The following is a 57,671-nucleotide window of genomic DNA, read 5'->3' as shown; positions in this document are numbered from 1 at the left end:
TTCTCCTGTTAGTCGATAACGTCTGATTTAATTTTAATCGCTACTTTGTCGGTCGATAGCGACCATTTCTGATGCAGTTGTTCAAAAAATTACCGCGATCCGTTCTTTCTGAATGTAAACAATCGGCTAGCCCGTTTTGCTGTGGCGAAAAATACCTGTTTTTCTGACAAGAACACTTACCGAATCGTCAATATCACTGTCGGCCATCGCCGCTTATAGTGAGCCGAAACATAAAGCTAACTTTATGATAATAAGGCAAAAAGATATGGATATTTCATTCATGAATTTCAGCTACTTCGCCATTATGTTTATGGTGGCGCTGATAGCGGGTTTTATTAATGTAGTTTCAGGCGGCGGTGGGTTTTTATCGATTGGAGCGCTATTGCTCTCAGGATTGCCGCCAGCCAATGCGCTGGCGACCAATAAGATTCAGGCGCTGGGCAGTTCATTGACGTCGGGGATCTACTTTCTGCGTCGCGGACATATCAACATCCAGCAGCATAAGTATGTCTTTTTATCCGCGTTTGTGGGATCGGCTCTGGGGACGACGCTTATCCAGTTCATTGAACCGGAACTGCTGAAAAAACTGTTACCGGTACTCATCATCGCGGTAGCGCTCTACTTTATTTTTGCCCCCAATCTCACTGAACCAAAAAAGAAGCAGCAAGTGTCACTGTTTCTCTTTTCCCTGATAGGGGGAGGGTGCGTTGGTTTCTATGATGGATTCCTCGGCGCCGGGGCCGGTTCCTTTTATACCCTGTGCTACATCCTGCTGTGGGGATACAGCATCGATAAAGCGCAAATTCACTCTAATTTCATTAATCTTGCGTCCAACATCGCCTCTATTCTGTTCTTCATTTTCGGTGGCAAAATGATCTGGTCGCTGGGACTGGTGATGTTCGCCGGGCAGGCGCTTGGCGCACGCCTGGGGGCGACGGTAGTCCTCACGCGCGGCAAGAAAGTGATCAGGCCGATGATCGTGATTGTCTCTATCTGCATCAGCGGCAAAATGCTATTGGATATGTATTAAGGGCGTCCTGACAAATATTCCTGGAATCACCTTGAGTTTGCGGCCTGACACCAGTATTATGACGCGTCAATTTTTCAGCCGACCTTTAACACGTTCCTTGCCTCCATGGGCCGCGGCTGACCCAGACAGGAGGCTGAATAATCCGTAAGGAGCAATTCGATGCGTCATTACGAAATCGTTTTTATGGTCCATCCTGACCAGAGCGAACAGGTTCCGGGTATGATCGAGCGTTACTCTGCTGCCATCACTGGTGCAGAAGGCAAGATCCACCGTCTGGAAGACTGGGGCCGCCGTCAACTGGCTTACCCGATCAACAAACTGCACAAAGCTCACTACGTTCTGCTGAACGTTGAAGCACCGCAGGAAGTGATCGATGAGCTGGAAACAACTTTCCGCTTCAACGACGCCGTTATCCGCAGCATGGTAATGCGTACTAAGCACGCTGTTACCGAAGCATCTCCGATGGTTAAAGCGAAAGACGAGCGCCGTGAGCGTCGCGATGATTTCGCAAACGAAACCGCAGATGATGCTGAAGCTGGGGATTCTGAAGAGTAATTTCTGATGACCAACCGTCTGGTGTTGTCCGGCACCGTGTGCAGGACCCCCCTTCGAAAGGTCAGTCCATCAGGAATTCCGCACTGCCAGTTCGTGCTTGAGCATCGTTCTGTGCAGGAGGAAGCCGGATTTCACCGGCAGGCGTGGTGCCAAATGCCCGTGATTGTTAGCGGACACGAAAACCAGGCCATTACTCACAGTATAACGGTCGGTAGCGCAGTGACCGTTCAGGGGTTCATCTCTTGCCACAAGGCAAAGAACGGCCTGAGCAAAATGGTTCTGCATGCCGAGCAGATTGAATTGATAGATTCTGGAGACTAGCCATATGGCACGTTATTTCCGTCGTCGCAAGTTCTGCCGTTTCACCGCGGAAGGCGTTCAAGAGATCGACTATAAAGATATCGCTACGCTGAAAAACTACATCACCGAAAGCGGTAAGATTGTCCCAAGCCGTATCACCGGTACCCGTGCAAAATACCAGCGTCAGCTGGCTCGCGCTATCAAACGCGCTCGCTACCTGTCTCTGCTGCCGTACACTGATCGTCATCAGTAATCGGTCACGGTCCATTAATACGACTTTGAGAGGATAAGGTAATGCAAGTTATTCTGCTTGATAAAGTAGCAAACCTGGGTAGCCTGGGTGATCAGGTTAACGTTAAAGCGGGCTATGCTCGTAACTTCCTGGTACCACAGGGTAAAGCTGTTCCTGCTACCAAGAAAAACGTTGAATACTTCGAAGCACGTCGCGCTGAACTGGAAGCTAAACTGGCTGACGTTCTGGCTGCTGCAAATGCACGCGCAGAGAAAATCAACGCACTGGAAACCGTTACCATCACGTCTAAAGCAGGCGACGAAGGTAAACTGTTCGGTTCCATCGGTACCCGCGACATCGCTGATGCTGTAACTGCAGCTGGCGTCGAAGTGGCTAAGAGCGAAGTTCGTCTGCCGAACGGCGTTCTGCGTACCACTGGTGAGCACGAAGTGGACTTCCAGGTTCACAGCGAAGTATTCGCTAAGCTGACCATTAACGTTGTTGCAGAATAAGTTTTTATTCTGATAACGTCGTAAGAAACGCCGACCTTGTGTCGGCGTTTTGCTTTTCTGCTCCCCTCATTTTTCGCTCTGGCTATTCTTTGTCCTTTTCGGGATAATCACTAAAAATAAAACATAATTTCAATCTGGTGATGAATGGATACTCCGCACCCGCAACCTTTGTTTGCGCGTAAAAATGTTGTCTGGCTGAGCGCGGCGTTTTGTTGTCTGCTCTGGGGCAGCGCCTATCCGGCCATAAAGAGCGGTTATGAGATCTTCCAGATCGCCGCTGACGATATTCCGTCCAAAATTGTTTTCGCTGGTTACCGCTTCCTGTTCGCAGGTCTGCTGTTACTCTTGCTGGCGATAGCGCAGCGTAAGCCGATTGGCCGCCTGAGTTCCCGGCAGTTCGGGCAATTGACGCTGCTGGGGGTGACGCAGACCTCGCTGCAATACATCTTCTTTTACATCGGTCTGGCGTTCACTACCGGCGTGAAGGGATCGATCATGAATGCCACGGGCACCTTCTTCAGCGTGCTGTTGGCGCACTTCATCTATCAGAACGACAAACTGAGTTACAACAAAACGCTGGGATGCATTCTCGGTTTTACCGGCGTGATGGTGGTGAACTTCAACAGCGGGCTGCTGGATTTTAATTTTACCCTGGCGGGCGATGGCTCAATTGTGCTGGCGGCATTTATTCTCTCCGCCGCGACACTTTACGGTAAGCGACTCTCTCAGACGGTCGATCCAACCGTGATGACGGGGTATCAGTTAGGGATTGGCGGGCTGGTGTTGGTGATCGGTGGTTATGTCTTTGGCGGCACACTGGCGGTTCACGGTCTCGCATCGGTGGCGATTCTCGGTTACCTGACGTTGCTCTCTTCAGTGGCGTTCGCGCTGTGGAGTATTTTGCTTAAGTATAACCGTGTGGGGATGATTGCACCGTTTAACTTCCTGATCCCGGTCTCCGGCGCGGTGCTGTCCGCGATTTTTCTCGGTGAGAATATCCTGGAGTGGAAATACGCGATTGCGCTGGTTCTGGTGTGCTCGGGGATCTGGTGGGTTAATAAGGTGAAGCGGTAACGCCGCCAATGCCGTGGTAGGCCGGATAAGGGCAAGCCGCCATCCGGCACGGCGCTGATGTGCCTGATGGCGCTACGCTTATCAGACCTGGCAGACCCCGGCACGATGAATTAACGTACGCGGATAAAGCTGCCGTCAGGTTGACGAGTAAACAGTACCTGCTGATTGTTGCCGGTGTCGATAGTCAGTCCGGTCACCACGCCATTCGCGTTCTGGCGAATTTGCACCATCTGCCCACTCTGGAGAGTGCTTAGCGGTTTCCCCGCACCTTCAACCTGCGCCATCGCATAAACATCTGTAGGTGGCAGTCCGTGGTCGCGGAACAGTTGTGCCATGGTTTTACCGGGCTCTACGCGATAGGAGCGCCATTGCTGCTCAATGCCGCTATCCTGCTGGAAAGGCTGGGGTTGCGGTTGCTGTGACTGAGGTTGCTCTTCCGGTTGCCCTTCCTGAATGGGTTCCGGCGCAACGGGAGCGACTTGGCCTGGATCGTTTTGCGGGGCCACAAGCTGGGCCTGAAGCTGCGCTTCCGTCGGGGGTTGAGACTGCGACTGGAGATCCAGTTGCGCGTTACGGGTTACCGCTGGCGTATCGTTCGTGTCGCTTGAGGGGAGAAGGAAACCGACGACCAGCACAATCGCTGCAATGATAATGCCGCGGCGATGCATAGACGGAAGCGGATCCATAATGCGAAAATTGTCCGGTGCATGCCAGATTTTCGCCAGGGTTGGTTTTAATTCAAAGCGCCCGGGCATGGCTTTCCTCCTGCTCCGCGTCTCGTTCCTCAATCATAGAGTATAGACAGCTAACGCTATGATGTTCGTGATATTCCCCGTTTTTGGCACATATACAGGGGGATATCCCTATTGTTTCTTTTTCGTCGTGATTTGTCATCCACCCCGAGACAACATTTTACCGGGAGAAGCCTGGCTGTTATGCTGCCCGCTACTTTTTTATATCCGATGAAAGGAAATACGATGGCAACCCCGACTTTTGACACTATCGAAGCGCAAGCAAGCTACGGCATTGGTTTGCAGGTAGGACAGCAACTGAGCGAATCCGGACTGGAAGGGCTGTTGCCTGAAGCGCTGGTTGCCGGTATTGCTGACGCGCTGGAAGGCAAGCAGCCAGCCGTGCCGGTTGATGTGGTACACCGCGCGCTGCGCGAGATCCATGAACGTGCGGATGCCGTACGTCGCGAACGCTTCCAGGCGATGGCCGCAGATGGCGTGAAATATCTGGAAGAAAACCGTGAGAAAGACGGTGTGAACAGCACGGAATCTGGTCTGCAATTCCGCGTCCTGACTCAGGGCGAAGGCGCTATCCCGGCTCGTACTGACCGCGTTCGTGTGCACTACACCGGTAAACTGATCGACGGTACCGTCTTTGACAGCTCTGTTGCGCGCGGCGAACCGGCTGAATTCCCGGTAAACGGCGTGATTCCTGGCTGGATTGAAGCGCTGACCCTGATGCCGGTTGGCTCTAAATGGGAACTGACCATTCCTCAGGAACTGGCTTACGGCGAACGTGGCGCCGGTGCGTCGATCCCGCCATTCAGCACCCTGGTGTTTGACGTCGAACTGCTGGAAATTCTGTAACTAGTCACTTCTGTTCCCCCTCCACGCCGGAGGGGGACGAAAAATGCGCAATAACGCTGCTCGATTGCCGGGTATCGGAGTTTTATCTTGCAAATGCATCAGTTGCGTGTATTTTTGTGAGCTAATTCGCGTTACCAGAGTGATATGACACTCACTTTAAACATATAATTAACATAATATCTAAATCTTAGTATTCATCCCGCCGATTCTTACCTAATATCGATAAGTCCTGAAAACAGGATCGTCGTATCATAGATGCACAACAGACGCATTAAAGGCCGCAGAGCCCGCACAACACAGACAGGTACAGGAAGAATAAAATATGGTAGATCAGGTAAAAGTCGCCGCCGACGAACAGGCTCCGACTGAACAGTCGCTACGGCGCAATCTTACAAACCGACATATTCAGCTTATCGCCATCGGCGGTGCCATTGGTACGGGCCTGTTTATGGGGTCGGGTAAAACGATCAGTCTCGCCGGGCCGTCGATCATTTTTGTTTATATGATCATTGGTTTTATGCTTTTTTTCGTGATGCGCGCAATGGGAGAATTGCTGCTCTCGAATCTGGAATACAAATCTTTTAGCGACTTTGCTTCGGATCTGCTGGGACCGTGGGCAGGTTATTTCACCGGCTGGACCTACTGGTTCTGTTGGGTGGTGACCGGGATGGCGGATGTCGTCGCTATTACGGCCTACGCGCAGTTCTGGTTCCCCGGTCTTTCCGACTGGGTCGCCTCGCTGGCGGTGGTGATCCTGCTGCTGAGCCTTAACCTTGCCACCGTGAAAATGTTCGGTGAGATGGAGTTCTGGTTCGCGATGATCAAAATCGTCGCTATCGTGTCGCTGATTATCGTCGGCCTGGTGATGATTGCCATGCACTTCCAGTCGCCAACCGGTGTGGAAGCGTCGTTTGCTCACCTGTGGAATGATGGCGGCTGGTTCCCGAAAGGCATTAGCGGCTTCTTTGCCGGTTTCCAGATTGCCGTGTTCGCCTTTGTCGGGATCGAACTGGTCGGGACGACGGCGGCGGAAACGAAAGATCCGGAGAAATCGCTGCCGCGCGCCATTAACTCGATTCCGATTCGTATCATCATGTTTTACGTCTTTGCGCTGATCGTCATCATGTCCGTAACGCCGTGGAGTTCAGTGGTGCCGGATAAGAGTCCGTTCGTTGAGTTGTTCGTGCTGGTGGGTCTGCCTGCCGCTGCGAGCGTGATTAACTTCGTGGTCCTGACGTCCGCTGCTTCCTCTGCAAACAGTGGCGTGTTCTCTACCAGCCGTATGCTGTTTGGTCTGGCGCAGGAAGGCGTGGCACCGAAAGCATTCGCTAAGCTGTCTAAACGCGCGGTTCCGGCGAAAGGGCTGACCTTCTCCTGTATCTGCCTGCTGGGCGGAGTCGTGATGCTGTATGTTAACCCAAGCGTGATTGGCGCGTTCACCATGATCACGACAGTGTCGGCGATCTTGTTTATGTTCGTCTGGACTATCATCCTGTGCTCATACCTGGTGTATCGCAAACAGCGTCCACATCTGCATGAGAAGTCAATCTACAAAATGCCGCTTGGCAAGCTGATGTGCTGGGTGTGCATGGCGTTCTTCGTCTTCGTGCTGGTACTGCTGACGCTAGAAGATGATACCCGTCAGGCGCTGCTCGTCACGCCGCTGTGGTTCATTGCGCTGGGTCTGGGCTGGTGGCTGATTGGTAAGAAGCGGATGGCAGGCGTTCGTTAAAAAAAGAGCCGCGACGCGGCTCTGCAATTACATGAATCAGGGCGCTCTCGGGCGCCTTTTTTATTCGCCTGCGAGGGCACGCGGGAACAATACATTATTTTCCAGACTAATGTGTTCCATCAGATCATCAATCATCTCATTGATGCCGTTGTACATCGCTTTCCAGGTGGTGCACGCTTCTGGTGGGATCGTTACGTTCTGGGTGGTATGTTTAATCACTTCCAGCAGTTCCCCCGCTTCATCATGCTCACTTTCCATGACGCTGATCGGCCCCATCGCCTGGCTGCCCATGCCCTGTTTGATCATCGGGAACAGGATCTGTTCCTCTTTCATCATGTGGCTTGAAAGCTCCTGATGCAGCATGGTCAGATACTTCGCCAGACCTTTTGGTACGTTGGGCTTATCAGCATGAACGCGTTCAACTTTGGTGGCTTGCAGGATCAGTTCCGGCAGTTGCTCGCGGTGTCTGTCGTGATAACGCACGATGATGTGGTCGATAATTTCGGCCAGCGGCGCGGTACGCCAGTCTTTATCGATCGGTTGTTCTGCCAGTTGTGCCAGTTGCGCTTCGATAGCATCAACGTCCAGCTCTTTACGGGCGGCAGCACGCGCCAGCGTCTGCTTACCGCCGCAGCAGTAATCCATATCGTACTTACGAAACAGGGCCGACGCGCGAGGGATAGAGAGCGCCAGTTCACCTAAAGGTTGATCGCGATAAGCCATAGCCGTTACCTCATTCTCAATAATATAAGGTGCATTTTAAATACATCTTTCATCGGGCGCTATAACCCTTTCGAGGGGGGACGGATTAACGGCCTGGCTCTGAAAGCGGAATGACGCGTGGTTTTTCCGGTTTTGCTCTGACTGCCACCACCACGCCGATAACCAGCAAAGCAATACCGCTGAGCGTCAGCACAGGGGGAAGGGTCTGGCGCAAGATGAAGGTGTACAGCAAACCCGCCAGCGTTTCGAACACGATCAATGGGCCGAGGATCACCGTCGGTAATCGCTGGCTGGCAATGTTCCAGCACAGCGCGCCTACCCATGAGCACAGCACCGCAATCGCCACCATTAGGCCTACAAACACCGCAGGGCGCGGGCCGAACGGCAGGGCGAAGTCGGGCATTTTCCCATGCAGCCAGAAGCAGGCGACGAGGTAGCCCAGCAGCGAAACGGGCAGGGTTACCAGCGCCTGCGCCGTCGCCCACATCATCGGGTGTTTTTCCGGGTTCTCCCGCAGCCAGCGGGCATTACGCAGCGCATACCAGGCCCAGCACACCACTGATACCAGCGCCAACGCGATGCCGGAACCGTAGCGCCAGCCGCTAAAATCAGGCAAGCCCTGGTTGAGTTCCGCAATGTTCACGCACAGCAATCCGATGCCTATCAGCAGCAGTGCTGGGGCCAGCCGTAGCCAGGAGAGCCTGCCATCGCGCTGGCTGTACAGCAGGTTGGCAAATACCGGAATGACGACCGGCAGCGTGCCGATGATCATCGTTGAGACCGGTGCGCCGGTGCGCTGAATGGCGCTGGCAAGGCAGACGTAATAAATCAAGTTGCCCATCATGGTCAGCGCCAGCGCGGTCAGCCAGTCTTTCGCCGAAAGCTGCCGCAGGCGCACACGTCCGAGCCATGCCAGCGGCAGGGCAATCAAGCCTAATGCCAGATAACGCCCCATCGACTGCAGCACCGCCGGATATTCCGGCACGATCAACGGTCCGACAAAAATCAGTCCCCACATCAACCCTGCCAGCAGGGCGTACAACACACCGCTAATCATGCTTTACATCCACATCGTTAAACATGACGAAAAGTGTAGGCAGGGAACCGGGGCGCGTATTGTATGAGCTTGCGCATTAGCGCGAATAAACCTGCTTTTGATAGCGCACGGGAGTGATGCCGTAGCGATGGGTAAAGGCGCGGGTGAGATGGGATTGATCGGTCAGGCCGGTCGCGGCGGCAACGTCCGCAGCGGGCATACCGAGAGTCAGAAAACCTTTTGCCCGCCACAGACGGATCGCCATCAGCATCTGGTGTGGCGTCACGTGGAAATGGGCTTTGAACTGACGTTGAAAGTGCCAGGGGCTTAGCGAGGCAACGCGTGCCAGTTCATCGAGGGTGACCGGCCGCATGTAGTTGTCATGTAAATAGTCGCGCACGCGCTCAAAGCGATGCGCGCCTTCCCGTGGCGCCGGGGCATGACGAGCCAGCGGCTGGAAGGTGTCGATCAGATCCAGCAACAATCCTTTTTGCGCTAAAGGATCGTCAGTGTGCCATAGTCCGTGGATCAGCGAACAAATCTGACGGGAGCGGCGCGGATCGTGACGCGTGACGTCGTGAAACCACCAGTGACGAATGCCGGTCACCTCTTCCAGCAGGTCGGGCTCCAGATAGATCATCCGGTAACGCCAACCGTCGGCGGTTTCGGCCTCGCCGGTATGCAGCTCATCCGGATTCATCGTCACGACCGAGTGGGCTGGGGCAACGTACTGCGTGCCACGATAGCGAAAGCGCTCGGCACCGGCTTCTATCGCGCCAATGCCGAACGCTTCGTGGGTGTGTGGCTCAAAGGCGTAGCGTGAAATATGCGCGTGATACAACTCAACGCCAGGCACCTGCGCCAGATGGCGAAAGCGGGCGCTGTCTTTTTCATCGCTAAACTGCTCGGGTACACCTTGCACGTTGTCTCTCCCCACGCATCGTCCTGTCATTATCAGAGAGGATGCGCGGGGATGCCACCATAATTAACCGATTTTTAACACTTACAGAATACCGTTGACGCTTTCGGCCAGCGACGTGGTCGGACGACCAATCAGCTTGCTCAGCGTGTGGCTGTCATCGAACAGACCGCCTTTGGATGCCCCGATGTCTGAATCGGCCAGCATCTCCGCCAGTCCTGCTGGCAAACCGACCCCTTTCAGCGCGGCGGCGAAATCGGCTTCGCTCATGTTCTGATAAACGACAGGTTTGCCACTCTGTTTACTCAGTTCTGCGGCCAACTGGCTTAGTGTCCAGGATTCATCACCCGCCAGTTCATACACTTTCCCGGCATGGCCTTCGGTGCTGATGACCTGTGCGGCGGCAGCGGCGTAATCCGCACGCGTTGCACTGGCAATTCTGCCCTCGCCCGCCGCACCGATAAATACGCCATGCTCCAGCGCAGCAGGGGCGCTGGCGAGATAGTTTTCGGTATACCAGCTGTTACGCAACAGCGCGTAGGCAATACCGGAGTCAGCCAGCATCTTCTCGGTATCGACGTGTTCAACGTGCAAAGCGAGGGGAGAGCGGTCGGCATGCAACAGGCTGGTGTAGGCGATAAATTTCACTTTCGCCGCCTTTGCCGCATTAATAACGTTACGGTGCTGAGCGGCACGCTGGCCGACTTCGCTGGAGGAGATCAACAGCAGCTTGTCCACACCCTGTAACGCCTGGGTAAATGCCGCTTCGTCACTGTAATCCGCCTGACGTACGGTGATTCCCTGTTGGCTTAACGCGGTGGCCTTCGCCGGGTTGCGAACGATGGCCACAATCTGGCTGGCAGGAACGGTTTTCAGTAGGTTCTCAATAACGTGTTGGCCCAGTTGGCCCGTCGCGCCGGTAATAGCAATCATGAGGTGACTCCTTCTTAATGTGTCGCTTGTGTTTTATAAAGCTAGCACCTAAACTTACTTTTAGTAAGTACGTACAAAAAGGTAAGTATAAGATGAGTGCATCGACTCTTTCTCAACAACTGCGTGACGGCAATTTGTTCGCCGAACAATGCCCGTCGCGTGAGGTGTTAAAGCATGTGACCAGTCGCTGGGGCGTCTTGATCCTGGTGGCGCTACGTGACGGCACACATCGCTTCAGCGATTTGCGGCGTAAAATGGGCGGCGTGAGCGAGAAGATGCTGGCGCAGTCGTTGCAGGCGCTGGAGCAGGATGGGTTTATCAACCGGGTTTCGTATCCGGTCGTGCCGCCGCACGTGGAATACAGTTTGACTCCGTTGGGCGAGCAGGTCAGTGATAAAGTCGCCGCGCTGGCGGACTGGATTGAGCTGAATTTGCCGCAGGTGTTAGCACAACGGGAAGAACGGGCGGCGTAAAACGTTGCCGGATGGCGGGATGTCATCCGGCATTAACGTTACTTGCTTAAATCCATCTGATAAATTGCGAAACCGATCTCATCGGTCGCCACTTTTTGCATCGGGTACTGGCCTTTCTCTTTGATAAACTCAGCGGCTTTATCCCCCGGCGAGGTTTCGAAGCGGATATCCAGTTTTTTCTCACTGTGAATCGGCGCCAGACGCCAGTTGTTATCGGCCGCCGGATGAATTTCCCCGACGCGTTGAGATTCCGCGCCAATCCATGCCGCCAGCACCGAGCGATTCTCATCCGGTGACGCAAAGGCAATATGGTTGTCGCCGGTTCCGGCAAACTTACCGCCATAGGCGCGATAGTTATTGGTAGCGACCAGGAAAGTGGCATTTGGGTCAATCGGCTTGCCGTTGAAGGTCAGATTTTTAATCCTTTCTGCGGACGGATTTACCGTCTGGCATTCACCGTCATAGCGTGCGGGCTGTGAGACATCAATCTGGTATTCCACGCCGTCGATCACATCGAAGTTATAGGTACGAAACCCATCCCAGTTGATGAGCGACTGCGGTTTGCTGCTGGTGATATCAATCTGATTAAACTGTCCGGCTGAGCACTCCAGCCACTCTTTCACCTCTTTACCACTGGCTTTAACGACCACCAGGGTATTCGGGTACAGGTAAAGGTCAGCGGCATTGCGGAAGGTCAACGGGCCTTTTTCGACTTCGACAAAACTGGCCGGATCGTTCTTGCGTCCGCCAACTTTAAACGGAGCGGCGGCGGAAAGCACCGGCAGTTTCGCCAGATCCGGATCGCCCTGAATGAAATGTTCGACATAGGCTTTCTGTGCGTTATTGACCACCTGAACGGTCGGATCGTCCTGCACCAGCGCCAGATAGCTGTACATGTTATCTGCGGATTTGCCGATCGGCTGGCTGACAAATTCGCGCGTCGCGTCGTGGTCGGCTTTCAGAATCTCCGCCAGTTTGCTGTCTTCGGCAGCGAGTGATTTCTTCGCAGCGGTGTCGTAAATGGGGCGCGCTTCGGCTTTGGCCTGCGTTACCTGCCATTTGCCGCTGTCGTTATTGAGCACCAGATCCACCACGCCCAGATGATCGCCCCACATGCCTGGCATCACCGCCGGCACGCCGTTCAGCGTCCCTTTTGCGATATCCGCACCTTTGATGTTGGCAAAGTCTTTACCGGGGAAGACCGCGTGGGCATGACCAAACATAATGGCATCCACGCCGGGCACTTCACTGAGATAATAAACCGAGTTCTCGGCCATGCTCTGGTACGGGTCAGCAGAGAGTCCTGAATGCGCGATCACCACCACCACATCGGCCCCTTTTTCACGCATTTCTGGGACATAGCGACGTGCGGTTTCGGTAATGTCGTTAACCGTCACTTTGCCGCTCAGGTTCGCTTTATCCCAGGTCATGATCTGCGGAGGGACAAACCCGATATAGCCGATTTTCAGCGTCTGCTTATGGCCTTCCTGATCGACGACATCCGTCTCTTTAATAAGATAAGGGGTAAACAACGGCTTTTTGGTCTTAACGTCGATGATATTGGCGTTAACGTAAGGGAATGACGCGCCTGCCAGCGCTTTTTGCAGATATTCCAGCCCGTAGTTGAACTCATGGTTACCGAGGTTACCAACCGCGTAATCCAGTGTATTCAGCGCTTTGTAGACCGGATGGATCTCGCCTTTTTTCAGTCCCTTTGCCGCCATATAATCGCCCAGCGGACTGCCCTGAATCAGATCGCCATTGTCGACCAGCACGCTGTTTTTGGCTTCATCGCGCGCAGCGTTAATTAGGCTTGCGGTGCGTACCAGTCCGAATTTTTCGGTTGCGGTATCTTTGTAATAATCGAAATCCATCATGTTGCTATGCAAATCAGTGGTTTCCATTATCCGTAGATCAACGGTCGCGGCATTCACGCTGGCCGCGATCAGCGTGGCCAGAAGCGTTGCACTAAACTTAATCATCAGAGGGCATCCTTTTAAGATCTGAAACACAGTAAAAAATGTATTTATATCTTCTTGCTTACAGAACTGTGAAGCATGCATCAGTTTAGCAAGCAAAACCGCAGACACTATCACAGTTGGCGGATTCGCTTTTGATCGGGTATAAGTAAAACAATGAGTTAAGACCACTGCCACAAATGAGGTGGAGAATGCTAGAACACGTATGCCAGCTTGCACGGAACGCGGGCGATGCCATTATGCAGGTTTATGATGGAGTCAAACCGATGGAGATTACCAGCAAGCCGGACGACTCCCCGGTGACAGCGGCCGATATCGCGGCGCACGCGGTGATTCTTGAAGGGTTGACGCAATTGACGCCAGATATTCCAGTGCTCTCCGAAGAGGACCCGCCAGCCTGGGACGTGCGTCGGCACTGGCAGCGCTACTGGTTAGTCGATCCGCTGGATGGCACCAAAGAGTTCATCAAACGCAACGGCGAGTTTACCGTAAATATTGCGCTTATCGAGAAGGGCAAACCGGTACTGGGCGTGGTCTACGCGCCGGTGATGAAAGTGATGTACAGCGCGGCGGACGGCAAAGCCTGGAAAGAAGAGTGCAATGTGCGCAAGCAAATTCAGGTCCGTGACGCGCGTCCGCCGCTGGTGGTGATTAGCCGCTCCCACGCAGACAACGAACTGAAAGAATATTTACAACAGCTGGGCGAGCACCAGACGACGTCGATTGGTTCGTCGCTGAAGTTCTGCCTGGTCGCGGAGGGACAGGCGCAACTGTACCCGCGCTTTGGACCGACCAACGTCTGGGACACCGCTGCGGGCCATGCTGTCGCGGCGGCAGCCGGGGCGCACGTTCACGACTGGCAGGGTAAACCGCTGGACTACACCCCGCGTGAGTCGTTCCTCAACCCCGGCTTTCGGGTCTCTATTTATTGAGCAACTTATGCAGCAGGGTAATCACCTGCTGCACCTCTTCCTGGGTGAGCGCCCCGTCTTTTGCCCACTGTACGCGACCGTCTTTATCAAGCACCGCGATAGCAGAGCTCTCTTCATCCAGTTGCCAGGCTTTACGGGCCACGCCGTTGCTGTCGACAATAAACTGCGACCACGGGTAGAGCTTCTTATTGCTCTCGAGGCTGCTGCGCACAAACATACCGGAGCCAGGAATCGCGTCGTCAGTGTTGACGATCGTCGTGGTCTGGTAAACGTCATGGGGCAGTTTTGCTGCTTTGATCGCTTCAATCAGCGTCGCATTTTTTTCTTTCGCAGAGGTGCGTCCGGCGATGTGCTGAAGGATTCGCACCTTCCCGGGCAACTGTGCGCTGTTCCAGCTTTTATAGCTGAACTTATCATTTTCAAGAATCAATTCGCCGCGATCCGCAATCCCTACCGGCGGGACGCGCTGGCCCGTTTCGAAGCTATGCGCGGAGGCCATCATTGGCGCTAACAGGCACGCCAGCGCGAGAATCTTACGTAAGGTCATGGTGTTTCCTTCTTATTGTTTGCAGGTGATCCGACCACTTAGGTCTGATTTTTAATCATATGTGCGAATGATGCTTTTTCCCGCAAGAGTGATGCCAGTTTGCGGACGGGCGCACAAATCCTGCGAAAAACGAAGGCTTATACTGAGGACCGCACCCTGATTCAGAGATGATTCTGATTAACTGTAATGAAAAGGTAAATAAACTTATACGCGCTGGAAACATCGTACAGATAGTCTATAGTCAAATGGCATTAAATTTTGCGCCTTAGAACGGTTGGACCGATTGTGGGACCACAAGGGCGTGACTTAAGCAGGAGATAACAATGAAAATTTTCCAACGGTACAACCCACTGCAAGTGGCGAAGTACGTGAAGATCCTGTTCCGTGGACGGTTATATATCAAGGACGTTGGCGCTTTTGAGTTTGATAAGGGCAAGATTCTTATCCCAAAAGTGAAGGATAAACAGCATCTGTCTGTGATGTCCGAAGTTAACCGTCAGGTTCTGCGTCTGCAAACTGAGATGGCTTAACCAAAGTGCTATGCAGTAGTTTAAAAAACGGCTCCCATTGGGAGCCGTTGATGTTTCTGGAGCAGGCAGAATAAGCGAATACTACGCTTTAACGTCTCCCTGAACGTCCGGCAGTTTCGGCACCAGTACGCTTGGTTTACTGTCCAGGCGGGTCACCAGCAACTGATCGATACGGTAGTTATCGATATCCACCACTTCGAATTTGTAGCCCGAGAACTTCACGGAATCGGTCCGTTTCGGGATTTTACGCAGCATGAACATCATAAAGCCGCCAATCGTTTCGTAGTTACCTGATTGCGGGAACTCGTCGATATCCAGCACGCGCATCACGTCATCGATCGGCGTACCGCCGTCAATCAGCCAGGAGTTCTCGTCGCGCGCCACAATCTGCTCTTCCAGACCCTGGCCGACCAGATCGCCCATTAGCGTGGTCATCACATCATTCAACGTGATGATCCCCACGACCAGCGCGTATTCGTTCATGATCACCGCAAAGTCTTCACCGGCGGTTTTGAAGCTTTCCAGCGCTTCAGAAAGAGTCAGCGTATCTGGAACAATCAGGGTGTTGCGGATCTGCACGCCGCTGTTCAGCGCCATGCTCTGATTCGCCAGAACACGATTCAGTAAATCTTTCGAGTCAACGTAACCAATGATGTGGTCAATATCTTCGTTACAGACAAGAAACTTGGAGTGCGGATGTTCCGCCACTTTGTTTTTCAGGCTCTGCTCGTCTTCATGCAGATCGAACCAGATCACGTTTTCACGCGACGTCATCGATGACGGCACAGTGCGCGACTCCAGCTCAAACACGTTCTCAATCAGCTCATGTTCCTGTTTACGCAATACGCCTGCGAGCGCGCCAGCTTCCACTACCGCATAAATATCATCAGACGTGATGTCATCCTTGCGCACCATCGGCAATTTGAAAATGCGAAAGATCACGTTCGCCAACCCGTTGAAGAACCACACCAGCGGCGTGAAAACAAACAGACAGAAGCGCATCGGGTTGATGATACGCAAAGCCACAGCTTCTGGTGCAATCATACCGATGCGTTTCGGGGTTAAGTCCGCGAAGAGGATAAACATACCGGTGACCAGCGAGAAGGAGAGAATAAAGCTCAACTGCTCAGAGAGTTCCGGCGACATATAGCGAGAGAATAACGAGTTAAAAGCGGGGGAAAATGCGGCGTCACCGACGATACCGCCAAGTATGGCGACCGCGTTCAGACCGATTTGCACCACCGTGAAGAACATCCCCGGGTTTTCCTGCATTTTCAACACGCGTTGCGCATTGAGATTGCCTTCATCGGCCAGCAGTTTGAGCTTAATTTTACGTGAGGCAGCAAGTGAGATCTCGGATATCGAGAAGAACGCACTCACAGCGATCAGGCAAAGAATAATGAAAATACTGTTTAACATATCTTATCCGGCGTCACGCCAGATCCTCGGAAGGGAAGTTGATAAATCCATGTGGTAAAACTTAATGAAAACCGGCCCGTGGAGGTGAGCCGGTAAGTTCAGGGGCTAGTATAGCGTAAGGGCGGGGCAGGCCGCTAGCGGTGGGTAAACGTCGATCTCTTTCTGTTGGCAAGTGAGAAAACCATCAGCGATAAATCATATCAAATGTCGCCGTTGCGTTGACGTCTCCGGCCTTGATGGCATCGCTCAGACGAATCAGCCACGCCTGAAAAGGCAAGGTAATCGTCGTTGAATCTGCATTGCTCAGTAAATAAACCTCTTTTCCGAAGGTGACGGGCTGGTAGTTATACATCACTTGTACGCCAACACCGCGAGCGGAGGAACTCTGATTAGGATTATCCAACGCCAACGTCTTTTTTTGACCGTCGGTGGTGGTGCCGTCAAATTTTATGTTCACATTCGTGCCCTGTTCGCAATTAAGAACAATATCAAAGCTTACGGGAGAGGTGGTGTTGCCGGAACGAGGAAGTGATGTGATAGCAATCCCCTGTGATCCTGTTAATGGGACGGTAATATCTTTGGTTTCAATATCACAGCCAACAGATTGCACGAACACCGAGGTTGGATTAAAGGACATTAAATACTGACGGGCAGAGCCAAACACACGTTCAACGCTGTAATTAGTTAAATTCAGGACACCGGTAGTAATTCGTGACCCGGTAGCAATTAATTGAACTTTAAAGTAATTTTGTTGCTTGTAAGCGTAACTCGCCTTAGCTTGCTCAGTCCCATGCGGCCAGGCCATGGGGATTAAATTGGACATATCCTGACCGGCCAGGATTTTTATACCAATGCCAGGATTGTTCGTTTCATAAACATAGGAAGTAGAAATGTCACTTACCGGTGTCTTTGCTGATTGATAGCCTGATTCAACCACTTGATCAGTATAACAATAGATATCCGCCATAGTGGAGGCAGTGATAACGGGGCTTTCCCAAAGAATAGTATCTGCCGGGTTAGTATAATTTAACCTTAATGCAGGTATATTGATTTGCTGTAAAACGGTACTTGTACCGTTCCTCAGGGTACAATCTGCCCATGCTGAGCAGGATAAAGATATTGCACAGACACTAAAGAAAATACGCAGTATCCAGGTCAGTATAAAACGTGAAATCATAATTAATCCGTAAAGTAGTAACGCTAAATCATATCGAATGTCGCCGTTGCGTTGACATCTACGGTCTTAATAGCGCGGTTAAGTCTATTAAACAGGTCTGACAGGACAAGGTCACTTGTGTTGTTATGTGAGTTAATAAATTATATTGTCCAATGAAATAAACAGGTTGGATATTGGATGGAATTTGAATACCGCCCCCTTGAGCTGAGGAGGGTATATCAACATTATCTAAATGAAGCATAGTGTATTTTCCATTTATCGTCGTACTATTAAATTTTATGCTGGTACGGATCATTTTCAGACAGGTAACATTAATATCGGACGCGTACCGGTGTTGTGGTATCTCCATGAGGAGAAAGAGACGTTATCACGGCAGCACGGACTCATTCTTTATTTCGCATCTTGTCACCTGGCAATATTAATGGCATTCCAGCGAGAGGCGCATTACGGTCGCTTCGCTGTCAGCGCTTTCGGATAATGAGGGGACGTGCGTCTCACAAGTATGATCACTGCCATTTCCCCATAGGGCCACCAGTTTCATCCCTTTGGAGACACCGGTGATATAAACCTGACCGTGATCGTCGACGAGGCTGGTTGGGTTCTCTTCCTCTTGCGGGGTTGAGACCAGAGCGCCAAAGGGAACAGTACTATTACCGTGCAGCAATGTAAAAAGCACACGTGCTCCGCTGCGCACTTTATAATCCGCGAGAGCCACTGCACCACGAGTCGGTACGACAGTTTTTACCGGATCGCTAATATCACTATTTCTACTGCCACTGGTATTCAGCGATATAGTGTTTTGCCGATAGGGATTACTGTAAGGAACTACGGCATAACCACGTTTATCCGTATAAATACCTGATGCGCCGCTGACGTTAATATTTGCGGCACCGGGTGCGCGAACTAATGTCATGGTTTCCGGTAAGGTTTGCGCTAAGGTTACACCAAAAGGATGAGCGATTATGCCGCTCTGTGCACTGTAATTCACGCGCTGACTATTATTATCATAACTGTAACCACCGCTCAGTGTACCGGATGAGCCGCGATAAGCGGCATTCATGCTGCCGCTTGTTGCGTTGTTCTGCTCTGAGTATGACTGTTGTATATTGTAAGTTAAGTTATTGTCTTTCAGCGCAATGCCATTAATACCAAGCTGGTGTCCCGCATTGCCTTGCTGTGAAGAGTTAAGTGCATAAGTCGCCCAGGTTTGCGGCAACCATTTATCCAATGGAATACCAATGGTTAATAAATATTGCGTATCCGTTTGGCTGGTGGGCATCTGCGTTTGTGACGCGTTAAATGAGTACGAAACATTATTGAGCATCACGTTATAGCCTAACGTGAAATTACGCTCAGACTTATTCAGTTTCCAGTAATCCTGCTGATAAGCCGACAGATATAAGCTACCCCATTCTCCCAATGCTTGACTGATGTTGATTTGTGCACGGCTCCGGCGGTTATAGAGATCTCTGTAGGAGTACATATCATCGGCTATATCCGCTGAGTCTCGATGGTTAAGTGTTTCCGCAAAAGTGTAAAAATTTGCAGAAGAATAGCGATAACTGGCGATAGTCAGGTTAGTGTTAGTCGCATCTATGTTTTTCGCATACTGAAGACGGTATGACATACCGGTTTCATTTTGATCATCATTAAGCTGGCTTTTGGCCTGAGTGGCATCAAAAGAAATTGAGCCCACAGCGTGCAAATCCATACCAATACCCAGAGCAGCAGACTGATATATATCGGCACCAATCAGCCCACCATAGACAGTCATTCCCCATGGCATACCATAAATAAGCTGAGCCTGGCCGAAATCAGGCGCGTCGGAAACATCATTGCTCTGATATTTGCCGTAGGCCACGCTATAACTATAACTGCCACTACGCAGCATGACCGGTAAGGAGGAAGACGATTGGGTAAAAGTATGTTCGCTGCCGTCAACTTCGGTCACGATAACGTCGAAGTCACTCCCGGATGAAACCTGATTAATATCCCGAATTTCAAACGTGCCAGGAGCGACGTAGGTTTCGTAAATTTTATAGCCATTTTGTTTGATGGTGACTTTAGCATCACTGTGCGCGATACCACGAATCAGCGGCGCAAATCCTTGCTCGCTATAAGGATGCATAGTGGAATCAGAATAGACTCTGACGCCGCGAAACTGAATGCTATCAAAAATGTCCGAAGGTGTGCTGCTGTCCCCGGCTAAAAATTGGCTGCGCAACGTTTTAATATCATGCGTCAACGTTGTTGAAAGCTCGTCCCACTTTTCGCCGGAATAGTTCGATACATTGCGCAGCCGCCATCCGCCAAGATTAGCACCCGAGTTTAAACTTAAAAAATTACTGTTTGTATTTCCGTCGCTACTGTTTCGGGCGTACAACTGTGATCCACTATAATAGTAGCCTAACAGGAGGGCAGGTAAGCCATCATCCCATAATTCGGGTGAGACCGCGTCTTTCGCTTCCTGATTTAAGGCTATCTGTGGTACGCGGATATCCAGACGCTGCGTTTTCTCGCTATAGGTATAACTGGCACCGTCTATATATTGCCCAATATTCCCAATGGTGTCTTCGTCCTTCACTTTTTGAAAGCCTGAGAGCACATCAACGTTGACACCGTAACGACGTAAATCTGCTTTGGTGAGAGCAGGAACAAGTCGGTTTCTATCTGTAGAGAGTTTGTAGTTGATTTCTTTTTTCTCTACATAATTAGAATTAAAATAAATAGTTGATAAAAAACTGCCTTCCAGCATTTCGTTATCGGCAATATACTTTTGCAGGATATTGCTGTCGGCGAGTGGCGTATCATGGCTTAAGGCGTTCAGATTAAACTGGTCTTCCGCAACGGCATAAGTGCTCAAGAGCATTACCGCTAAGGCTAATGCAGAATAAGCAAACCTTTCCGAACGATTTTGACTGCTTATATCGCCTCTGGCCATTCTATTCAACCTTATTTTAATACAGATTCTTTACTCGGTGTGGCGCTGCCGTAATCGCTAATAGCGTTCCATTTGATCACTGAATTCGCTTTTAATGCTGCTGGCAGTGAAATATGCCCATACGGTGCCACCATCATTGTCATGGCTGTTAAGGTATCTTTTGGGGCAGTGACAGGTTTGCCATCAACAGTAATAGAGTTAAATGTCACATAAAAAGGGGTTGGATTGGTTATATTCAGTGCATTACCCTGCCTTGAAAAATTAATTTTTTCGTAGGCGCTAAAAGCCTCGTTATCCTTAAGAGATGTCGGGCGATAAAAAAGCTTAATGCGCGTTCTGGATGCAATCTGCAATTTACTCTGATCGCGCATGTTTTCAGGCGTGCTGGCGATAAATTTAATATTAGCCCAGAATACGGACTCCCTGTCTTTAGGAAGTTCAGCTCCTTTTTTGGCATAAATAAAATGGAAAATAGTTTCCTGGCCTGCTCCAAGCTTCATAAGAGGGGGGGTAGCAATAAAAGGCGCATCACCTTGATCGTCTATATTACTTACCCATGCCTGAACCAGATGATTCGTTGATGTGTTTTTACTTTGAACAGTCAACTGAACCTCATCACTATTGGATGGGTACACAATACGGGTTGCGCCAACCTGCACACCTGAAATCGCTGGCGCGCACGTTAATATAGATGTTAACAAAAAGGAATTACGTATTAATTTTTTCATCATTCACAAATCATAAGGCAAGCCAGAAAGGCATATCATTCAATATGCCTTCTCTACGCTTTTATCATTAAGGATAGGAAATGGTATAGGTTGTATCTGCCGTGAAATCACCACCTTTGATATCCGCTGGCGTGACAGTTGCAACAACTTTAGCCTTATAATTAAACGCCAGGTCACTGGCTTCACCGGCTGGCGTAGTTTGTGCAAAGGCCGCATCCGGCTTGTTGTCAAAAACAACTTTTGTACTGGCTGCACTGCCAGTTCCATACATGACAATACCGACACCCGTGGCATCCGAACCTGTCATTGCTTTCAGCTGATCGCTGGTCGTGGCAGTCGCACCAGAGAACGTCAGGTTGATGGTGGTATCGGCTGGACAGGATTTCAGATTAATCACTACGTCCTGGGTTTGCGGATTTTCAGAGCCGATAGCGGCAAAGGTAGTTGCGACCATAGGCGTGAAAGTCACGTTTACCGTCTTTGAATCTGTTGATACTTCACAGGGCGGATTAATAATTTTCCCCTGGAAATGTACAGTTCCCTGATCATCCGTCAACGCAGCATGCGCATTACCGATGGCAACTGATGATAATACCATTGCTGATATTAATTTTAATTTTCTATTCATAGCCTGGCTCCATAGAATAATATATAAGTGATATCGTGATCGTATGTTATTTCCATATGGTGTATCTATGGGTGGCAATATGGAAAAAATCCCATGCTCACTTGAAGTTTTGTAATTAAGTGTTTCTGTTTGAAAATTAAATTATGACATTCTATGTAAACCATTCAAGGAGATTATAATCTAATTTTGGATGAAATTATTATTGCTATATGGTTGGTTTACTTGATTATTACAATTTTGCAGCGAGGTGTTAAAATTTTATATTTGTTATCTACGATGTTGGATGGGCCCATCATACAGACGTTCAAGGGGTAATCGGGCCTGGTGCACGAGGCATGATGGCAACGAATGATTAATTGCAATAGCTAATAAACATATAGTTATTTTTTAGTTATTGCTTTGTAGGGGAAGTGAACAATCTGTTGGTTCAAATGGTATGTAGAGTATTGAAAATAGTTATTAACTATTAGTTTTGTCTATTTGTTTATCTGAAACGCGGCTGGCGATGGCTCATGGAGAGAATGCCATTAATTATCGCTTACGGGACTGATGAAAAAGAAAGGGTCCCTCAGGACCCTGATAATCTCTATTTTGTTCCAGGCGGTAAACAGACGCCAATCCCGCCGATACCGCAGTAGCCGTACGGGTTTTTGTGCAGATACTGCTGATGGTCTTCCTCAGCGTAATAGAACGGCGTCGCGTTGCTGATTTCGGTGGTGATAGGACGGTCATCGCCCGCTGCGCGCATGGCGGCCTGGAAACGCTCCAGGCTTGCGCGCGCGGCGCTGTCCTGTTCCGGCGTCAGCGGATAGATAGCCGAACGATACTGAGTGCCGTGGTCATTGCCCTGCTGCATGCCCTGTGCCGGATCGTGGTTTTCCCAGAACACCTGCAGCAATTGCTCATAACTGATGACCGCCGGGTCGTACACCACGCGCACCGCTTCGGCGTGGCCCGTTTCACCGGAGCAGACTTCCCGGTAGGTGGGGTTGGGCGTATAGCCACCGGTGTATCCTGCCGCGGTGCTGTAAACGCCAGGCAGTTGCCAGAACAACCGCTCCACGCCCCAGAAACAGCCCATGGCGAAAATGGCGATTTCCATCCCTTCGGGGACATTTGTCATCGAGTGTTCGTTGACGGCATGCAGCGTCGCCACGGGCATCGGGGTATTGCGCCCAGGGAGGGCATCTGACGGTGAAATCAGATGCTTTTTATCAAATAAACTCATGGTGCCGTTCTCCCGAAAATCAGTAATTGGGGTTAAGGTTGTAACAAGACGCGTATTTGCACACAATAACCGTTACGAATACGTCTACAGTAAACATAAGAAATATTTGGGGTGTCGTCTGTTTTTCAACCCCAATTGTTGGGTTTTTGTTAAGCCGTGGAGCGGCGTTATGATTTTTTTCCAGGGGTGGAAATAAGGGATTTCAGGAGAAAAAGTGCCACATATCCGTCAGTTATGTTGGGTGAGCCTGCTGTGTTTGAGTAGTTCTGCTTTTGCCGCGAACGTCCGTCTACAGGTCGAAGGGCTATCAGGAGAACTGGAGAAAAACGTCCGGGCACAACTCTCAACTATCCAGAGTGATGAAGTCACGCCGGATCGGCGTTTTCGCGCGCGCGTGGATGACGCTATCCGCGAAGGGCTGAAGGCGCTCGGTTATTATGAACCGACCATCGATTTCGATCTGCGTCCGCCTCCGGCGAAAGGGCGTCAGGTACTGGTAGCCAAAGTGACACCCGGTGAACCGGTGCGCATTGGCGGAACAGAAGTCATTTTACGCGGCGGCGCGCGTACCGACAGAGATTACCTGGATCTGCTGAAAACGCGTCCGGCAATCGGTACGGTGCTCGATCATGGGGATTATGACAGCTTTAAAAAATCCCTCACCAGCGTGGCGCTACGTAAAGGGTATTTCGACAGCGAATTTAATAAGAGCCAGTTGGGTATTGCGCTTGATCGCCATCAGGCGTTCTGGGATATCGATTACGACAGTGGTGAACGTTATCGCTTTGGTCACGTCTCCTTTGAAGGTTCGCAGATCCGCGAGGAGTATCTGCAAAATCTGGTGCCCTTTAAAGAAGGGGATGCATACGAGTCAAAAGATCTCGGCGAGCTGAACCGTCGACTCTCGGCGACTGGCTGGTTTAATTCCGTGGTTGTGGCGCCCGAATTCGACAAAGCGCGAAAAACCAAAGTACTGCCGCTGAAGGGTGTGGTTTCACCGCGAACGGAAAACACCATTGAGACCGGGGTGGGATATTCCACCGACGTGGGGCCGCGCGTGAAGACCACGTGGAAAAAACCGTGGATGAACTCCTACGGTCACAGCCTGACGACCAGCGCCAGTATCTCATCGCCTGAACAGCAACTGGATTTCAGCTACAAAATGCCGCTGCTGAAGAACCCGCTGGAGCAGTACTATCTGGTACAAGGCGGCTTTAAGCGTACCGATCTCAACGATACCGAACAGGACTCCACCACGCTTGCGGTTTCCCGCTACTGGGACCTTTCCAGCGGCTGGCAGCGCGCCATTAACCTGCGCTGGAGTCTCGACCACTTTACGCAGGGGCAGGTGACGAACACTACCATGCTGCTCTATCCCGGCGTGATGATCAGCCGAACCCGTTCGCGTGGCGGACTGATGCCCACCTGGGGCGATTCCCAGCGTTACTCTATTGATTATTCCAACACCGCCTGGGGCTCTGATGTCGACTTCTCGGTCTTTCAGGCGCAAAACGTCTGGATCCGTTCCCTGTACGATCGTCATCGCTTCGTGATGCGCGGCAATCTTGGCTGGATCGAAACCGGTGATTTCGACAAAGTGCCGCCGGATCTGCGTTTCTTCGCCGGGGGCGACCGCAGTATTCGTGGCTACAAATATAAATCCATCTCACCAGAGTACAGCAACGGCGATCTGAAAGGGGCCTCGAAGCTGGTGACCGGATCGCTGGAATACCAGTACAACGTGACCGGTAAATGGTGGGGGGCGATGTTTGTCGATAGCGGTGAAGCGGTCAGTGATATCCGCAAAAGCGATTTCAAAACCGGCGCCGGGGTGGGGGTACGCTGGCAGTCTCCGGTCGGGCCGATCAAGCTCGATTTTGCCGTGCCGGTCGGCGACAAAGAGGAACACGGTTTACAGTTTTACATCGGTCTGGGGCCTGAATTATGAGTTTATGGAAGAAGATAAGCCTCGGCATCCTGATTTTTATCCTGCTGTTGCTGGGAACGGTGGCGTTTCTGGTCGGAACAACAACCGGCCTGCATTTGATCTTCAATGCGGCGAATCGCTGGGTACCGGGGCTGGAAATTGGTCAGGTCACCGGCGGCTGGCGTGATTTGTCGCTGAAAAATATCCGCTTTGACCAGCCTGGTGTAGCGGTTAACGCCGGGGAAGTGCATCTGGCGGTCGGGCTGAATTGCCTGTGGAACAGCAGCCTGTGCGTGAACGATCTGTCGCTCAAAGACATCAATGTGGCGATCGACAGTAAAAAAATGCCGCCTTCTGAGCAGGTAGAGGAAGAAGAGGATAGCGGGCCGCTGAATCTCTCCACGCCGTATCCGATCACGCTTTCTCGCGTGGCGCTCAATAACGTCAATATTAAAATCGATGACACCATCGTATCGGTGATGGATTTTACCTCCGGCTTGCACTGGCAAGAGAAGGATCTGACCCTGAAACCCACGTCGTTACAGGGATTGCTGATCGCACTGCCGAAAGTGGCGGAGGTGGCTCAGGAAGAAGTGGTCGAGCCGAAGATCCAGAACCCGCAGCCGGATGAAAAACCGCTTGGTGAAACGCTGAAAGATCTGTTTTCGCAGCCGGTTCTGCCGGAGATGACGGACGTTCATCTGCCGCTCAATCTCAATATTGAAGCGTTTAAAGGCGAACAACTGCGTATCACCGGTGATACTGACCTGACGGTGTATAACCTGCTGCTGAAAGTAAGCAGCATCGACGGCAACATGAAGCTCGATGCGCTCGATATCGACTCCAGTCAGGGTACGGTGAATGCCAGCGGTACGGCCCAGTTGACCAATAACTGGCCGGTAGACATCACCCTGAACAGCACGCTGAACGTCGATCCGCTGAAAGGCGAGAAGGTGAAGCTGAAGGTGGGTGGGGCGCTGCGTGAACAACTGGAAGTGGGTGTTAACCTTTCCGGGCCGGTGGACATGGATCTGCGTGCCCAGACGCGTCTGGCGGAAGCCGGCCTGCCGCTGAATCTGGAGGTGGTCAGTAAGCAGATTTACTGGCCCTTTACCGGCGACAAACAGTTCCAGGCCGACGATATCAAGCTCAAGCTCACCGGCAAGATGACGGACTACACGCTGTCGATGCGTACGGCGGTGAAAGGGCAGGATATCCCGTCGGCGACCATTACCCTTGATGCGAAAGGCAACGAACAGCAAATTAATCTCGATAAACTCAGCGTGGCGGCGCTGGAAGGGAAAACCGAGCTGAAAGCGCTGGTGGACTGGCAACAGGCGATCAGCTGGCGAGGCGAGTTGACGCTGGACGGCATCAACACCGCGAAAGAGATTCCGGACTGGCCGTCGAAGCTCAATGGCCTGATCAAAACCCGGGGCAGCCTGTATGGCGGCACCTGGCAGATGGACGTGCCGGAGCTGAAACTGACCGGGAACGTTAAGCAGAACAAGGTTAACGTCAACGGATCGCTGAAAGGCAACAGCTATTTGCAGTGGACCATTCCGGGCCTGCATCTGGAACTGGGGCCAAACAGCGCCGATGTGAAAGGCGAGCTGGGCGTGAAAGATCTCAATCTGGATGCGACTATCGACGCGCCGGGACTGGACAACGCGCTGCCGGGACTCGGTGGTACGGCAAAAGGGTTGGTCAAGGTGCGCGGTACCGTCGACGCTCCGCAACTGCTGGCGGATATCACCGCCCGCGGGCTGCGCTGGCAGGAACTGTCCGTGGCGCAGGTGCGCGTGGAAGGCGATATCAAATCGACGGATCAGATTGCCGGTAACCTCAGTGTACGGGTTGAACGTATTTCGCAGCCCGACGTGAACATCAACCTTGTGACCCTGAACGCCAAAGGCAGCGAGAAGCAGCACGAGTTGCAATTACGTGTTCAGGGCGAGCCGGTCTCCGGCCAGCTCGATCTGGCGGGGAGTTTTGATCGTAAAGAAGAGCGCTGGAAAGGATCGCTGAGCAATACCCGTTTCCAGACGCCGGTTGGGCCGCTGACCCTGACGCGCCCCATCGCGCTGGACTATCGTAACAAAGAGCAGAAAATCAGTATCGGGCCGCACTGCTGGGCAAATCCGAATGCTGAACTGTGCGTGCCGCAAACCATCGATGCGGGTGCCGAAGGGCGGGCGGTAGTGAATCTTAACCGCTTTGATCTGGCGATGCTGAAACCGTTTATGCCGGAGGCGACGCAGGCCAGTGGTGTATTTACTGGCAAAGCGGACGTTTCGTGGGACACCACCAAAGAAGGGCTGCCGCAGGGTAATGTTACGCTCTCCGGGCGTAACGTGAAGGTAACGCAGACGGTGAACGATGCACCGCTGCCGCTGGCGTTCGATACCCTGAACGTGACAGCCGATCTGCGCAACAATCGTGCAGAACTGGGCTGGCTGATCCGCCTGACCAATAATGGTCAGCTTGACGGACAGGTACAGGTGACCGATCCGCAGGGGCGTCGTAACCTGGGCGGCAACGTCAACATTCGCAACGTGAATCTGGCGATGGTCAACCCGATCTTCGCGCGCGGCGAAAAGGCGGCGGGGATGCTGAGCGCCAATCTGCGTCTGGGCGGCGATGTACAGAGCCCGCAAATGTTTGGGCAACTGCAACTAAGCGGGCTGGATATCGACGGCAACTTTATGCCGTTTGATATGCAGCCGAGCCAACTGGCGATGAATTTCAACGGTACCCGCTCGACGCTTGCCGGGGTGATACGAACCCAGCAGGGGCAGATCAACTTAAGCGGCGACGCGGACTGGAGTCAGATCGACAACTGGCGTGCGCGTGTGGCGGCGAAAGGCAGTAGGGTACGTATCACCGTACCGCCGATGGTGCGACTGGATGTTTCTCCGGATGTCGTGTTTGAAGCGACGCCGAGTCTGTTCACTCTCGATGGCCGGGTGGACGTGCCGTGGGCGCGTATTGTGGTTCATGACTTGCCAGAGAGCGCGGTGGGCGTCTCCAGCGATGAAGTGATGCTCAATAACGACCTGCAACCTGAGAAGCCGCAGAGCGCCGGGATCCCGATCAACAGCAATCTGATTGTGCATGTGGGTAACAACGTGCGGATGAATGCGTTTGGTCTGAAAGCTCGTCTGACAGGCGATCTGAACGTGGTGCAGGATAAGCAAGGGCTGGGGCTGAACGGACAGATCAACATTCCGGAAGGCCGTTTCCACGCCTACGGTCAGGATCTGATTGTGCGGAAAGGCGAACTGTTGTTCTCTGGACCGCCGGACCAACCGTTGCTGAATATCGAAGCTATTCGTAACCCGGAAGCCACCGAAGATGACGTGATCGCGGGTGTTCGCGTCACCGGAACGGCAGATGAACCGAAGGCTGAGATCTTCTCTGATCCGGCAATGTCGCAGCAGGAAGCGCTCTCTTATCTGTTGCGCGGCCAGGGTCTGAGCAGCGATCAGAGCGACAGCGCGGCGATGACCTCAATGCTTATTGGCCTGGGGGTTGCACAAAGTGGTCAGGTTGTGGGTAAAATCGGGGAGACATTTGGCGTAAGCAATCTGGCACTGGATACTCAGGGGGTGGGCGACTCCTCCCAGGTGGTCGTCAGCGGATACGTACTGCCAGGTCTGCAGGTGAAATATGGTGTGGGTATATTTGACTCACTGGCGACACTCACGTTACGTTATCGCCTGATGCCTAAGCTATATCTGGAAGCCGTGTCTGGCGTAGATCAGGCACTGGATTTGCTCTATCAGTTTGAGTTTTAGCAATGCGAATATTTGTCTACGGCAGTTTACGAACCAAACAAGGCAACAGCCACTGGATGACCAACGCCCAGTTGCTGGGCGATTACAGTATCGATAACTACCAGTTGTATAGCCTGGGCCACTATCCAGGCGCAGTTCCGGGGAACGGAACGGTACACGGTGAGGTTTATCGTATTGATAACGCCACTCTGGCCGAACTGGATGCGCTGCGCACCCGCGGCGGTGAATACGCGCGCCAGTTGATCCAGACGCCGTATGGCAGTGCATGGATGTACGTGTACCAGCGCCCGGTGGAGGGATTAACACTGATCGAAAGCGGTAACTGGTTAGACAGAGACCAGTACTGAGTAGCGCGCAGGGTAGGCCTGATAAGCGTAGCGTCATCAGGCATTTCCTTGTTTGCCAGCACTTTTACCACGCCACCTTCGGGTGGCGTAGTTTTTTGTGTCGGTGACTCGCGTTTACGGACACAAAAAAGCCCCGACATGCGGGGCTTCGCTCGACAGGACGAATTACTTCTTCGCCGCACGCTCGAAGGAGGCAACGATTTCAGCTTTCGCCGCTTCAGCGTTGTCCCAACCGTCGACTTTCACCCATTTGCCTTTTTCGAGATCTTTATAGTGCTCGAAGAAGTGCGTGATCTGCGCTTTCAGCAGTTCCGGCAGGTCGTTCACATCGTTGATGTGATCGTACTCTTTGCTCAGCTTGGTGTGCGGTACAGCAACCAGTTTCGCATCTTCACCGGATTCGTCGGTCATTTTCAGTACGCCAACCGGACGGCAACGGATAACGGAGCCTGGCTGCAGCGGATACGGGGTCGGGACCAGTACGTCAACCGGGTCACCGTCCAGGGACAGGGTGTGGTTGATGTAACCGTAGTTGCACGGATAGAACATCGCGGTGGACATGAAGCGGTCAACGAACAGTGCGCCGCTCTCTTTGTCGACTTCGTATTTGATCGGATCGGCGTTAGCCGGGATCTCGATAACAACGTAGATATCTTCCGGCAGGTCTTTGCCCGCAGGGACGTTGAGTAAGCTCATGTCTGTTTCCTTTAACTGTGTCGTAAACAAGTGGCGAGTATTATAGCTATCTCGCGCCGAATGTCTCCGCCTGATTTCGTTTTCACTCGTCTCCCGCTGGTCTTTTCAGACCACTCGCATGACAGAAAAATCCATATCTTCAGCCGCTTTTTTCATAGGTAAATGAAAGCGATTACAAACTTGTGATTAACGTTCTATTTACTTTTTTGAAGTGTGATGTAACGCAATCCGTTACATGCTCGATTGTCTATAGTTTTTTCGCGACTGTTTCTTAACCAACAATAACCTACCCTACGAGGACACAGTTATGTGGAAGCGCTTACTTATCGTCACAGCAGTTTCGGCAGCCATGTCGTCTATGGCCATGGCCGCCCCATTAACCGTAGGATTTTCGCAGGTCGGCTCTGAGTCCGGCTGGCGCGCCGCAGAGACCAACGTGGCGAAAAGCGAGGCCGAGAAGCGCGGCATCACGCTGAAAATCGCTGACGGTCAGCAAAAGCAGGAAAACCAGATTAAAGCCGTGCGTTCCTTTGTCGCTCAGGGCGTCGATGCCATCTTTATTGCGCCGGTAGTGGCAACAGGGTGGGAGCCGGTGCTGAAGGAAGCGAAAGATGCTGAGATCCCGGTCTTCTTGCTCGATCGTTCCATCGATGTCAAAGACAAATCTCTCTATATGACCACCGTCACCGCTAACAACGTGCTGGAAGGTCAACTGATCGGCGACTGGCTGATCAAAGAGGTGAACGGCAAGCCGTGTAATGTGGTTGAGCTGCAGGGTACCGTCGGGGCCAGCGTGGCGATTGACCGTAAGAAAGGGTTTGCTGAAGCCATCGCCAAAGCACCAAACATCAAAATTATCCGCTCTCAGTCCGGCGACTTTACCCGTAGTAAAGGTAAAGAGGTGATGGAGAGCTTTATCAAAGCCGAGAACAACGGCAAGAACATCTGCATGGTTTATGCCCATAACGATGACATGGTGATCGGGGCTATTCAGGCGATCAAAGAAGCGGGGCTGAAACCGGGCAAAGATATTCTGACCGGTTCTATTGACGGCGTACCGGACATCTACAAAGCGATGATCGACGGTGAAGCGAATGCCAGCGTTGAACTGACGCCGAACATGGCAGGCCCGGCCTTCGACGCGCTCGAGAAGTTCAAGAAAGATGGCACGATGCCTGAGAAGGTCACGATCACCAAGTCGACGCTGTATCTGCCGGATACCGCGAAAGAAGAGTTAGAGAAGAAGAAAAACATGGGCTACTAAGTTCAGACCCGTTCTGGGGGCATACCTAACACCGTAGGCCTGATAAGCGAAGCGCCATCAGGCAAAGGTTCTGCCGGATGGCAACGTAACCGCCTTATCCGGCCTACGGGCCTCCAGAGCCACACTCTTGTCGCGGAGGGCTATTATGATCGCGGAACAACACCAGGAGATCCTCCGTACAGAGGGATTAAGTAAATTCTTTCCTGGCGTCAAAGCGCTGGATAACGTCGATTTCAGTCTGCGTCGCGGCGAAATTATGGCGCTGCTCGGCGAGAACGGGGCCGGAAAATCCACGCTCATCAAAGCACTGACCGGCGTCTATCATGCCGATCGCGGTAGTATCTGGCTGGAAGGCAGTGCCATCTCCCCCAGAAATACCGCACATGCCCAACAGCTGGGCATTGGCACGGTGTATCAGGAAGTGAACCTGCTGCCGAATATGTCGGTGGCGGATAACCTGTTTATTGGTCGTGAACCGCGTCGATTTGGCCTGCTACGGCGCAAAGAGATGGAAAAGCGCGCTACGGCGCTAATGGCGTCTTACGGTTTTTCCCTCGACGTGCGCGAACCGCTGAACCGCTATTCGGTGGCGATGCAACAGATCGTCGCGATCTGCCGGGCTATCGATCTTTCCGCCAAAGTTCTGATCCTTGATGAACCTACCGCCAGTCTCGATACGCAAGAGGTTGAGATGCTGTTCGGCTTAATGCGGCATCTGCGCGATCGCGGCGTGAGTCTGATCTTCGTCACCCATTTTCTTGATCAGGTTTATCAGGTCAGCGATCGGATCACCGTCCTGCGTAACGGCAGTTTTGTCGGCTGCCGGGAAACCCGCGAGCTGCCGCAGATTGAACTGGTCAAAATGATGCTGGGACGCGAGCTGGACACTCATGCGTTACAGCGTGCGGGGCGTACCTTGTTGAGTGATAAACCGGTGGCCGCGTTCAAAGGTTTCGGTAAGAAAGGGACGATCTCCCCGTTCGATCTCGAAGTACGACCTGGTGAGATCGTCGGTCTGGCGGGACTGCTTGGATCCGGGCGCACCGAAACGGCCGAGGTGATTTTCGGTATCAAACCGGCGGACAGCGGCAGCGCGCTGATCAGAGGAAAACCGCAGACGCTGCGATCCCCTCATCAGGCATCATGCCTGGGGATCGGTTTTTGTCCGGAGGATCGCAAAACGGACGGTATTATTGCCGCCGCCTCGGTGCGCGAAAACATTATCCTGGCATTGCAGGCCCAGCGCGGCTGGCTGCGGCCGATTGCGCGCAAAGAACAAAACGACATTGCCGAGCGGTTTATCCGTCAGCTTGGCATTCGCACCCCCAGCGCAGAACAGCCGATCGAGTTTCTCTCCGGCGGCAACCAGCAAAAAGTGCTGCTATCGCGCTGGCTGCTGACTAAACCACAGTTTCTGATCCTCGATGAACCGACGCGAGGGATCGACGTAGGCGCGCATGCCGAGATCATCCGCCTGATCGAAACGCTGTGCGCCGATGGTCTGGCGCTGCTGGTGATCTCCTCTGAGCTGGAGGAACTGGTAGGCTATGCGGATCGGGTGATCATCATGCGTGACCGCAAACAGGTGGCGGAGATCCCGCTGGCTGAACTGTCCGTTCCGGCGATCATGAACGCCATCGCGGCGTAAGGAGACTCTTGTGATGCCCCAATCTCTCCCGCAAACCACGCCGCCAAAGCGACGCTTTCGCTGGCCGACCGGTATGCCGCAGCTGATTGCGCTGCTGCTGGTGCTGTTGGTGGACAGCCTCGTCGCCCCCCACTTTTACCAGATTATCTTGCAGGACGGTCGTCTGTTCGGCAGCCCGATCGATATCCTGAATCGCGCCGCTCCCGTCGCGCTGTTGGCGATAGGGATGACGCTGGTTATTGCCACCGGCGGCATTGACCTTTCCGTTGGCGCGGTGATGGCGATTGCCGGCGCCACGACCGCGGCGATGACCGTCGCCGGTCACAGCCTGCCAGTGGTCCTGCTTGCCGCATTGGGGACCGGCGTGCTGGCTGGCCTGTGGAACGGCGTCCTGGTGGCGATCCTCAAAATTCAGCCGTTTGTCGCCACGCTAATCCTGATGGTGGCGGGTCGCGGCGTGGCGCAACTGATCACCTCTGGACAGATTGTCACCTTCAACTCGCCCACGCTCTCCTGGTTCGGCAGCGGCTCGCTGCTGCTGTTTCCCACGCCGGTGATTATCGCGCTGATCACGCTGCTGCTGTTCTGGCTGTTGACCCGGCGAACGGCGCTCGGGATGTTTATTGAAGCGGTGGGGATTAACATCCGGGCAGCGAAAAATGCCGGCGTCAACACACGAGTCATCGTTATGCTCACCTATGTGTTGAGCGGGCTGTGCGCAGCAATCGCCGGGATTATCGTCACGGCGGATATTCGCGGTGCCGATGCCAACAACGCCGGCTTGTGGCTGGAGCTGGACGCCATTCTGGCGGTGGTGATCGGCGGCGGTTCCCTGATGGGCGGGCGCTTTAATCTGCTGCTGTCAGTGGTGGGCGCGCTGATCATTCAGGGGATGAACACCGGGATCCTGCTGTCCGGGTTTCCGCCGGAGATGAACCAGGTGGTCAAAGCCATCGTGGTGCTGTGCGTACTGATTGTGCAGTCACAGCGCTTTATCAGTTTGCTAAAAGGAGTGCGTGGTCGTGATAAAACGTAATTTACCGTTAATGATCACCCTCGGGGTTTTCGTGCTGGGCTATCTTTATTGTCTGACGCAGTTTCCCGGCTTTGCCTCCACGCGCGTGATCTGCAACATTCTGACCGATAATGCCTTCCTGGGGATCATCGCCGTGGGGATGACCTTTGTGATCCTCTCCGGCGGGATCGATCTCTCCGTGGGATCGGTGATCGCCTTCACCGGCGTATTCCTGGCGAAGGCTATCGGCTACTGGGGGATCTCGCCGTTACTGGCGTTTCCGCTGGTGTTGGCGATGGGCTGCGCGTTTGGCGCGTTCATGGGGTTGCTGATTGATGCGCTGAAGATCCCGGCGTTTATCATCACGCTTGCCGGTATGTTTTTCCTGCGCGGGGTCAGTTACCTGGTATCGGAAGAGTCGATCCCGATTAACCATCCCATCTATGACACGCTTTCCAGCCTGGCGTGGAAAATCCCCGGCGGTGGGCGTCTGAGCGCGATGGGCCTGCTGATGCTGGCGGTGGTGGTCATTGGGATTTTCCTCGCGCATCGCACCCGGTTTGGCAATCAGGTGTATGCCATTGGCGGGAATGCGACATCGGCGAACCTGATGGGGATTTCCACCCGTAGCACCACGATCCGAATTTATATGCTGTCAACCGGGCTGGCGACGCTGGCCGGGATTGTCTTTTCTGTTTACACCCAGGCTGGCTACGCGCTGGCGGGAGTGGGTGTAGAGCTGGATGCGATCGCTTCGGTGGTGATCGGTGGTACGTTGCTGAGCGGTGGGGTCGGTACGGTTCTTGGAACGCTGTTTGGCGTGGCGATTCAGGGGCTGATCCAGACCTACATTAACTTCGACGGCACGCTCAGTTCATGGTGGACGAAAATTGCCATTGGCGTTTTGTTATTTATTTTCATTGCGTTGCAGCGCGGTCTGACGGTGCTTTGGGAAAATCGACAGAGCTCGCCGGTAACACGAGTCGGCCCGGCAGCGACGCCGAAGTGAGACACAGATTTTACTTAAACACCTAAACTTTTTCCGGTTGTTGTCGATAGTTTCTGTATATCTTACAACCGGAAAATAACGATGCCAAAATCCCTCTCCCTACGAAATACCCTGTTGGTTTTATTGTCGCTTATTACCCTGTTATTGCTGCTAACAGGCGGCATGGGGATTTACGCCTCCACGCGAATCATTACCTCATGGATTTATTACGGAGTGATGACCGCGACGACGCTGACGGCCATCGCCCTGTTGGCAGTGGTCTGGCTGTTATTGCGTAATAAGCTGCTGAAACCGCTCGATAATGTGGTTGAACAACTGGAACGCCTGGCAACGGGAGATTTGTCGGCGGCAGAAAGCCGTTATGCCAGCGCCGAGTTTAATCGCCTGCAGGCCGCGCTTGAAGGGATGCGCATGGCGCTGAGTGAATCTGTCAGACGCGTTCGCGATGCCAGTTCGCAGATAGACACCGGCAGTCGTGAACTGACGGCGGGCAATATTCATCTGGCGACACGCACCGAATCGACGGCGACCTCGCTGGAACAAACTGCCGCCAGCATGGAGGAGCTTACCGCAACGGTGAAACAGAATGCGGAAAACGCCGATCAGGCGCATCAACTGGCGAAATCGGTTTCTGATACCGCCGATCGCGGCAGTGAAATGGTCTGTTATGTCATTGAAAAAATGCGCGACATTTCCGGGAGTGCTAATCGTATCGCCGATATTCTTGGCGTGATCGACGGGATTGCGTTCCAGACCAATATTTTGGCGCTGAACGCCTCGGTTGAAGCGGCGCGCGCGGGAGAGCAGGGACGCGGTTTTGCCGTGGTGGCGGGCGAAGTGCGCAATCTGGCCAGCCGTAGCGCGGAGGCCGCAAAAGAGATTCGTACGCTGATTGGCGACTCGCAGTCACAAGTGGGAGAGGGCAGCGATCTGGCGATGCAGGCAGGCGAAACGATGGATGAGATTGCCAGCGAAGTCATGCGGATGACCAAACTGATGCGGGAAATCGCCAGTGCGTCGCAGGAGCAGAGTCGCGGTATCGAACAGGTGAATATCGCGGTGAGTCAGATGGATGAAACGGCGCAGCAGAATGCGGCGCTGGTACAACAATCTTCTGCGGCAACCCGTTCCCTGGAAGAGCAATCGCATGCGCTGATTGAAGCGATGGCGTCGTTTAAATTGCAGACCGCCTGACAGAAAAACGCCTCTCCGGGGAGAGGCGTTTAGCGTGTAGGCTGGATAAGCGTCAGCTCCATCCGGCAAGAGTTTTAGGCGTCCGGGAATTCCCGGATAAAGCGTTCTACATCTTCAACCATATGGTTGTTGCCGACGAAGAACGAACGACGCTGGTGCAGGCTTTCCGGCGTGATATCCAGAATACGCTCTTTCCCGTCGCTCGCCTTGCCGCCCGCTTGCTCCGCAAGGAATGCCATTGGGTTGCACTCGTACAGCAGACGCAGTTTACCGTCCGGGTGGCTGGCGGTGCTTGGATAAAGGTAGATCCCGCCTTTCAGCAGGTTACGATGGAAGTCAGCAACCAGTGAGCCGATGTAGCGCGAGGTATACGGGCGCTGCGTGGATTTATCCTCTTCCTGGCAGAACTTGATGTACTTCTTCACGCCGTTCGGGAATTTGATGTAGTTGCCTTCGTTAATGGAGTAGGTGTTGCCTTTCTCCGGGAAGCGCATCCGCTCCTGACACAGGCAGAACACACCCAGTGACGGATCGTAGGTAAAGGCGTGGACGCCGCAGCCGGTGGTGTAAACCAGCATGGTGGAAGAGCCGTAAACCACGTAACCCGCAGCAACCTGCTTGTTGCCTGGTTGCAGGAAATCTTCTTCCGTGACCGGCGTGCCGACAGGCGTCACGCGGCGGTAGATAGAGAAAATGGTCCCGACAGAGACGTTAACATCGATGTTGGACGATCCATCCAGCGGATCCATCAGCACCACGTATTTCGCGTGTTCACAGCCTTCGAAAACGACGATTTCATCTTCTTCTTCAGAGGCAATACCCGCGACAATATCACGCGCCTTGAGTGCAGCTTTCAGTTTTTCGTTCGCGAACAGGTCGAGTTTCTGCTGAACCTCACCCTGTACGTTCTCAGCACCGCTGGCACCCAGGATATCGACCAGACCGGCCTTGTTGATATCGCGGTGGATGATCTTGGCGCCCAGCTTTATTGCCGACAACAACGCAGTGAGCTCACCTGTAGCATGAGAGAACTCGTGCTGCTTCTCGACAATAAATTCACCTAACGTTTTCATAACACTTTCCCTGCAATTAATATGGAGTAAAGCGACCGTAACAATCTTAACAAATATTTCAGTGGCTGCGCTCAGGTGAATCGCGCCAGCAAACTACGGATTATCCTGAAATGCGTTTCTCACTTGGCTGACATATGCGTAAAATGCCCCCTGGGTTAAATTAGGATAGTGACGTATGCGCATTCATATTTTGGGAATTTGTGGCACGTTCATGGGCGGTCTGGCGATGCTGGCGCGCTCGCTCGGTCATGAAGTAACGGGTTCGGACGCCAATGTGTATCCGCCGATGAGTACCTTGCTTGAGAATCAGGGCATTGATTTGATTCAGGGTTATGACCCCAGTCAACTCGACCCGCAGCCGGATTTGGTGATCATCGGCAATGCCATGACCCGTGGGAATCCGTGCGTTGAGGCGGTGCTGGAGAAAAACATTCCGTTCATGTCCGGCCCGCAGTGGCTGCATGATTTTGTGTTGCGCGATCGTTGGGTGCTGGCCGTTGCGGGAACGCACGGTAAAACCACGACCGCCGGCATGGCGACCTGGATTCTGGACGCTTGCGGTTACAAACCCGGTTTTGTGATTGGCGGCGTGCCGGGGAACTTTGACGTTTCTGCGCGTCTGGGCGAAAGCAACTTTTTCGTGATTGAAGCGGATGAGTACGACTGCGCCTTCTTTGATAAACGCTCCAAATTCGTACATTACTGCCCGCGTACGCTGATCCTCAATAACCTTGAGTTTGATCATGCGGATATCTTTGACGATCTGAAAGCGATCCAGAAGCAGTTCCACCATCTGGTCCGCATTGTGCCGGGGCAGGGGCGGATCATCTATCCTGAGCACGACATTAACCTGAAGCAGACGATGGCGATGGGCTGCTGGAGCGAACAGGAGCTGGTGGGCGAGCAGGGCCACTGGCAGGCGAAAAAGCTGAACGTCGATGCTTCTGAATGGGAAGTGTGGCTGGACGGTGAAAAGGTCGGCGACGTGAAGTGGTCGCTGGTCGGTGAGCACAACATGCACAACGGTCTGATGGCAATCGCCGCAGCCCGTCATGTTGGCGTACAACCGGCGGATGCGGCTCAGGCGCTGGGATCATTTATTAATGCCCGTCGCCGCCTGGAACTGCGCGGTGAAGCAAACGGCGTCACGGTGTACGACGATTTTGCCCATCACCCAACGGCGATTCTGGCAACGCTTGCGGCGCTGCGCGGAAAAGTAGGCGGCACGGCGCGCATCATCGCCGTGCTGGAACCGCGTTCCAACACCATGAAGATGGGGCTGTGCAAAGACGACCTGGCGCCGTCATTGGGCCGCGCGGATGAAGTGTATCTCCTGCAGCCGCCGCATATTCCGTGGCAAGTCGCGGAAGTGGCGGACGCCTGCATTCAGCCTGCTCACTGGAGCGGGGATGTGGATACGCTGGCAGAGATGATCGTGAAAACGGCGCAGCCGGGCGATCACATTCTGGTGATGAGTAACGGCGGATTTGGTGGAATTCACCAGAAACTGCTGGATGGTCTGGCGAAGAAAGCCGAAGCGGAAGCTGAAGAGTAATAAAAATGCCCGGTGGCGCTGATGGACTGCACCCCAAAAGTTGGACACTCAACTGAGTAAGGTGCAGTTTTTTATGGCAAAGCCAAAATATTCCCCTGAAACAAAACTGGCTGTGGTTAATCATTATTTGTCCGGAAAAGACGGAGAAGAGCGTACAGCCGACCGTTTTGGTGTTGAAAGAACTTCCGTCCGTCGCTGGGTCAGGGCGTGGCAACTCCACGGTATGGAAGGGCTGTCAGGGAAAAATAAACATCATTCAGCTGAATTTAAACTCGTCGTCGTCCGGGCGGTTATCCGTGACCACCTGACGATGCGTGAAGCAGCTGCCCGGTTTAATCTCTCTGCAGAAACGCTTGTCCGACACTGGGTCTGCGTGTACAACGATGCCGGAGCGGAAGGACTGCTAAACATTCAACGCGGGCGGCCTGGAAAAATGACAAAACAAAAAATCCCCCCATCCCCTACAGATAAAGAACTGGAAAAACTCTCCCCCGAAGAACTCCGGGCTGAACTCCGTTACCTGCGGGCAGAGAATGCCTATCTAAAAAAGTTGAAGGCCTTGGTTCAGAGCGAAAAAAACGGCAGCAAGCCCTGATAATCAGTGAACTGAGGCATAAGCACGCTCTGCGAGACCTCCTGCGCGCGGCAGGCATGTCCCGCAGTACATGGTATTACAATATGAATGCCCTGAAGCAGGTGGACAGGCATGCCGGGCTGAAAGATAAAATCCGTGAGATATACGCCTGGCACAAAGGCCGTTATGGCTACCGCAGGATCACGCTTTCGCTGAGAAAGCAGGGTCTGCTGGTGAACCATAAAACCGTGCAGCGGCTGATGACAGAGCTGTCGCTCCGGTCTCTGATAAGGGCGAAGAAATACCGCTCATGGAAGGGGGAAACAGGCAAGGCAGCCCCCAATATCCTGAGCAGGAACTTCAGTGCATCAAAAGCCAATGAAAAATGGGTTACGGATGTTACAGAGTTCTCGCTGCAGGGTAAAAAGCTGTACCTGTCGCCGGTACTCGATCTTTTTAACCGGGAAATAATCTCCTACAGCCTGTCGGAAAGGCCGGTGATGGAGATGGTTAATACCATGCTGCGGGATGCGTTCTTAAAGCTCGGACCAGACGACGCCCCCTTGCTGCACACAGATCAGGGCTGGCAATATCGGATGGCAGGCTATCAGGCAAAGTTAAAGGCGCAGGGCATGACGCAAAGTATGTCCCGAAAAGGAAACTGTCTGGATAATGCCGTGATGGAAAACTTCTTCGGGACGCTGAAATCGGAGTGTTTTTACCTGAGTCAGTTCAGCAATATCAGCGAACTGAGGAAGGCGATAGAGGATTATATCCGTTACTACAACAACGAGCGGATAAGCCTGAAACTAAAAGGCCTGAGTCCGGTAGAGTACCGGGCCCAGGCTCTGAAGGCCGCTTAATATAAACTGTCCAGATTTATGGGGTCAGTCCATGACGCTTACCGGGCCTATTTAGCGTACGGGATTACTCTTCGTTTTCCGCCAGTTCGCGCAGATACTGGAAGATCTGACGTGCGGACTTCGGCGGCTTATTCCCTTCTTTCTCTTTCTTCGCATTGCGGATCAGCGAGCGTAACTGCTGACGATCGGCGTGCGGCCACAGATTCAGCACCTCTTCTACCGCGTCATCGCCTTCATCGATCAGACGATCGCGCAGATGCTCAAGCTTGTGAAACAACACCACCTGCTGGTTGTGGCGGTTTTTCAACTTATCCAGCGCCTGACGGATAGGATCCACCTCGCGTTGGCGCAGCAATTTACCAATCAACTGCAACTGACGGCGGCGACCTTCCATCTTGATACGCTGGGCCAGCTCAATGGCGGCACGCAGGTCCGCATCAAGCGGGATTTTGTCCAGCGCGTTTTTCCCCAGATCCACCAGTTCCGCGCCCAGGCGTTTTAGCTCCTCGGCGTCGCGTTTAATTTCACTTTTGCTGACCCAGATAATTTCATCGTCTTCGTCTTCGATGTCATCACCGGGAACGTCGTCGAGCCAGTCTTCGGGCTGCTTTGTCATGTCAGGCTCCTTAAAAAAAGAGGCTAATGTTACCAGTTAAGATGCGCACTGAAAAACGGTTCTCTGTTAGACTTCAAAGAAACTCTCTCTACATTATGGCATTTGCGATGAAAGTAATCTCACAAGTTGAAGCGCAGCGTAAGATTCTGGAAGAAGCAGTTTCGACAGCGCTGGAGTTAGCCTCAGGCAAATCGGACGGGGCGGAAGTCGCCGTAAGCAAAACGACCGGCATCAGTGTCAGCACCCGTTATGGTGAAGTGGAGAATGTCGAATTCAATAGCGATGGTGCGCTGGGGATTACCGTCTACCATCAGAACCGTAAAGGCAGCGCCTCATCGACCGATTTAAGCCCACAGGCGATTGCCCGTACCGTCCAGGCGGCGCTGGATATCGCGCGCTACACTTCACCGGATCCGTGCGCCGGTGTGGCCGACAAAGAACTGCTGGCTTTTGACGCGCCGGATCTGGACCTGTTCCACCCGGCTGACATTTCCCCGGACGAAGCCATCGAACTGGCAGCGCGTGCTGAACAGGCCTCTTTGCAGGCCGACAAACGCATCACTAATACGGAAGGCGGCAGCTTTAACAGCCACTATGGCATTAAAGTGTTTGGCAACAGCCACGGTATGTTGCAGGGCTATTGCTCCACCCGCCATTCGCTGTCCAGTTGCGTAATTGCCGAAGAAAACGGCGATATGGAGCGCGATTATGCATACACCATTGGTCGCGCGATGGGCGATCTACAAACGCCGGAATGGGTAGGCGCAGACTGTGCTCGCCGCACGTTATCCCGCCTGTCTCCGCGTAAACTCTCGACCATGAAAGCGCCGGTGATTTTTGCTAACGAAGTGGCGACCGGGCTGATTGGACATCTGGTTGGCGCAATTGCGGGCGGTTCGGTGTACCGCAAATCCACATTCCTGCTGGATTCGCTGGGCAAACAAATTCTGCCTGAATGGCTGACCATTGAGGAGCATCCGCACCTGCTGAAAGGACTGGCCTCCTCACCGTTTGACAGCGAAGGTGTGCGCACGGAACGTCGTGACATTGTGAAAGACGGCGTTCTGACTCAATGGCTGCTGACCAACTATTCCGCACGTAAGCTGGGGCTGAAAAGCACCGGTCATGCGGGCGGCATTCATAACTGGCGTATTGCCGGACAAGGGCTGAACTTTGAGCAGATGCTTAAAGAGATGGGCACCGGTCTGGTGGTCACTGAACTGATGGGCCAGGGCGTGAGCGGCATTACCGGGGATTACTCCCGCGGCGCAGCCGGTTTCTGGGTTGAAAACGGGGAAATTCAATACCCTGTGAGCGAAATTACCATCGCCGGAAATTTAAAAGAGATGTGGCGCAATATTGTGACGATTGGTAACGATATTGAAACACGTAGCAATATACAGTGTGGTTCAGTACTGTTGCCGGAGATGAAAATCGCCGGGCAGTAAACATCCATGGCGCGACCTGCCGCGCCATAACAATAAAAAAAAGGAAGTGAGCAATGCGTAAACATCTGTTAGCAATCATCGCAGCTTCAACGTTAGTTTTGGGCTCTTCCGTGTTCGCCGCTGATCTGGAAGATAATATGGAAACGCTTAACGATAACCTGAAGGTAATCGAAAAAGCGGATAACGCGACGCAAGTGACCGATGCGTTAACCAAAATGCGCGCCGCTGCGCTGGACGCGCAAAAAGCGACGCCGCCAAAACTGGAAAGCAAGGCCTCAGATAGCCCGGAAATGAAAGATTTCCGTCATGGTTTCGACATTCTGGTCGGCCAGATCGACGGTGCGCTGAAGCTGGCAAACGAAGGGAAGGTCAAAGAAGCGCAGGCCGCGGCGGAACAATTCAAAACCACCCGCAACGCGTATCACAAGAAGTATCGTTAATTGTCTTGCTCACCTGATGTCTCCAGAGGGACATCAGGTGACCGTTACAGGATGATTTGCGGATGTTTAATTCCGCAGGCTCTGGCGTAACGGACAATCGTTTCCAGACTGGCCTTGATAATATTCGCTTCCATCCTGGAGACTGTCGGTGGCGTAACCCCCATTCTTTCAGCAACTTGCGCGCGAGTTAATCCCGCGTGTTTACGCCATTGTGCGAGCATAGCTTGTAGACGTGCCTTCCGCTCTTCCACTTCCATTGCGGCTTGTACTTCAGGATCGGACATCAGGTCTGCTCTGACGTCGTCCCAGGCGACGCTTTTAGTTTTCTTGCTCATTGAGCATCTCCTCCAGCCTTTCGAAGGCTAGCATCATTTCTTGTTTGGGCGTTTTCTGCGTTTTCTTAATGAACACGCGTAACAGATAGATGGTTTTGCCTTTCTGATAGACATACAGACCACGGCCTGGCTCGGTTCCCATTGTGCGAATCTCAAACAGACCAGCACCGAGAGGTTTGCTGTCGGGTTCCCGTAATGCAGTCGCATTAATTTTTAACTTATCAATCAAGCGAATCATTTTTGCCCTGACGGTGGGCGGTAAACTTGCCAGCTCGCTGGCAACATCGACATGCAGCATGACGGTAAACACGGCATCTCTCCCTGATAAAATATTAGCATAAAAGCTAAATTATCTTATAGGCTAATTTAGCTTATAGGCTAATTTAGGTGTTTCCTCTTTATGATGGGGACGCATAGCCATCACCGTATTTTCTTGTAATCACAAATTCCGCGCCAGCGTGGGGTTTAGCCTATGCGTAGCGCCTCGCAGAGATTCGTCATAAGTCTTTTGGATACTATGGTTGAAAATCGCTCTTTGCTCACAGTTTCAGACTTTCTTCTCTGCTGGCGTCGCAACGAAACGCCGTTGATATCTGTGAATAAAGTCACACTTTTCCAGCGATAAATCATCAAAACCCCCTTTTCTGTGGAACAGATCACTATTGCCACTCGCCTTTCCACTTCGAAGTGGAAAACAACTCGCTACAAACTTTTTACCCCCACCGCTAGTTTTAACTCAGAGCCATTAACGGGGTAAGACGAGTGAATAACGGAGCAGTAATGAACGACATGGGGGAACAGGTGGCGCAGATTGGTGAACTGGCCGATCGCATGCTGGCGCAAGTGTATGCCTTGCTGCGTGAACATCACATCATTCCCAACGCCGTACAGGAACAAATGCTGACGTCTCACGTTCGCGCCATGGCGCACCGGTCGGTGACCGGCGAGCCTTTGCCGGAAGTGGAAGCCAGTTTGTTTGATGAAATTTCAGCCGACTCAATGGCGCTTGCCCGCGACGTGGTCGCAGCGTTTGGCAACCTTCCCGAGGAAGAAGCCTGGCTGCTGTCCGTCCACTTTGAAGTCGCGAAAGACAACCTTTAAGGAGCAACAACATGGAACAGATTACAGTCGTGATTGGCGATCGTCTGGGTAAAGGCCAGAAAGTGGCGGCAGGCGTCGAGAAAGCCGGTGGTCGTGCGGTGGTAGTACCGGGCGTTGCTGCGGATATGAAACTGGGGGACGTGATGAAAGCGGAAAACGCCACGTTCGGCATCTCTTTTTGCGGCAGCGGCGGCGCGGGCGCCATCACTGCACAGAACAAATACGGTTACAAAGCCAAATATGGGATGCGCTCTGTGGATGAAGGCGTAACGGCGATTAACGAAGGCTGCAACGTGCTGGGGTTCGGCTTTATGGATAAAGAAGAGCTTGGCGAGCGCCTGGTCCAGGCGTGGCAGAAAAAATACGGCGCGTAAGTATGAAAGAACAATTCACCACAACGGTGAGAGTCACCGGTAAAGGCGAAGCCAAAGCGCGCGCCTTTGCCGATGCCCTGAACCACGTTCAGGCCGCGGTCATGAAGGCATCGCCGCACATTTTACTGCGTATTGAGCCACAGGATGTGCAGGTTGTTCAAGCGCGTGAAGCGGTGCGCAAAGAAGCGTTTTTGTTCTTCTTTCTGCGCCGGGAACGACGCACTTACAGCGTGGAGCTGGATGTGACCGTCAACGTGACAGCCATCAATCTGGACAAGGTGGATTTTGTCTCGCAACGCTGATTCTTGTTAAGAAGGCATAATTATGTTCCTGATAATTTTAATAAAATCGCTCATCATCGGTGCCCTCGTCGGCGTGGGTGTGGGGGCCGGGGCTGCACGCATGTTTCATGCGCCTACCACACAGGGGATGGGTGCGTTTCGAACTCTGGGGGAACTGAATTCCTGCGAAGGGGATCCGGCTTCTCACTTCTCGTTTGGTCTGGGCTTTTTCTTCAACGCCTGGGCCTCATCCGTTGCGGCGGGCTCGTTCACACAGGACGTGGATCACCGCATCATTCCTAACTGGGGCGCGGCAGCGCTGATGATCAAAAACCGTAACGTCGGTGAAACGCTGCATGACCCGAAAAAAATGGCGATTGCCTGCGGCGTCATCGGCATGATCGTCGTGACCTTCCTGAACCTCACGGCTTCTTCCGTACCGGAAGCGTTGCAGGTGACCGCCGTTAAGGTGCTGGTCCCTGCGGCAAACCTGCTGGTCAACACCGTGATGCCGGTGATCTTCTGGCTGGCGGCGATCGATGCCGGTAAGAAATCAGGCTTCTGGGCAACCGTTTTCGGCGGCGCGGCACAGTTGATCATGGGTAACGCCGTACCGGGTCTGGTCCTCGGCATCCTGATTGGTAAAGGCGTTGAAGAGAGCGGCTGGAACCATGTGACCAAAGTGATGATGGCGGCCATCGTCCTGCTGTTCGTCCTGAGCGGCTTCTTCCGTGGCTTCGACATGAAGATGATCGAATCCTTCCACATGACCGTGCCGAACTGGCTCGAACTGATCCACAACTCGCTTAGCGGCAAATAACGGAGGCCACAATGGAACAGAATAAAGGTTTTTGGTTTGCCGACTGGTCGTTCCCGATCTTCGTTGGCCTGCTCTCCTCCGGTGTGTTTGCCGGGACGCACATGTACTACCTGTACGGGATTGGCGCGTTTAACGAAGTGGCGTTCGTGGCCATGCTGAAAGCGGGGATTGATACCGGATCGTACGGCGCAGTGGCCGCGTTTGGTGCCAGCTTCCTGTTCGCCCGCATTATCGAAGGCTCCCTGGTGGGGATTCTGGATATCGGCGGTGCGATTCAGACCGGCGTTGGTCTGGGGGTTCCGGCGCTGTTGTTGGGCGCAGGCATTGTGTTCCCGGTTGAGAACTTTATCGCTTCTCTCGCTACGGGGCTGGCGATTGGCCTGGCGATTGGTTACGTCATTATCCTGGCGCGTAAGTTCACCATCAATCAGAGTGACTCGACCTACGGGGCGGACGTGATGATGGGTGCCGGTAACGCCTCGGGGCGTTTCCTCGGCCCATTGATCATCCTCAGCGCGATGACGGCGTCGATCCCTATCGGTGTGGGTTCTTTGGTCGGCGCACTGCTGTTTTACATCTGGCAGAAACCGATCACCGGGGGCGCTATCCTTGGCGCCATGATTTTAGGTTCAATCTTCCCGATTGCGATTAGCTAATTACCTGATGGCAAAGCGCTTATCAGGCCTACGGATAAGCGCGTCTTTGTTGGCCGGATAGGGTGGTTACGCCGCTATCCGGCAAAAGGAGAGAGACATGTTTGATTTACTCCTTCGCCGTGCGCGTCTGGTTGACGATACGGTCTGTGATATCGCCCTGAAGGACGGCAAAATCGCCGCGTTAGGCGAGATAAACGACCCGGCGGTGAAAACCGTTGAGCTCAACGGCGAGTACTACGTCAGCGCCGGATGGATTGATTCCCACGTTCACTGTTATCCAAATTCCCCGATTTATCACGACGAACCGGACAGCGTAGGCATTGCCACCGGCGTGACGACCGTTGTGGATGCGGGCAGTACCGGTGCCGATGATATTGATGATTTCTATGCCCTCACGCGCGACGCCGCGACGGAAGTCTATGCACTTCTGAATATCTCCCGCGTCGGGCTGATTGCACAAAACGAACTGGCGAATATGGCCAACATCGATGCCGACGCGGTACAGCAGGCGGTGAAACGCTACCCTGATTTCATCGTCGGCCTGAAAGCGCGTATGAGCAGCAGCGTGGTGGGTGAAAATGGCATCACGCCGCTGGAACGTGCCAAAGCGATGCAGCAAGCGAACGGTGATTTGCCCCTGATGGTCCACATTGGCAATAACCCGCCGGATCTGGATGAGATCGCGGAGCGCCTGACGGCGGGCGATATCATCACCCACTGCTACAACGGAAAACCCAATCGCATTCTGACGCCGGAGGGTGAACTGCGCGCCTCGGTCACCCGGGCGATTCAGCGCGGCGTGCGTCTGGACGTCGGGCACGGCACGGCCAGCCTGAGTTTTGCGGTGGCGAAACGTGCCATCAGCTTAGGCATTCTGCCGCACACCATCAGTTCTGATATCTATTGCCGCAACCGTATTAACGGCCCGGTGCATTCGCTGGCGAATGTGATGTCGAAATTCCTCGCCATCGGGATGTCGCTGCCGCAGGTCATCAACTGTGTGACGGCGAATGCCGCCGACGGCTTGCGTCTGAAATCCAAAGGTCGTCTCCAGCCAGGTCTGGACGCTGACTTAACCCTCTTTACGCTGAAGCGTCAGCCAACCGTGCTGATCGATGCCGAAAATGACAGCTTACAGGCTGAAAAACTGCTGGTGCCGCTTGCCGCAATACGTGCGGGCAAGGGCTATATGACCGAACAAGGGAGCGCGGAACATGCCTTCGATTTTTGAAAAATACCATTTAAAGCAGGTAATTAATACCTCTGGACGAATGACGGCGCTGGGCGTGTCCACGCCGCGCCCGGAAGTGGTGGAAGCGGCGATGGCCGGTATGAACCAGTACTTTGAGATGAAAGATCTGGTGAATAAAACCGGGGAATACATTGCGAAGCTGCTGGATGTGGAAGGGGCGACGGTGGTTTCCTGTGCGTCTGCGGGCATTGCTCAGTCGGTGGCCGCCGTGTTGGTCCAGGACAGCGACTGGCTGCTGGAGAACCTGCACATCACACCGATTGAGAATAACGAAATCGTGCTGCCGAAAGGGCACAACGTTAACTTTGGTGCGCCGGTTGGCACGATGGTGGCGCTGGGCGGTGGCAAGCTGGTGGAAGCCGGATATGCCAATGAATGCTCTGCCGCACAGCTGGCGGCGGCAATCACCCCGCGCACGGCGGCGATTCTTTACATCAAATCCCACCACTGTGTACAAAAAAGCATGCTCAGCGTTGAGCAGGCCGTCGTCGTGGCGCGTAAACACAATCTGCCGCTGATTGTAGATGCGGCGGCGGAAGAAGATCTGCAGTGCTACTACCGTTCGGGGGCCGATCTGGTGATCTACAGCGGCGCGAAGGCGATCGAAGGCCCTACCAGCGGACTGGTCATCGGCAAAACCCAGTACGTCGAGTGGGTGAAACGCCAGACGGCGGGTATTGGTCGGGCGATGAAGGTCGGCAAAGAGGGGATTCTCGGCCTGACCTGTGCCATTGAACTCTATTTGAATGCGCAGAAAGAGAGCGGCGCGGAGATGGTGGAAAAAATGACGCCGTTTATTGATGCGCTGAATGCGCTCAACGGTGTGACCGCTCGCGTGGTGTGGGACAGCGCGGGACGGGATATCGCCCGCGCAGAAATTAAGTTTGATGAAGCTGTTACCGGCATCGCGACAGGCGAACTGGTGGAAGCGCTCAAGCAGGGTGAATACGCGATTTACTTCCGTGGTTACAAAGCCAACGAAGGAATTATTGAAGCAGATGTGCGCAGTGTTGATCGTGCACAGTTGGACATTGTGGCGCGCCGGATTGGCGACGTGATTAATCAGGAGAAACAAGCATGAAATTGACCCCGAACTTTTATCGCGATCGCGTCTGCCTGAATGTACTGGCCGGCTCGAAAGAGAACGCGCGTGACATTTACGACGCGGCGGAAGGTCATGTGCTGGTGGGTGTACTCTCCAAAAATTACCCGGATGTCGAAAGCGCGGTGGCGGATATGCGTGACTACGCGGCACTTATCCACAATGCGCTCTCCGTAGGGCTGGGGGCGGGCGATCCGAACCAGTCGGCGATGGTCAGTGAAATCTCTCGCCAGGTTCAGCCGCAGCACGTCAACCAGGTGTTCACCGGCGTGGCAACCAGCCGCGCCCTGCTCGGGCAGAGTGAGACGGTGGTCAATGGTCTGGTATCGCCGACTGGTACGCCTGGTCTGGTCAAAATTTCCACCGGGCCGCTGAGTAGCAAAGCGGCGGACGGCATTGTCCCGGTCGAAACGGCTATCGCGCTGCTGAAAGATATGGGCGGTAGCTCGATCAAATACTTCCCGATGGGCGGTCTGAAATGCCGTGACGAGTTTAACGCGGTGGCTGAAGCCTGTGCGCGTCATGATTTCTGGCTGGAGCCAACCGGCGGGATCGATCTGGAAAACTACGCTGAGATTCTGCAAATTGCCCTCGACGCGGGCGTCAGTAAAATCATTCCTCACATTTATAGTTCTATTATTGATAAGGTAAGCGGAAACACCCGTCCGGACGATGTGCGCCAGTTGCTGGCGCTGACCAGGGCGTGTGTAGGTTAAAAACGAGGAGAGTGATGTGCGATTCCCCAACCAACGTTTGGCGCAACTGTTTACGATGTTGCAAAACGAGACGCTGCCGCAGGATGAGCTGGCGCAGCGGTTGTCGGTTTCCACACGCACTGTTCGTGCTGATATTACAGCGCTCAACGCCCTGCTGACTCAGCACGGCGCGCAGTTTATCCTCAGCCGGGGCAACGGTTATCAGCTCAGGATCGATGACCCGGCAAGCTATCAGTCCCTGCAATCGCAGCAGCCCAGCGCGCTGCGAATTCCGCGCACCAGTCAGGAACGCGTACATTACCTGATGGTACGTTTTCTGACATCCGCCTTTTCTCTCAAACTCGAAGATTTAGCTGATGAATGGTTTGTCAGTCGGGCGACGCTACAAAACGACATGGCAGAAGTGCGTGAATGGCTGCAACGCTATCATTTGACGCTGGAAACGCGTCCGCGCCATGGCATGAAACTGTTCGGCAGCGAGATGGCGATCCGCGCCTGCCTGACCGACCTTCTCTGGACGCTGGCGCAGCAGGATCCCGCTAATCCGCTGGTGACCGAAGAGGCGCTGTATGCCGGGGTGCCATCGCAGCTTCAACCGCTGCTTGAGGAGATTTTCAATCGCTTCCATATTCGCCTTACTGACGAAGGCGAGCTGTTTTTACGTCTGTACTGCGCGGTCGCGGTACGCCGTATCAGCGAAGGGTATCCGTTGTCGGAATTCACCAACGAAGAGGTGGAAGAGAACGTGTGCCTGGCGGCGCGTGAGATTGCCGCTGTCGTGCAGCATCTGGCAAATCATCCGCTGTCGGTGTCGGAAGAGAACTGGCTGAAGGTACATATCGCGGCGCGGCAGGTGCAGGAGATTGCGCCCAGTGCGATCAATGCCGACGACGAGGAAGCGCTGGTCAATTACATCCTGCGGTTTATCAACAGCCAGTACAACTATAACCTGTTGAATGATAAACAGCTTCATGCGGATTTACTCACTCACATCAAAACGATGATCACCCGGGTGCGCTATCAGATCATGATCCCGAACCCGCTGTTGGAGAACATCAAGCAACACTATCCCATGGCATGGGATATGACCCTGGCGGCAGTCTCCAGTTGGGGTAAATACACCCCTTACGCCATCAGCGAAAACGAGATCGGCTTTCTGGTGTTACACATCGGCGTTGGGCTTGAACGTAGTTACAACATCGGTTACCAGCGGCAGCCAAAAGTTCTGCTGGTCTGCGACACGGGAAATGCGATGGTGCGGATGATTGAAGCGGTATTGGCGCGCAAATATCCGCAGATCGAGATTGTAAACACGCTGACGCTGCGTGATTACGAACAGCGCGAGAGTATCGCGGAGGACTTTGTGATCGCCACAGCACGGATTGGTGAGAAAGATAAACCGGTGGTGCAAATCGCGCCGTTCCCTACCGACTATCAGCTTGAGCAGATCGGTAAGTTAGTGCTGGTGGACAGAACCCGGCCGTGGATGCTGAACAAATACTTCGACGCCGCCCATTTCCGCATTATTGAGGGTACGATGGATCAGCAGACGTTGTTCAAAACGTTGTGCGATCAGTTGCACCGCGAAGGGTTCGTCGATGCTGAATTTCTCGATTCGGTTGTCGAGCGTGAGGCGATTGTCAGCACGATACTCGGTGACAGCATTGCGCTGCCGCACGCCCTCGGACTGCTGGCGAAAAAAACGGTGGTCTACACGGTGCTCGCCCCGCAGGGTATCGCCTGGGGGGACGAAACCGCACATGTGATCTTTTTACTCGCTATCAGTAAAAGCGAGTACGAAGAGGCAATGGCCATCTACGATATCTTTGTCACTTTCCTGCGTGAACGCGCTATGACGCGACTGTGCGGCAGCCAAAACTTCGCCGAGTTTAAAGCGGTGGCGATGGAGTGTGTGAGTCGTTTTTGATGGGAGGGGCAGGAAAGACGGAAAGCAGATGCTGTCCGCCATAGTGTTTACCGTAAATGATGGACAACCTGGTTGCTGCTGCCGCGCCAGATCAGCGCCGGGTCTTTCAGATCCTGCACAAATTTGCCGTCCACCAGCACGTTAATGAGGTCCACAACCTGCATTTGCGCGGCGTTGAGTTCATCCAGCTTATAGCCGGTCCACACCCAGATATCTTTACCTGCACATTCAGCACGAATGCGCTGCACCAGCTTCAGGATATCCGGTACGTTCTGCGGATGAAGCGGATCGCCGCCGGAAAGGGAGATCCCCTGGCGGTGGATCCGCGTATCGTTTAGATCGCTAATGATCTGGTCTTCCATTGCTTTTGTGAATGGCTGACCGGAGTTCAGCCGCCAGGTGCTTTTGTTGTAGCAGCCAGGGCATTCGTGCACGCACCCTGAAACAAACAGGGTGCAGCGGGTACCGGGGCCGTTAACGATATCGACGGGATAATACTGGTGATAATTCATTTTTCCTCGTTGCATTTGGCGCTGTAGCTGTGTTGGCCGCTCTCACTCACCCGGGTCACTTACTGATGTAAGCTCCCCGGGATTCGTTCGTTTGCCGCCTTGCTACAACACCAACTGCTTAGAGGAAAACCACGACATTGGAACTGTAGTTAGCGGTAGTAGGCCGGATAAGGTGCTTGCACCGCCATCCGGCAACATTGTGATGCCTGATGGCGACGCGATGGCGTCTTATCAGGCCTACGGCCTTTGCAAACGGAAATTAACCGATCTGCCCATTCCCTAAATGTTTAACGCGACGCTTCACTTCTTCTTGTTTACCGGCGTTAAACGGACGTGCGTCCGGGCTGCCTAAATAACCGCAGACGCGGCGGGTTACCGACACGCGTGCCGCGTCGTGATTACCGCATTTCGGACAGGTGAAGCCTTTGCTGGTGCATTCGAACTCACCGGTAAAGCCGCACTCGTAGCATTCATCGATTGGCGTATTGGTGCCGTAATACGGCACATGCTGATAGCTGTAGTCCCAGACATCTTCCAGCGCTTTCAGGTTGTGCTGGATGTTCGGGTATTCGCCATAGCAAATGAAGCCACCGCTCGCCAACGGCGGGTAAGGCGCTTCAAAATCGATTTTGTCGTACGGGTTCACCTTCTTCTCCACATCGAGGTGGAAACTGTTGGTGTAGTATCCTTTATCGGTGACGCCCGGCACGACGCCAAACTCGGCGGTATCCAGACGGCAGAAGCGGTCACACAGGTTTTCACTCGGCGTGCTGTACAGGCTAAAGCCGTAGCCGGTCTCTTCTTTCCATTTATCGACGGCCTGACGCAGATGCTCAACAATGGCAACCGCTTTCGCGCGCAGCGCTTCGCTGTCGTAGACATGCGTATCACCAAACAGCGCGTTGATGGTTTCGTGGATACCAATGTAGCCCAGTGAAATCGATGCACGACCGTTTTTGAAGATTTCCGCGATATCATCATCGGCTTTCAGACGTACGCCGCAGGCGCCTTCCATATAGAGGATCGGCGCGACGCGAGCCTTAACGCCTTCCAGACGGGCAATACGGGTCATTAGCGCTTTACGCGCCAGCGTCAGACGATCGTCCAGCAGTTTCCAGAACGTCGGCTCATCACCACCTGCTTCCAGCGCGATACGCGGCAGGTTAAGGCTGATCACGCCGAGGTTGTTACGCCCATCGTGAACCTGTTCGCCTTTCTCGTTTTCCCACACGCCGAGGAAGCTGCGGCAGCCCATCGGGGTTTTGAACGAACCGGTGACTTTCACGACCTGATCGTAGTTCAGGATGTCCGGATACATGCGCTTGCTGGCACACTCCAGCGCCAGTTGTTTGATGTCATAGTTCGGATCGCCAAATTTGTGGTTCAGGCCGTCACGAATCGCAAACACCAGTTTCGGGAACACGGCGGTTTTGCGATTTTTGCCCAGACCGGCGATACGGTTACGCAGAATGGACTGCTGAATCAGGCGCGATTCCCAACTGGTACCCAGGCCGAAACCAAAGGTCACAAATGGCGTCTGGCCGTTGGCGGTATGCAGCGTATTGACCTCATACTCCAGAGACTGGAAGGCGTCGTAGCACTCTTTCTCGGTACGGGAATGCGCGTAGCCGTCGGCATCCGGAATTTGCCACTCTTCCGCCGTCTTACGGTGCTTGTTAAAGCTGGCAGTCACGAATGGCGCCAGTACTTCATCAATACGGTTAATGGTGGTGCCGCCGTAAATATGGCTGGCGACCTGCGCGATGATTTGCGCGGTCACGGCGGTGGCGGTAGAGATGGATTTTGGCGGCTCGATCTCTGCGTTACCCATCTTAAAGCCCTGCGTCAGCATCCCTTTGAGATCGATAAGCATGCAGTTGAACATCGGGAAGAACGGGGAATAGTCGAGATCATGGTAGTGAATATCACCGCGCTCGTGCGCCTGTACTACATCACGCGGCAGCAGATGCTGACGGGCGTAGTGTTTGGCGACGATACCGGCCAGCAGGTCGCGCTGGGTCGGGATGACTTTACTGTCTTTATTGGCGTTTTCATTGAGCAACGCGGAATTGGTCTGTTCTACCAGGCCGCGAATTTCCTGGTTCAGACGACCGCGTTTCTCTCGCTGAATATCACGGTCATGGCGATATTCAATGTAGGCGCGCGCCAGCTGCTTGTAAGGGCCTGACATCAGTTGGTTTTCAACCGCCGTCTGGATCTCATTAATATCGACCTGGCTACGCGCGTCCATCTGACTGCTAACGACTTCTGCGACGGTGGCGCAGTAATCTGCGTCATCGACTCCCGCTGCTTTAGCTGCACGCAGAATGGCTTCTTTGATGCGCTCTGATTTAAACGGCACTTTACAGCCATCTCGTTTCATCACATGCGGTGTCATGATCACTCCATAATGTATAAGAACAGGTTATCCACAGAGGCTCGGGAGGCGTTGATATGGTTATTCATCTCTCTATCCAATCACTTCCCGCAATCCAGTCCCATGTTATCCACAAAGTCACCTTGACTGTGGACATCATTGTTGTTGTAAATGTAGTTGATTAATACAACATGTTGGGGCGGATTGCATTTTAAGTTCTATATATAGTGATTTGCATCAAGGATGTTTACGATTTTTTTGATGTAGCGCAAGGTAAAAAGCAGAGCGTACAGTTGGCGGGCGTTATAGCGATTGTAAATTGTGATATAGAAAAATCTGATTATTTATTCAACAAAAACAGTAAGCTAACGCGGGGCGACCTTTTTGCCCGGCATCGAGAGTTTGCCGGGCAAAATGTGTTCAGTTTATGACTTCTGCAACCACCAGATCGCTTCGAAAGGACGCAGCGTCATCGCCGTTGGCAGTGGTGAAACTTCATCATAGTTGTGCATCAACACCTGCCAGTTACCCCGGTACGATTCCGGGAACCAGGCCTGACATTCACCGCTCAGATTGGCAATGACCAGCAGCCGCTGTCCTTGCCACTCGCGCTGATAACACCATACGTGTGGGCTGTCTGGTAACAGATCCTGATAGTCACCCCAGGTCAACACAGGTTCGGATTTACGCAGCGCAATCAGCCGTTGATAGGTATAAAACACCGACGAATTATCGCCGAGCGCGTTCTCCACGTTGATGTCCGCGTAGTTATCGCATAGGGAGATCCACGGTTCACCCTGGCTGAAACCGGCGTTCTTGCGGTTATTCCACTGCATTGGCGTACGGCTGTTGTCACGGGATTTACTGGCCAGGATTGCCAGCAGTTCATTGGCATCGCGACCCTCCGCCCGCAGCCCGGCAAACATGTTATGGCTTTCCACATCGCGGTAGTCGGTGATCCGGGTGAAGTGAGGATTGGTCATGCCGATCTCTTCCCCTTGATAGATGTACGGTGTGCCCTGCATACCGTGCAGCACCATCGCCAGCATTTTCGCGGCCGGCACCCGATATTCGCCTTCGTCACCAAAGCGCGACACAATGCGCGGCTGATCGTGGTTACACCAGAACAGCGCATTCCACGCGACGTTGTGCATTCCTTGCTGCCAGTGGCGGAACAGGGTCTTCAGTGCGACAAAATCGGGCTTCGCCAGCGTCCATTTCTCTCCATTGGGATAATCGACCTTCAGGTGATGAAAATTGAAGGTCATCGACAGTTCGCTACCGTCCAGCGCGGCGTAGCGCTGGCAATGTTCCAGCGTGGTGGAGGACATTTCACCGACCGTCATCAACTTGCGCGGCGTAAAGACGTCGCGGTTCATCTCATGCAAAAATTCATGCGCTCGCGGCCCATCGGTATAAAAACGGCGACCGTCGCCGTCCAGGTCATTGGGGAAGCGCTGATCTTTGGAGATCAGGTTGACGACGTCCAGGCGCAGGCCATCCACGCCGCGATCGGCCCAGAATTCGCAGACTTTTTTCAGCTCGGCGCGGACGGCAGGGTTTTCCCAGTTCAGGTCCGCCTGTTCCGGGGCGAAGAGGTGCAGATAATACTGTTCGCTCTGGGCATGCCATTGCCAGGCGTTGCCGCCAAACTTGGAACGCCAGTTATTGGGCAGCGCATCAGGCGTGCCGTCGCGCCAGATGTAAAACTCGCGATACGGGCTGTCTTTGTCGAGCGCTTCACGAAACCAGGCGTGCTGCGTGGAGGTGTGGTTAAACACCATGTCGAGAATAATGCGGATGCCGCGTGCTTTTGCCTGGGCGACCAGTTCATCGAAGTCATCCAGCGTACCGTAAGCGGGATCGATAGCGGTGTAGTTAGCGACATCGTAGCCATTATCCACTTGCGGTGAGATATAGAACGGGGTCAGCCAGAGGGCATCTACGCCCAGTTTATGCAGGTAATCGAGGCGCTGAGTCACGCCGCGTAAATCGCCGGTGCCGCTGCCGGTCGTATCCTGAAAGCTTTTGGGATAGATCTGGTAGATGACGCCGTTTTGCCACCAGTGGGGAAGGGTATTCATAGTCAATTCCTGGTTATGCGAGGGGCGCAAGTGCGCCCCGAATAAAATCAGACAATCTGTAACGTGCCCTGACGGTATTTGCGCTGGTAAACCATAGAAGTCAGCACGATCGGGATGACAATGGCGATGGCTATCGCGACGGCGTAGACCTGCCAGTAAGTCGGTTGGATAGAAAGGATGCCCGGCAGGCCGCCAACGCCAATACCGTTCGCCATCACCCCGTACAGGCCGCAGAGCAGACCGGCGAGACCGGAGCCGATCATTGCGCAGAGCATCGGGAAGCGGTATTTCAGGTTGATACCGTACATTGCTGGTTCAGTGACCCCAAGATAGGCGGAGATCGCGGCAGGAACGGAGATCTCGCGTTCGTTCTGTTTACGGCTGGCGATAATAATGCCGACCACCGCAGACGCCTGCGCGATGTTGGAAAGGGCAATCAGCGGCCATACCGGCGTTCCTCCCATGCTCTGGATCATCTGCATGTCGATGGCGAGCGTGGTCTGGTGCACGCCGGTAATCACCAGTGGGGCGTACAGGAAGCCAAACAGCGCGGCACCAATCGGCGCGAAGCTGCCGGTCATCAGATGGCGAACCGCAAAGGCCACACCGTCGCCAATCAAGCGGCCAAACGGACCGATCAGCGCATGAGCGAGGAAGACCGCGAGGATCAATGAACACACCGGCACCACCACGAGATACAGATAATCCGGCACGATGCGTTTCAGGCGCGTTTCAATCACGCCCAGCGCCAGGCCAGCCAGCAGCGCCGGAATGACCTGCGCCTGATAGCCTACTTTCGCGATGGTGAACAGGCCGAAGTTCCATACTTCCGGTACCTGCTGCCCCAGCAGATACGCGTTCATCAACTGTGGCGATACCAGCGTAACGCCAAGCACGATGCCGAGGATCGGCGTACCGCCCATTTTTTTCACCGCCGACCAGCAGATGCCCACCGGCAGATAGAAGAAGATGGCTTCGCCAATCAGCCACAGGAAGTCATAGATCGTTTTCAGCGCTGGATACATCTGCGCCAGCGTCTGGCCGTTGCTCATTGGCAGGTCGCCAATGACGTTGCGGAAACCTAAGATCAAGCCTCCGCTAATCAGCGCCGGCAGCAGCGGGAAGAAGATTTCAGCGAAATGGGAGATGAGTTGCTCATGCCATTTCATGTTCTGACGAGCCGCTTTTTTCGCCTGCTCTTTATCGGCGTGCGCCTGCCCGGTGGTGGCCAGCAGCGCCTTGTAATAATCGCCAACCTCGGTGCCAATCACCACCTGGAACTGACCGGCGTTGGTAAAGCAGCCTTTGACCATCGGTAAGGCTTCAATTTCTTTCGGTCTGGCGTTTGCTGGCTGATTCAGCACAAAGCGCAGGCGCGTAATACAGTGACTCACGGTGGCGATATTCTCTCGCCCGCCTACCAGCTCTATCAGCCGGTCAAT

Annotated in this window: 54 protein-coding genes (1 of these 54 running past the window's edge); 32 read left to right on the top strand and 22 right to left on the bottom strand. The window is 53.4% G+C overall.

The window, feature by feature from the left end; translation table 11 throughout:
- Positions 1–265 precede the first annotated feature (265 nt).
- The 6 genes from HVX64_RS20385 (at position 266) to HVX64_RS20360 (ending at position 3,703) form a co-directional block, all read left to right on the top strand.
- The gene (locus HVX64_RS20385; RefSeq protein WP_044257219.1) at positions 266–1,030 is read left to right on the top strand and encodes a TSUP family transporter; all 765 of its coding nucleotides are present in this window, start codon (positions 266–268) and stop codon (positions 1,028–1,030) included.
- A 159-nt stretch (positions 1,031–1,189) separates the two neighbouring features.
- Positions 1,190–1,585, top strand: a complete 396-nt coding sequence (gene rpsF, locus HVX64_RS20380) for a 30S ribosomal protein S6 (protein WP_042321529.1) — start codon at positions 1,190–1,192, stop codon at positions 1,583–1,585.
- Between the two features lie 6 nt (positions 1,586–1,591).
- Complete coding sequence (gene priB / locus HVX64_RS20375; RefSeq protein WP_042321531.1) at positions 1,592–1,906, top strand: primosomal replication protein N; 315 nt, start codon at positions 1,592–1,594, stop codon at positions 1,904–1,906.
- Positions 1,907–1,910: 4 nt separating this feature from the next.
- Positions 1,911–2,138: a 30S ribosomal protein S18 gene (rpsR, locus tag HVX64_RS20370; protein WP_000135199.1), complete on the top strand. Its 228-nt coding sequence runs from the start codon at positions 1,911–1,913 to the stop codon at positions 2,136–2,138.
- A 41-nt stretch (positions 2,139–2,179) separates the two neighbouring features.
- A complete protein-coding gene (rplI, locus tag HVX64_RS20365) occupies positions 2,180–2,629 on the top strand; it encodes a 50S ribosomal protein L9 (protein ID WP_042999192.1) in 450 nt (149 codons plus the stop codon).
- Between the two features lie 144 nt (positions 2,630–2,773).
- Complete coding sequence (locus tag HVX64_RS20360; RefSeq protein ID WP_042999193.1) at positions 2,774–3,703, top strand: DMT family transporter; 930 nt, start codon at positions 2,774–2,776, stop codon at positions 3,701–3,703.
- 110 nt (positions 3,704–3,813) lie between these two features.
- Here HVX64_RS20360 and HVX64_RS20355 read toward each other — a convergent pair whose 3' ends face one another.
- Entirely contained in the window at positions 3,814–4,458 is a 645-nt protein-coding gene (locus HVX64_RS20355; RefSeq protein ID WP_044257216.1) for an OapA family protein, read from the bottom strand.
- A gap of 222 nt (positions 4,459–4,680) precedes the next feature.
- On the opposite strand from HVX64_RS20355, the gene fklB reads away from it, so the two are divergent.
- Together fklB and cycA are read left to right on the top strand one after the other, a co-directional pair.
- Positions 4,681–5,301, top strand: coding sequence for an FKBP-type peptidyl-prolyl cis-trans isomerase (gene fklB / locus HVX64_RS20350; RefSeq protein WP_042999195.1), 621 nt, complete (start codon positions 4,681–4,683; stop codon positions 5,299–5,301).
- Positions 5,302–5,623: 322 nt separating this feature from the next.
- A complete protein-coding gene (cycA, locus tag HVX64_RS20345) occupies positions 5,624–7,033 on the top strand; it encodes a D-serine/D-alanine/glycine transporter (protein WP_042999196.1) in 1,410 nt (469 codons plus the stop codon).
- A 60-nt stretch (positions 7,034–7,093) separates the two neighbouring features.
- Here the strand turns inward: cycA and ytfE are convergent, their stop codons facing one another.
- The 4 genes from ytfE to HVX64_RS20325 form a co-directional block, all read right to left on the bottom strand.
- A complete protein-coding gene (ytfE, locus tag HVX64_RS20340; RefSeq protein WP_044257213.1) occupies positions 7,094–7,756 on the bottom strand; it encodes an iron-sulfur cluster repair protein YtfE in 663 nt (220 codons plus the stop codon).
- Positions 7,757–7,841: 85 nt separating this feature from the next.
- Positions 7,842–8,813 (bottom strand): DMT family transporter, encoded by a 972-nt coding sequence (locus HVX64_RS20335; protein WP_042999198.1) that lies wholly within the window; start codon positions 8,811–8,813, stop codon positions 7,842–7,844.
- Between the two features lie 76 nt (positions 8,814–8,889).
- On the bottom strand, positions 8,890–9,714 hold the full coding sequence (locus HVX64_RS20330) for an AraC family transcriptional regulator (protein ID WP_044257211.1): 825 nt from the start codon (positions 9,712–9,714) through the stop codon (positions 8,890–8,892).
- Positions 9,715–9,795: 81 nt separating this feature from the next.
- On the bottom strand, positions 9,796–10,644 hold the full coding sequence (locus HVX64_RS20325) for an SDR family oxidoreductase (RefSeq protein WP_044257209.1): 849 nt from the start codon (positions 10,642–10,644) through the stop codon (positions 9,796–9,798).
- Positions 10,645–10,736: 92 nt separating this feature from the next.
- Between HVX64_RS20325 and HVX64_RS20320 the strand changes: the two genes are divergently transcribed.
- Positions 10,737–11,117 carry a helix-turn-helix domain-containing protein gene (locus tag HVX64_RS20320; protein ID WP_042321550.1) on the top strand — a complete coding sequence of 127 codons (381 nt, stop codon included), beginning with the start codon at positions 10,737–10,739 and terminating at the stop codon, positions 11,115–11,117.
- 38 nt (positions 11,118–11,155) lie between these two features.
- On the opposite strand, the gene cpdB is transcribed toward HVX64_RS20320, so the two are convergent.
- Positions 11,156–13,099: a 2',3'-cyclic-nucleotide 2'-phosphodiesterase gene (cpdB, locus tag HVX64_RS20315; protein WP_044257207.1), complete on the bottom strand. Its 1,944-nt coding sequence runs from the start codon at positions 13,097–13,099 to the stop codon at positions 11,156–11,158.
- Between the two features lie 188 nt (positions 13,100–13,287).
- On the opposite strand from cpdB, the gene cysQ reads away from it, so the two are divergent.
- A complete protein-coding gene (gene cysQ / locus HVX64_RS20310; RefSeq protein ID WP_042999202.1) occupies positions 13,288–14,028 on the top strand; it encodes a 3'(2'),5'-bisphosphate nucleotidase CysQ in 741 nt (246 codons plus the stop codon).
- On the opposite strand, the gene HVX64_RS20305 is transcribed toward cysQ, so the two are convergent.
- Positions 14,018–14,575 (bottom strand): YtfJ family protein, encoded by a 558-nt coding sequence (locus HVX64_RS20305; RefSeq protein ID WP_042999203.1) that lies wholly within the window; start codon positions 14,573–14,575, stop codon positions 14,018–14,020. The genes cysQ and HVX64_RS20305 overlap by 11 nt on opposite strands.
- Before the next feature lie 323 nt (positions 14,576–14,898).
- Here HVX64_RS20305 and HVX64_RS20300 point away from each other — a divergent pair, with 323 nt between their 5' ends.
- Positions 14,899–15,105, top strand: coding sequence for a DUF1107 domain-containing protein (locus HVX64_RS20300; protein WP_004857160.1), 207 nt, complete (start codon positions 14,899–14,901; stop codon positions 15,103–15,105).
- 81 nt (positions 15,106–15,186) lie between these two features.
- Here HVX64_RS20300 and HVX64_RS20295 read toward each other — a convergent pair whose 3' ends face one another.
- From HVX64_RS20295 to msrA, 6 genes are all read right to left on the bottom strand, one after another.
- On the bottom strand, positions 15,187–16,524 hold the full coding sequence (locus tag HVX64_RS20295) for a hemolysin family protein (protein WP_042999204.1): 1,338 nt from the start codon (positions 16,522–16,524) through the stop codon (positions 15,187–15,189).
- Positions 16,525–16,708: 184 nt separating this feature from the next.
- Positions 16,709–17,701: a fimbrial protein gene (locus HVX64_RS20290; protein WP_081097220.1), complete on the bottom strand. Its 993-nt coding sequence runs from the start codon at positions 17,699–17,701 to the stop codon at positions 16,709–16,711.
- A 418-nt stretch (positions 17,702–18,119) separates the two neighbouring features.
- Positions 18,120–20,642, bottom strand: a complete 2,523-nt coding sequence (locus HVX64_RS20285; RefSeq protein ID WP_181825150.1) for a fimbria/pilus outer membrane usher protein — start codon at positions 20,640–20,642, stop codon at positions 18,120–18,122.
- A gap of 11 nt (positions 20,643–20,653) precedes the next feature.
- Entirely contained in the window at positions 20,654–21,373 is a 720-nt protein-coding gene (locus HVX64_RS20280; RefSeq protein ID WP_051642297.1) for a molecular chaperone, read from the bottom strand.
- Between the two features lie 64 nt (positions 21,374–21,437).
- Positions 21,438–21,998, bottom strand: a complete 561-nt coding sequence (locus HVX64_RS20275; protein ID WP_042999205.1) for a fimbrial protein — start codon at positions 21,996–21,998, stop codon at positions 21,438–21,440.
- A gap of 586 nt (positions 21,999–22,584) precedes the next feature.
- A complete protein-coding gene (gene msrA, locus HVX64_RS20270; RefSeq protein ID WP_042999206.1) occupies positions 22,585–23,226 on the bottom strand; it encodes a peptide-methionine (S)-S-oxide reductase MsrA in 642 nt (213 codons plus the stop codon).
- Positions 23,227–23,440: 214 nt separating this feature from the next.
- Here msrA and tamA point away from each other — a divergent pair, with 214 nt between their 5' ends.
- The 3 genes from tamA to HVX64_RS20255 are packed head-to-tail and all read left to right on the top strand — an operon-like array spanning position 23,441 to position 29,297.
- A complete protein-coding gene (gene tamA / locus HVX64_RS20265; protein WP_044257203.1) occupies positions 23,441–25,174 on the top strand; it encodes an autotransporter assembly complex protein TamA in 1,734 nt (577 codons plus the stop codon).
- Complete coding sequence (gene tamB, locus HVX64_RS20260) at positions 25,171–28,950, top strand: autotransporter assembly complex protein TamB (protein ID WP_044257201.1); 3,780 nt, start codon at positions 25,171–25,173, stop codon at positions 28,948–28,950. The genes tamA and tamB overlap by 4 nt, the downstream gene beginning before the upstream one ends.
- 2 nt (positions 28,951–28,952) lie before the next feature.
- The gene (locus HVX64_RS20255) at positions 28,953–29,297 is read left to right on the top strand and encodes a gamma-glutamylcyclotransferase (RefSeq protein ID WP_042999209.1); all 345 of its coding nucleotides are present in this window, start codon (positions 28,953–28,955) and stop codon (positions 29,295–29,297) included.
- Between the two features lie 165 nt (positions 29,298–29,462).
- On the opposite strand, the gene ppa is transcribed toward HVX64_RS20255, so the two are convergent.
- Positions 29,463–29,993 (bottom strand): inorganic diphosphatase, encoded by a 531-nt coding sequence (gene ppa, locus HVX64_RS20250; RefSeq protein ID WP_042999210.1) that lies wholly within the window; start codon positions 29,991–29,993, stop codon positions 29,463–29,465.
- A 307-nt stretch (positions 29,994–30,300) separates the two neighbouring features.
- Here ppa and ytfQ point away from each other — a divergent pair, with 307 nt between their 5' ends.
- The 5 genes from ytfQ to HVX64_RS20225 all read left to right on the top strand — a co-directional run bounded on the left by ytfQ (position 30,301) and on the right by HVX64_RS20225 (position 36,123).
- A complete protein-coding gene (gene ytfQ, locus HVX64_RS20245; RefSeq protein ID WP_042999211.1) occupies positions 30,301–31,257 on the top strand; it encodes a galactofuranose ABC transporter substrate-binding protein YtfQ in 957 nt (318 codons plus the stop codon).
- A gap of 145 nt (positions 31,258–31,402) precedes the next feature.
- Complete coding sequence (ytfR, locus tag HVX64_RS20240) at positions 31,403–32,905, top strand: galactofuranose ABC transporter, ATP-binding protein YtfR (RefSeq protein ID WP_042999212.1); 1,503 nt, start codon at positions 31,403–31,405, stop codon at positions 32,903–32,905.
- A gap of 13 nt (positions 32,906–32,918) precedes the next feature.
- Positions 32,919–33,941: a galactofuranose ABC transporter, ATP-binding protein YtfT gene (ytfT, locus tag HVX64_RS20235; RefSeq protein ID WP_042999213.1), complete on the top strand. Its 1,023-nt coding sequence runs from the start codon at positions 32,919–32,921 to the stop codon at positions 33,939–33,941.
- Entirely contained in the window at positions 33,928–34,929 is a 1,002-nt protein-coding gene (yjfF, locus tag HVX64_RS20230; RefSeq protein ID WP_042999214.1) for a galactofuranose ABC transporter, permease protein YjfF, read from the top strand. Before ytfT ends, yjfF begins: the two co-directional genes overlap by 14 nt.
- An 81-nt stretch (positions 34,930–35,010) precedes the next feature.
- Entirely contained in the window at positions 35,011–36,123 is a 1,113-nt protein-coding gene (locus tag HVX64_RS20225; RefSeq protein WP_072185422.1) for a methyl-accepting chemotaxis protein, read from the top strand.
- Positions 36,124–36,197: 74 nt separating this feature from the next.
- On the opposite strand, the gene fbp is transcribed toward HVX64_RS20225, so the two are convergent.
- Positions 36,198–37,196 carry a class 1 fructose-bisphosphatase gene (fbp, locus tag HVX64_RS20220; RefSeq protein ID WP_042999215.1) on the bottom strand — a complete coding sequence of 333 codons (999 nt, stop codon included), beginning with the start codon at positions 37,194–37,196 and terminating at the stop codon, positions 36,198–36,200.
- A 175-nt stretch (positions 37,197–37,371) separates the two neighbouring features.
- Between fbp and mpl the strand changes: the two genes are divergently transcribed.
- Entirely contained in the window at positions 37,372–38,751 is a 1,380-nt protein-coding gene (mpl, locus tag HVX64_RS20215) for a UDP-N-acetylmuramate:L-alanyl-gamma-D-glutamyl-meso-diaminopimelate ligase (protein ID WP_042999216.1), read from the top strand.
- Positions 38,752–38,824: 73 nt separating this feature from the next.
- Positions 38,825–40,188, top strand: a protein-coding gene (locus HVX64_RS20210) for an IS3 family transposase (protein ID WP_249033498.1) whose coding sequence is annotated in 2 segments (ribosomal slippage) — positions 38,825–39,329 and positions 39,329–40,188 — 1,365 coding nt in all. Because the reading frame shifts where the segments join, the coding sequence is not laid out codon by codon here.
- A 64-nt stretch (positions 40,189–40,252) separates the two neighbouring features.
- Here HVX64_RS20210 and yjgA read toward each other — a convergent pair.
- The gene (gene yjgA / locus HVX64_RS20205) at positions 40,253–40,804 is read right to left on the bottom strand and encodes a ribosome biogenesis factor YjgA (RefSeq protein ID WP_042999217.1); all 552 of its coding nucleotides are present in this window, start codon (positions 40,802–40,804) and stop codon (positions 40,253–40,255) included.
- Between the two features lie 95 nt (positions 40,805–40,899).
- Here yjgA and pmbA point away from each other — a divergent pair, with 95 nt between their 5' ends.
- Positions 40,900–42,252, top strand: a complete 1,353-nt coding sequence (gene pmbA / locus HVX64_RS20200) for a metalloprotease PmbA (protein ID WP_044264679.1) — start codon at positions 40,900–40,902, stop codon at positions 42,250–42,252.
- A 53-nt stretch (positions 42,253–42,305) separates the two neighbouring features.
- Positions 42,306–42,692: a cytochrome b562 gene (gene cybC / locus HVX64_RS20195; RefSeq protein WP_042999219.1), complete on the top strand. Its 387-nt coding sequence runs from the start codon at positions 42,306–42,308 to the stop codon at positions 42,690–42,692.
- A 44-nt stretch (positions 42,693–42,736) separates the two neighbouring features.
- On the opposite strand, the gene HVX64_RS20190 is transcribed toward cybC, so the two are convergent.
- A complete protein-coding gene (locus tag HVX64_RS20190; RefSeq protein WP_181825149.1) occupies positions 42,737–43,027 on the bottom strand; it encodes a helix-turn-helix transcriptional regulator in 291 nt (96 codons plus the stop codon).
- Positions 43,011–43,337: a type II toxin-antitoxin system RelE/ParE family toxin gene (locus tag HVX64_RS20185; protein WP_042999220.1), complete on the bottom strand. Its 327-nt coding sequence runs from the start codon at positions 43,335–43,337 to the stop codon at positions 43,011–43,013. Before HVX64_RS20185 ends, HVX64_RS20190 begins: the two co-directional genes overlap by 17 nt.
- A gap of 452 nt (positions 43,338–43,789) precedes the next feature.
- Between HVX64_RS20185 and HVX64_RS20180 the strand changes: the two genes are divergently transcribed.
- The 9 genes from HVX64_RS20180 to HVX64_RS20140 all read left to right on the top strand — a co-directional run bounded on the left by HVX64_RS20180 (position 43,790) and on the right by HVX64_RS20140 (position 51,256).
- Entirely contained in the window at positions 43,790–44,128 is a 339-nt protein-coding gene (locus tag HVX64_RS20180) for a glycine dehydrogenase (protein ID WP_061075410.1), read from the top strand.
- Positions 44,129–44,139: 11 nt separating this feature from the next.
- Positions 44,140–44,502, top strand: a complete 363-nt coding sequence (locus tag HVX64_RS20175) for an SFCGS family glycine-rich protein (protein WP_012134368.1) — start codon at positions 44,140–44,142, stop codon at positions 44,500–44,502.
- Positions 44,503–44,504: 2 nt separating this feature from the next.
- Positions 44,505–44,804 (top strand): DUF4312 family protein, encoded by a 300-nt coding sequence (locus HVX64_RS20170; RefSeq protein ID WP_042321633.1) that lies wholly within the window; start codon positions 44,505–44,507, stop codon positions 44,802–44,804.
- 22 nt (positions 44,805–44,826) lie between these two features.
- Complete coding sequence (locus HVX64_RS20165; protein WP_042999221.1) at positions 44,827–45,603, top strand: DUF4311 domain-containing protein; 777 nt, start codon at positions 44,827–44,829, stop codon at positions 45,601–45,603.
- 11 nt (positions 45,604–45,614) lie between these two features.
- Entirely contained in the window at positions 45,615–46,259 is a 645-nt protein-coding gene (locus HVX64_RS20160) for a DUF4310 family protein (protein ID WP_042999222.1), read from the top strand.
- Between the two features lie 97 nt (positions 46,260–46,356).
- Positions 46,357–47,490, top strand: coding sequence for an amidohydrolase/deacetylase family metallohydrolase (locus HVX64_RS20155; RefSeq protein WP_044253217.1), 1,134 nt, complete (start codon positions 46,357–46,359; stop codon positions 47,488–47,490).
- On the top strand, positions 47,474–48,592 hold the full coding sequence (locus HVX64_RS20150) for a DgaE family pyridoxal phosphate-dependent ammonia lyase (RefSeq protein WP_042999224.1): 1,119 nt from the start codon (positions 47,474–47,476) through the stop codon (positions 48,590–48,592). Before HVX64_RS20155 ends, HVX64_RS20150 begins: the two co-directional genes overlap by 17 nt.
- Positions 48,589–49,329 (top strand): KDGP aldolase family protein, encoded by a 741-nt coding sequence (locus tag HVX64_RS20145; RefSeq protein WP_042999225.1) that lies wholly within the window; start codon positions 48,589–48,591, stop codon positions 49,327–49,329. The genes HVX64_RS20150 and HVX64_RS20145 overlap by 4 nt, the downstream gene beginning before the upstream one ends.
- Positions 49,330–49,345: 16 nt before the next feature.
- The gene (locus HVX64_RS20140; protein ID WP_044253220.1) at positions 49,346–51,256 is read left to right on the top strand and encodes a PRD domain-containing protein; all 1,911 of its coding nucleotides are present in this window, start codon (positions 49,346–49,348) and stop codon (positions 51,254–51,256) included.
- Between the two features lie 47 nt (positions 51,257–51,303).
- Here HVX64_RS20140 and nrdG read toward each other — a convergent pair whose 3' ends face one another.
- From nrdG to treB, 4 genes are all read right to left on the bottom strand, one after another.
- Positions 51,304–51,768, bottom strand: coding sequence for an anaerobic ribonucleoside-triphosphate reductase-activating protein (gene nrdG, locus HVX64_RS20135; RefSeq protein ID WP_042999227.1), 465 nt, complete (start codon positions 51,766–51,768; stop codon positions 51,304–51,306).
- A gap of 259 nt (positions 51,769–52,027) precedes the next feature.
- Entirely contained in the window at positions 52,028–54,166 is a 2,139-nt protein-coding gene (gene nrdD / locus HVX64_RS20130) for an anaerobic ribonucleoside-triphosphate reductase (RefSeq protein WP_042999228.1), read from the bottom strand.
- Between the two features lie 404 nt (positions 54,167–54,570).
- The gene (gene treC, locus HVX64_RS20125) at positions 54,571–56,229 is read right to left on the bottom strand and encodes an alpha,alpha-phosphotrehalase (protein WP_044253228.1); all 1,659 of its coding nucleotides are present in this window, start codon (positions 56,227–56,229) and stop codon (positions 54,571–54,573) included.
- Between the two features lie 47 nt (positions 56,230–56,276).
- On the bottom strand, positions 56,277–57,671 hold the 3' portion of the coding sequence (treB, locus tag HVX64_RS20120) for a PTS trehalose transporter subunit IIBC (protein ID WP_044253231.1). The gene runs 24 nt beyond the window's last position; the window shows 1,395 of its 1,419 coding nt (coding positions 25–1,419); its start codon lies beyond the right edge, outside the window; it ends in the stop codon at positions 56,277–56,279.

The organism is Citrobacter sp. RHB20-C16 (assembly GCF_013890155.1).
Classification (GTDB): Bacteria; Pseudomonadota; Gammaproteobacteria; order Enterobacterales; family Enterobacteriaceae; genus Citrobacter_A; species Citrobacter_A amalonaticus.
This window is presented reverse-complemented; position numbering and strand designations above follow the sequence as displayed.

Bases quoted from the DNA above. Each gene is read 5' to 3' on its own strand.
- HVX64_RS20385 (WP_044257219.1), top strand. From the start codon at position 266: ATGGATATTTCATTCATGAATTTCAGCTACTTCGCCATTATGTTTATG.
- rpsF (WP_042321529.1), top strand. From the start codon at position 1,190: ATGCGTCATTACGAAATCGTTTTTATGGTCCATCCTGACCAGAGCGAA.
- priB (WP_042321531.1), top strand. From the start codon at position 1,592: ATGACCAACCGTCTGGTGTTGTCCGGCACCGTGTGCAGGACCCCCCTT.
- rpsR (WP_000135199.1), top strand. From the start codon at position 1,911: ATGGCACGTTATTTCCGTCGTCGCAAGTTCTGCCGTTTCACCGCGGAA.
- rplI (WP_042999192.1), top strand. From the start codon at position 2,180: ATGCAAGTTATTCTGCTTGATAAAGTAGCAAACCTGGGTAGCCTGGGT.
- HVX64_RS20360 (WP_042999193.1), top strand. From the start codon at position 2,774: ATGGATACTCCGCACCCGCAACCTTTGTTTGCGCGTAAAAATGTTGTC.
- HVX64_RS20355 (WP_044257216.1), bottom strand. From the start codon at position 4,458: ATGCCCGGGCGCTTTGAATTAAAACCAACCCTGGCGAAAATCTGGCAT.
- fklB (WP_042999195.1), top strand. From the start codon at position 4,681: ATGGCAACCCCGACTTTTGACACTATCGAAGCGCAAGCAAGCTACGGC.
- cycA (WP_042999196.1), top strand. From the start codon at position 5,624: ATGGTAGATCAGGTAAAAGTCGCCGCCGACGAACAGGCTCCGACTGAA.
- ytfE (WP_044257213.1), bottom strand. From the start codon at position 7,756: ATGGCTTATCGCGATCAACCTTTAGGTGAACTGGCGCTCTCTATCCCT.
- HVX64_RS20335 (WP_042999198.1), bottom strand. From the start codon at position 8,813: ATGATTAGCGGTGTGTTGTACGCCCTGCTGGCAGGGTTGATGTGGGGA.
- HVX64_RS20325 (WP_044257209.1), bottom strand. From the start codon at position 10,644: ATGATTGCTATTACCGGCGCGACGGGCCAACTGGGCCAACACGTTATT.
- HVX64_RS20320 (WP_042321550.1), top strand. From the start codon at position 10,737: ATGAGTGCATCGACTCTTTCTCAACAACTGCGTGACGGCAATTTGTTC.
- cpdB (WP_044257207.1), bottom strand. From the start codon at position 13,099: ATGATTAAGTTTAGTGCAACGCTTCTGGCCACGCTGATCGCGGCCAGC.
- cysQ (WP_042999202.1), top strand. From the start codon at position 13,288: ATGCTAGAACACGTATGCCAGCTTGCACGGAACGCGGGCGATGCCATT.
- HVX64_RS20305 (WP_042999203.1), bottom strand. From the start codon at position 14,575: ATGACCTTACGTAAGATTCTCGCGCTGGCGTGCCTGTTAGCGCCAATG.
- HVX64_RS20300 (WP_004857160.1), top strand. From the start codon at position 14,899: ATGAAAATTTTCCAACGGTACAACCCACTGCAAGTGGCGAAGTACGTG.
- HVX64_RS20295 (WP_042999204.1), bottom strand. From the start codon at position 16,524: ATGTTAAACAGTATTTTCATTATTCTTTGCCTGATCGCTGTGAGTGCG.
- HVX64_RS20290 (WP_081097220.1), bottom strand. From the start codon at position 17,701: ATGATTTCACGTTTTATACTGACCTGGATACTGCGTATTTTCTTTAGT.
- HVX64_RS20285 (WP_181825150.1), bottom strand. From the start codon at position 20,642: ATGGCCAGAGGCGATATAAGCAGTCAAAATCGTTCGGAAAGGTTTGCT.
- HVX64_RS20280 (WP_051642297.1), bottom strand. From the start codon at position 21,373: ATGATGAAAAAATTAATACGTAATTCCTTTTTGTTAACATCTATATTA.
- HVX64_RS20275 (WP_042999205.1), bottom strand. From the start codon at position 21,998: ATGAATAGAAAATTAAAATTAATATCAGCAATGGTATTATCATCAGTT.
- msrA (WP_042999206.1), bottom strand. From the start codon at position 23,226: ATGAGTTTATTTGATAAAAAGCATCTGATTTCACCGTCAGATGCCCTC.
- tamB (WP_044257201.1), top strand. From the start codon at position 25,171: ATGAGTTTATGGAAGAAGATAAGCCTCGGCATCCTGATTTTTATCCTG.
- HVX64_RS20255 (WP_042999209.1), top strand. From the start codon at position 28,953: ATGCGAATATTTGTCTACGGCAGTTTACGAACCAAACAAGGCAACAGC.
- ppa (WP_042999210.1), bottom strand. From the start codon at position 29,993: ATGAGCTTACTCAACGTCCCTGCGGGCAAAGACCTGCCGGAAGATATC.
- ytfQ (WP_042999211.1), top strand. From the start codon at position 30,301: ATGTGGAAGCGCTTACTTATCGTCACAGCAGTTTCGGCAGCCATGTCG.
- ytfR (WP_042999212.1), top strand. From the start codon at position 31,403: ATGATCGCGGAACAACACCAGGAGATCCTCCGTACAGAGGGATTAAGT.
- ytfT (WP_042999213.1), top strand. From the start codon at position 32,919: ATGCCCCAATCTCTCCCGCAAACCACGCCGCCAAAGCGACGCTTTCGC.
- HVX64_RS20225 (WP_072185422.1), top strand. From the start codon at position 35,011: ATGCCAAAATCCCTCTCCCTACGAAATACCCTGTTGGTTTTATTGTCG.
- fbp (WP_042999215.1), bottom strand. From the start codon at position 37,196: ATGAAAACGTTAGGTGAATTTATTGTCGAGAAGCAGCACGAGTTCTCT.
- mpl (WP_042999216.1), top strand. From the start codon at position 37,372: ATGCGCATTCATATTTTGGGAATTTGTGGCACGTTCATGGGCGGTCTG.
- yjgA (WP_042999217.1), bottom strand. From the start codon at position 40,804: ATGACAAAGCAGCCCGAAGACTGGCTCGACGACGTTCCCGGTGATGAC.
- pmbA (WP_044264679.1), top strand. From the start codon at position 40,900: ATGGCATTTGCGATGAAAGTAATCTCACAAGTTGAAGCGCAGCGTAAG.
- cybC (WP_042999219.1), top strand. From the start codon at position 42,306: ATGCGTAAACATCTGTTAGCAATCATCGCAGCTTCAACGTTAGTTTTG.
- HVX64_RS20190 (WP_181825149.1), bottom strand. From the start codon at position 43,027: ATGAGCAAGAAAACTAAAAGCGTCGCCTGGGACGACGTCAGAGCAGAC.
- HVX64_RS20175 (WP_012134368.1), top strand. From the start codon at position 44,140: ATGGAACAGATTACAGTCGTGATTGGCGATCGTCTGGGTAAAGGCCAG.
- HVX64_RS20170 (WP_042321633.1), top strand. From the start codon at position 44,505: ATGAAAGAACAATTCACCACAACGGTGAGAGTCACCGGTAAAGGCGAA.
- HVX64_RS20165 (WP_042999221.1), top strand. From the start codon at position 44,827: ATGTTCCTGATAATTTTAATAAAATCGCTCATCATCGGTGCCCTCGTC.
- HVX64_RS20160 (WP_042999222.1), top strand. From the start codon at position 45,615: ATGGAACAGAATAAAGGTTTTTGGTTTGCCGACTGGTCGTTCCCGATC.
- HVX64_RS20155 (WP_044253217.1), top strand. From the start codon at position 46,357: ATGTTTGATTTACTCCTTCGCCGTGCGCGTCTGGTTGACGATACGGTC.
- HVX64_RS20150 (WP_042999224.1), top strand. From the start codon at position 47,474: ATGCCTTCGATTTTTGAAAAATACCATTTAAAGCAGGTAATTAATACC.
- HVX64_RS20145 (WP_042999225.1), top strand. From the start codon at position 48,589: ATGAAATTGACCCCGAACTTTTATCGCGATCGCGTCTGCCTGAATGTA.
- nrdG (WP_042999227.1), bottom strand. From the start codon at position 51,768: ATGAATTATCACCAGTATTATCCCGTCGATATCGTTAACGGCCCCGGT.
- nrdD (WP_042999228.1), bottom strand. From the start codon at position 54,166: ATGACACCGCATGTGATGAAACGAGATGGCTGTAAAGTGCCGTTTAAA.
- treC (WP_044253228.1), bottom strand. From the start codon at position 56,229: ATGAATACCCTTCCCCACTGGTGGCAAAACGGCGTCATCTACCAGATC.